At 58.9% G+C, this 57,671-nt stretch carries 50 protein-coding genes (1 of these 50 only partly in view); 24 read left to right on the forward strand and 26 right to left on the reverse strand.

What is annotated here, in order from left to right:
- Window positions 1-900, reverse strand: the start of a protein-coding gene (gene acs, locus FHW37_RS29155) for an acetate--CoA ligase (protein ID WP_145642886.1). 1,056 nt of this gene lie to the left of the window's left edge; only the first 900 of its 1,956 coding nucleotides appear in the window; the start codon lies at window positions 898-900; its stop codon lies off the left edge, out of view.
- A gap of 218 nt (window positions 901-1,118) precedes the next feature.
- On the opposite strand from acs, the gene FHW37_RS29160 reads away from it, so the two are divergent.
- Entirely contained in the window at window positions 1,119-1,829 is a 711-nt protein-coding gene (locus tag FHW37_RS29160; protein ID WP_145642888.1) for a DUF1013 domain-containing protein, read from the forward strand.
- A gap of 117 nt (window positions 1,830-1,946) precedes the next feature.
- Window positions 1,947-2,180, forward strand: a complete 234-nt coding sequence (locus FHW37_RS29165; RefSeq protein ID WP_145642890.1) for a BrnA antitoxin family protein — start codon at window positions 1,947-1,949, stop codon at window positions 2,178-2,180.
- A gap of 12 nt (window positions 2,181-2,192) precedes the next feature.
- Here the strand turns inward: FHW37_RS29165 and FHW37_RS29170 are convergent, their stop codons facing one another.
- Together FHW37_RS29170 and FHW37_RS29175 are read right to left on the reverse strand one after the other, a co-directional pair.
- On the reverse strand, window positions 2,193-4,109 hold the full coding sequence (locus FHW37_RS29170; RefSeq protein WP_145642892.1) for a propionyl-CoA synthetase: 1,917 nt from the start codon (window positions 4,107-4,109) through the stop codon (window positions 2,193-2,195).
- Between the two features lie 86 nt (window positions 4,110-4,195).
- A complete protein-coding gene (locus tag FHW37_RS29175) occupies window positions 4,196-4,855 on the reverse strand; it encodes a YggS family pyridoxal phosphate-dependent enzyme (protein WP_145642894.1) in 660 nt (219 codons plus the stop codon).
- A gap of 180 nt (window positions 4,856-5,035) precedes the next feature.
- On the opposite strand from FHW37_RS29175, the gene leuS reads away from it, so the two are divergent.
- The 3 genes from leuS to holA are packed head-to-tail and all read left to right on the forward strand — an operon-like array spanning window position 5,036 to window position 9,247.
- The gene (gene leuS / locus FHW37_RS29180; protein WP_145642896.1) at window positions 5,036-7,669 is read left to right on the forward strand and encodes a leucine--tRNA ligase; all 2,634 of its coding nucleotides are present in this window, start codon (window positions 5,036-5,038) and stop codon (window positions 7,667-7,669) included.
- The gene (locus FHW37_RS29185; RefSeq protein ID WP_145642898.1) at window positions 7,659-8,228 is read left to right on the forward strand and encodes an LPS assembly lipoprotein LptE; all 570 of its coding nucleotides are present in this window, start codon (window positions 7,659-7,661) and stop codon (window positions 8,226-8,228) included. The genes leuS and FHW37_RS29185 overlap by 11 nt, the downstream gene beginning before the upstream one ends.
- Window positions 8,216-9,247, forward strand: coding sequence for a DNA polymerase III subunit delta (holA, locus tag FHW37_RS29190; protein ID WP_145642900.1), 1,032 nt, complete (start codon window positions 8,216-8,218; stop codon window positions 9,245-9,247). The genes FHW37_RS29185 and holA overlap by 13 nt, the downstream gene beginning before the upstream one ends.
- A gap of 46 nt (window positions 9,248-9,293) precedes the next feature.
- On the opposite strand, the gene FHW37_RS29195 is transcribed toward holA, so the two are convergent.
- From FHW37_RS29195 to hemE, 8 genes are all read right to left on the reverse strand, one after another.
- Window positions 9,294-10,172: a ParB/RepB/Spo0J family partition protein gene (locus tag FHW37_RS29195; RefSeq protein WP_145642902.1), complete on the reverse strand. Its 879-nt coding sequence runs from the start codon at window positions 10,170-10,172 to the stop codon at window positions 9,294-9,296.
- Between the two features lie 38 nt (window positions 10,173-10,210).
- A complete protein-coding gene (locus FHW37_RS29200) occupies window positions 10,211-11,002 on the reverse strand; it encodes a ParA family protein (RefSeq protein WP_145643024.1) in 792 nt (263 codons plus the stop codon).
- A 13-nt stretch (window positions 11,003-11,015) separates the two neighbouring features.
- Window positions 11,016-11,633, reverse strand: a complete 618-nt coding sequence (gene rsmG / locus FHW37_RS29205; RefSeq protein ID WP_145642903.1) for a 16S rRNA (guanine(527)-N(7))-methyltransferase RsmG — start codon at window positions 11,631-11,633, stop codon at window positions 11,016-11,018.
- Window positions 11,633-13,516, reverse strand: coding sequence for a tRNA uridine-5-carboxymethylaminomethyl(34) synthesis enzyme MnmG (mnmG, locus tag FHW37_RS29210; RefSeq protein WP_145642905.1), 1,884 nt, complete (start codon window positions 13,514-13,516; stop codon window positions 11,633-11,635). The genes rsmG and mnmG overlap by 1 nt, the downstream gene beginning before the upstream one ends.
- Window positions 13,517-13,547: 31 nt before the next feature.
- Window positions 13,548-14,843, reverse strand: a complete 1,296-nt coding sequence (gene mnmE, locus FHW37_RS29215; protein ID WP_145642907.1) for a tRNA uridine-5-carboxymethylaminomethyl(34) synthesis GTPase MnmE — start codon at window positions 14,841-14,843, stop codon at window positions 13,548-13,550.
- A 73-nt stretch (window positions 14,844-14,916) separates the two neighbouring features.
- Window positions 14,917-16,182: a transcription termination factor Rho gene (rho, locus tag FHW37_RS29220; RefSeq protein WP_145642909.1), complete on the reverse strand. Its 1,266-nt coding sequence runs from the start codon at window positions 16,180-16,182 to the stop codon at window positions 14,917-14,919.
- A 192-nt stretch (window positions 16,183-16,374) separates the two neighbouring features.
- A complete protein-coding gene (hemJ, locus tag FHW37_RS29225; RefSeq protein ID WP_145642911.1) occupies window positions 16,375-16,920 on the reverse strand; it encodes a protoporphyrinogen oxidase HemJ in 546 nt (181 codons plus the stop codon).
- On the reverse strand, window positions 16,917-17,951 hold the full coding sequence (gene hemE, locus FHW37_RS29230) for a uroporphyrinogen decarboxylase (protein ID WP_145642913.1): 1,035 nt from the start codon (window positions 17,949-17,951) through the stop codon (window positions 16,917-16,919). Before hemE ends, hemJ begins: the two co-directional genes overlap by 4 nt.
- A gap of 400 nt (window positions 17,952-18,351) precedes the next feature.
- On the opposite strand from hemE, the gene FHW37_RS29235 reads away from it, so the two are divergent.
- From FHW37_RS29235 to dnaQ, 5 genes are read left to right on the forward strand one after another with little or no spacing between them, the layout of a single operon-like run.
- Window positions 18,352-19,173 carry a pyruvate, water dikinase regulatory protein gene (locus FHW37_RS29235; RefSeq protein WP_145642915.1) on the forward strand — a complete coding sequence of 274 codons (822 nt, stop codon included), beginning with the start codon at window positions 18,352-18,354 and terminating at the stop codon, window positions 19,171-19,173.
- Window positions 19,174-19,203: 30 nt separating this feature from the next.
- Complete coding sequence (locus FHW37_RS29240; protein WP_145642917.1) at window positions 19,204-19,797, forward strand: Maf-like protein; 594 nt, start codon at window positions 19,204-19,206, stop codon at window positions 19,795-19,797.
- Entirely contained in the window at window positions 19,790-20,650 is an 861-nt protein-coding gene (locus FHW37_RS29245; RefSeq protein ID WP_145642919.1) for a shikimate dehydrogenase, read from the forward strand. The genes FHW37_RS29240 and FHW37_RS29245 overlap by 8 nt, the downstream gene beginning before the upstream one ends.
- Window positions 20,647-21,255 carry a dephospho-CoA kinase gene (gene coaE / locus FHW37_RS29250; protein WP_145642920.1) on the forward strand — a complete coding sequence of 203 codons (609 nt, stop codon included), beginning with the start codon at window positions 20,647-20,649 and terminating at the stop codon, window positions 21,253-21,255. Before FHW37_RS29245 ends, coaE begins: the two co-directional genes overlap by 4 nt.
- Window positions 21,248-21,958, forward strand: a complete 711-nt coding sequence (gene dnaQ / locus FHW37_RS29255) for a DNA polymerase III subunit epsilon (protein WP_145642922.1) — start codon at window positions 21,248-21,250, stop codon at window positions 21,956-21,958. The genes coaE and dnaQ overlap by 8 nt, the downstream gene beginning before the upstream one ends.
- 72 nt (window positions 21,959-22,030) lie before the next feature.
- Here dnaQ and secB read toward each other — a convergent pair whose 3' ends face one another.
- Window positions 22,031-22,501 (reverse strand): protein-export chaperone SecB, encoded by a 471-nt coding sequence (gene secB, locus FHW37_RS29260; RefSeq protein ID WP_145642924.1) that lies wholly within the window; start codon window positions 22,499-22,501, stop codon window positions 22,031-22,033.
- A gap of 85 nt (window positions 22,502-22,586) precedes the next feature.
- Window positions 22,587-23,099: an FxsA family protein gene (locus FHW37_RS29265; RefSeq protein WP_145642926.1), complete on the reverse strand. Its 513-nt coding sequence runs from the start codon at window positions 23,097-23,099 to the stop codon at window positions 22,587-22,589.
- A 124-nt stretch (window positions 23,100-23,223) separates the two neighbouring features.
- Between FHW37_RS29265 and FHW37_RS29270 the strand changes: the two genes are divergently transcribed.
- From FHW37_RS29270 to FHW37_RS29305, 8 genes are all read left to right on the forward strand, one after another.
- Complete coding sequence (locus FHW37_RS29270; protein WP_145642928.1) at window positions 23,224-23,922, forward strand: Tim44/TimA family putative adaptor protein; 699 nt, start codon at window positions 23,224-23,226, stop codon at window positions 23,920-23,922.
- Window positions 23,919-25,040, forward strand: coding sequence for a murein transglycosylase A (mltA, locus tag FHW37_RS29275; protein WP_145642930.1), 1,122 nt, complete (start codon window positions 23,919-23,921; stop codon window positions 25,038-25,040). The genes FHW37_RS29270 and mltA overlap by 4 nt, the downstream gene beginning before the upstream one ends.
- The gene (locus tag FHW37_RS29280; RefSeq protein ID WP_145642932.1) at window positions 25,037-25,606 is read left to right on the forward strand and encodes a Smr/MutS family protein; all 570 of its coding nucleotides are present in this window, start codon (window positions 25,037-25,039) and stop codon (window positions 25,604-25,606) included. Before mltA ends, FHW37_RS29280 begins: the two co-directional genes overlap by 4 nt.
- A complete protein-coding gene (locus tag FHW37_RS29285; RefSeq protein WP_145642934.1) occupies window positions 25,603-25,959 on the forward strand; it encodes a helix-turn-helix domain-containing protein in 357 nt (118 codons plus the stop codon). Before FHW37_RS29280 ends, FHW37_RS29285 begins: the two co-directional genes overlap by 4 nt.
- Window positions 25,960-26,102: 143 nt before the next feature.
- Window positions 26,103-28,538, forward strand: a complete 2,436-nt coding sequence (gene gyrB, locus FHW37_RS29290; RefSeq protein ID WP_145642936.1) for a DNA topoisomerase (ATP-hydrolyzing) subunit B — start codon at window positions 26,103-26,105, stop codon at window positions 28,536-28,538.
- 276 nt (window positions 28,539-28,814) lie between these two features.
- Window positions 28,815-30,098: a polyhydroxyalkanoate depolymerase gene (locus tag FHW37_RS29295; protein ID WP_145642938.1), complete on the forward strand. Its 1,284-nt coding sequence runs from the start codon at window positions 28,815-28,817 to the stop codon at window positions 30,096-30,098.
- Between the two features lie 147 nt (window positions 30,099-30,245).
- Window positions 30,246-30,668: a DUF2852 domain-containing protein gene (locus tag FHW37_RS29300; protein WP_145642940.1), complete on the forward strand. Its 423-nt coding sequence runs from the start codon at window positions 30,246-30,248 to the stop codon at window positions 30,666-30,668.
- A 99-nt stretch (window positions 30,669-30,767) separates the two neighbouring features.
- Window positions 30,768-31,529, forward strand: coding sequence for a M48 family metallopeptidase (locus FHW37_RS29305; RefSeq protein WP_145642942.1), 762 nt, complete (start codon window positions 30,768-30,770; stop codon window positions 31,527-31,529).
- Window positions 31,530-31,544: 15 nt separating this feature from the next.
- Here the strand turns inward: FHW37_RS29305 and FHW37_RS29310 are convergent, their stop codons facing one another.
- Window positions 31,545-32,561, reverse strand: a complete 1,017-nt coding sequence (locus FHW37_RS29310; protein ID WP_186458465.1) for a cell wall hydrolase — start codon at window positions 32,559-32,561, stop codon at window positions 31,545-31,547.
- A gap of 328 nt (window positions 32,562-32,889) precedes the next feature.
- On the opposite strand from FHW37_RS29310, the gene FHW37_RS29315 reads away from it, so the two are divergent.
- Genes FHW37_RS29315 through FHW37_RS29335 form a run of 5 tightly spaced genes read left to right on the forward strand, consistent with a single transcriptional unit; the run spans window position 32,890 to window position 37,932 of the window.
- Window positions 32,890-33,546, forward strand: a complete 657-nt coding sequence (locus tag FHW37_RS29315) for a phosphoribosylanthranilate isomerase (RefSeq protein ID WP_145642944.1) — start codon at window positions 32,890-32,892, stop codon at window positions 33,544-33,546.
- Between the two features lie 10 nt (window positions 33,547-33,556).
- Window positions 33,557-34,777 carry a tryptophan synthase subunit beta gene (gene trpB, locus FHW37_RS29320; protein ID WP_145642946.1) on the forward strand — a complete coding sequence of 407 codons (1,221 nt, stop codon included), beginning with the start codon at window positions 33,557-33,559 and terminating at the stop codon, window positions 34,775-34,777.
- 2 nt (window positions 34,778-34,779) lie between these two features.
- Window positions 34,780-35,619, forward strand: coding sequence for a tryptophan synthase subunit alpha (trpA, locus tag FHW37_RS29325; RefSeq protein WP_145642948.1), 840 nt, complete (start codon window positions 34,780-34,782; stop codon window positions 35,617-35,619).
- A 44-nt stretch (window positions 35,620-35,663) separates the two neighbouring features.
- Window positions 35,664-36,554, forward strand: a complete 891-nt coding sequence (accD, locus tag FHW37_RS29330) for an acetyl-CoA carboxylase, carboxyltransferase subunit beta (protein ID WP_145642951.1) — start codon at window positions 35,664-35,666, stop codon at window positions 36,552-36,554.
- Window positions 36,555-36,582: 28 nt separating this feature from the next.
- A complete protein-coding gene (locus FHW37_RS29335) occupies window positions 36,583-37,932 on the forward strand; it encodes a bifunctional folylpolyglutamate synthase/dihydrofolate synthase (protein ID WP_246690984.1) in 1,350 nt (449 codons plus the stop codon).
- 76 nt (window positions 37,933-38,008) lie between these two features.
- Here FHW37_RS29335 and trxA read toward each other — a convergent pair whose 3' ends face one another.
- From trxA to FHW37_RS29395, 12 genes are all read right to left on the reverse strand, one after another.
- The gene (gene trxA / locus FHW37_RS29340) at window positions 38,009-38,329 is read right to left on the reverse strand and encodes a thioredoxin (protein ID WP_145642952.1); all 321 of its coding nucleotides are present in this window, start codon (window positions 38,327-38,329) and stop codon (window positions 38,009-38,011) included.
- Window positions 38,330-38,401: 72 nt separating this feature from the next.
- A complete protein-coding gene (addA, locus tag FHW37_RS29345; protein WP_145642954.1) occupies window positions 38,402-41,965 on the reverse strand; it encodes a double-strand break repair helicase AddA in 3,564 nt (1,187 codons plus the stop codon).
- Window positions 41,958-45,164: a double-strand break repair protein AddB gene (gene addB, locus FHW37_RS29350; RefSeq protein WP_145643029.1), complete on the reverse strand. Its 3,207-nt coding sequence runs from the start codon at window positions 45,162-45,164 to the stop codon at window positions 41,958-41,960. Before addB ends, addA begins: the two co-directional genes overlap by 8 nt.
- A gap of 5 nt (window positions 45,165-45,169) precedes the next feature.
- Entirely contained in the window at window positions 45,170-45,925 is a 756-nt protein-coding gene (locus FHW37_RS29355; RefSeq protein ID WP_145642957.1) for a nucleotidyltransferase family protein, read from the reverse strand.
- Window positions 45,926-45,943: 18 nt separating this feature from the next.
- The gene (gene tsaE / locus FHW37_RS29360; protein WP_145642959.1) at window positions 45,944-47,467 is read right to left on the reverse strand and encodes a tRNA (adenosine(37)-N6)-threonylcarbamoyltransferase complex ATPase subunit type 1 TsaE; all 1,524 of its coding nucleotides are present in this window, start codon (window positions 47,465-47,467) and stop codon (window positions 45,944-45,946) included.
- Window positions 47,464-50,043 (reverse strand): PAS domain-containing sensor histidine kinase, encoded by a 2,580-nt coding sequence (locus tag FHW37_RS29365; RefSeq protein WP_145642961.1) that lies wholly within the window; start codon window positions 50,041-50,043, stop codon window positions 47,464-47,466. Before FHW37_RS29365 ends, tsaE begins: the two co-directional genes overlap by 4 nt.
- A 215-nt stretch (window positions 50,044-50,258) precedes the next feature.
- Complete coding sequence (gene ahcY, locus FHW37_RS29370; protein ID WP_145642963.1) at window positions 50,259-51,659, reverse strand: adenosylhomocysteinase; 1,401 nt, start codon at window positions 51,657-51,659, stop codon at window positions 50,259-50,261.
- A gap of 163 nt (window positions 51,660-51,822) precedes the next feature.
- The gene (locus FHW37_RS29375) at window positions 51,823-52,101 is read right to left on the reverse strand and encodes an HPr family phosphocarrier protein (protein ID WP_145642965.1); all 279 of its coding nucleotides are present in this window, start codon (window positions 52,099-52,101) and stop codon (window positions 51,823-51,825) included.
- Window positions 52,102-52,115: 14 nt separating this feature from the next.
- Window positions 52,116-52,517 carry a PTS sugar transporter subunit IIA gene (locus tag FHW37_RS29380; protein ID WP_145642967.1) on the reverse strand — a complete coding sequence of 134 codons (402 nt, stop codon included), beginning with the start codon at window positions 52,515-52,517 and terminating at the stop codon, window positions 52,116-52,118.
- A gap of 134 nt (window positions 52,518-52,651) precedes the next feature.
- Complete coding sequence (locus FHW37_RS29385; RefSeq protein WP_145642969.1) at window positions 52,652-53,119, reverse strand: HPr kinase/phosphorylase; 468 nt, start codon at window positions 53,117-53,119, stop codon at window positions 52,652-52,654.
- Window positions 53,116-54,873 (reverse strand): sensor histidine kinase, encoded by a 1,758-nt coding sequence (locus tag FHW37_RS29390; RefSeq protein ID WP_145642971.1) that lies wholly within the window; start codon window positions 54,871-54,873, stop codon window positions 53,116-53,118. Before FHW37_RS29390 ends, FHW37_RS29385 begins: the two co-directional genes overlap by 4 nt.
- A gap of 115 nt (window positions 54,874-54,988) precedes the next feature.
- The gene (locus tag FHW37_RS29395) at window positions 54,989-55,705 is read right to left on the reverse strand and encodes a response regulator transcription factor (RefSeq protein ID WP_145642973.1); all 717 of its coding nucleotides are present in this window, start codon (window positions 55,703-55,705) and stop codon (window positions 54,989-54,991) included.
- Between the two features lie 342 nt (window positions 55,706-56,047).
- Here FHW37_RS29395 and FHW37_RS29400 point away from each other — a divergent pair, with 342 nt between their 5' ends.
- Entirely contained in the window at window positions 56,048-57,658 is a 1,611-nt protein-coding gene (locus tag FHW37_RS29400) for a phosphoenolpyruvate carboxykinase (protein WP_145642975.1), read from the forward strand.
- The last annotated feature ends 13 nt before the right edge of the window (window positions 57,659-57,671 follow it).

Below are 57,671 nucleotides of genomic sequence, written 5' to 3' on the forward strand. Positions count from 1 at the left end.
GATGTCGCCATCGTGATAATCGAACGTGTATTCATGAGTCATCGCCGCATAAACGAGATAACCACCCGTCGTGTGCAGCACGCCCTTCGGCTTGCCGGTGGAGCCCGACGTGTAGAGGATGAAAAGCGGATCTTCCGCCTTCATCTTGGCCGGCTCGCAATGGCCTTTCACGGTGGCGATTTCCTGGTGATACCAGAGGTCGCGGCCCGGTGCCCAATTGGTCTTGCCGCCGGTGCGGCGCACGACAAGCACCTTGTTGACCGTGACATATTGCTTGGCCGCGATGCGGATCGCCGTATCGGTATTTTCCTTGAGTGGCACAGGCTTTCCGCCGCGCACGCCTTCGTCACAGGTGATCACGAAGGTGGACTGGCAGTCGATGATGCGGCCGGCCAGCGCTTCCGGCGAAAAGCCGCCAAACACGACCGAATGCACGGCGCCGATACGGGCGCAGGCAAGCATCGCATAGGCCGCCTCCGGGATCATCGGCATGTAGATCGTTACCCGGTCACCCTTCTTGACGCCGTGCTTCTTCAGCACGTTCGCCATGCGGCAGACCTGATCGTAGAGCTGGTTATAGGTGATCTTCTTGTCGATATAGGGGTTGTCGCCCTCCCAGATGATCGCAGTGCGCTCACCATGGGTCTTCAAGTGACGGTCGATGCAATTGTAAGAGACATTGGTCAGACCGTCCTCGAACCACTTGATCGAGACCTTGCCCTTGAAGGACGTGTTCTTGACCTTGGTATAGGGCTTGAACCAGTCGATCCGCTTGCCGTGCTTGCCCCAGAACTTGTCCGGGTTCTCGATGCTCTCCTCGTACCATTTCTCGTATTTCGCCTGGTCGATGAGCGCTTTAGCCTTGACGGCTTTCGGAACCGGATAAAGTTTTTCAGACATGCATTCCTCCCTGACTGTCGGCACGGAAAGGATCGCTCCTCCCGACCATTATGCGCATTCATAACAGGTGGGGCGGGGTCGGCAATTAGACAAAGGACAAGTTGTCTAAAGATTTGCAATTCTGACCCATTTCGATTATACGGCGGTAAATTCCCGGAAATTGTGGTTGATACCCACGGCCCGCGACACCGGCGCGGACGGACAGAGGAACTATATCCATGGCCCAACAATTGCTCATGCCAAAGGCGACGGCTGTATGGCTCGTCGACAATACCGCGCTCTCGTTCGACCAGATCGCGCAGTTCTGCAAGCTGCACCCGCTTGAGGTGAAAGCGATTGCCGACGGCGAAGCAGCGCAGGGCATCAAGGGCCTCGATCCGATTGCCACCGGCCAGCTTTCGCGCGACGAAATCGAGCGCGGTGAAAAGGATATCAACTACAAACTGAAGCTTCTGGAGCCGAAGGTTCGCGTTCCGGAGTCCAAGCGCCGCGGCCCGCGTTACACGCCGGTCTCCAAGCGCCAGGATCGCCCGAACGCCATTCTCTGGCTGGTTCGCAATCATCCGGAACTCAAGGACGCCCAGGTTTCCCGCCTCGTCGGTACGACGAAGTCGACGATCGAGCAGATCCGCGAGCGCACCCACTGGAACGCCGCCAACCTGACGCCGATGGATCCGGTCACGCTCGGCCTCTGCAGCCAGATCGATCTCGACCTTGAAGTCGAAAAGGCTTCGAAGGGCCGTCCGCTGCCGACCGCTGCCGAACTCGGCGCTTCGCTGCAGCCGGCTTCCGAAACGGAAAACCTCGGTTTCGGCGGCTTCCGCTCCGAGCGCGAGGAAGAGAAGGAAATCGATGCGGACGCCGTTTTCGCAAAGCTTTCCTCCCTCAAGTCGACCCGCCGCGACGAGGACGACGACGACAATTTCTGAGGTATGTCTCCCGGAAACGGGTGACATCGTATAGTCATTCAAGGCGAGGCGTATCGATCCATAGGGATTGCGCCTCGCCTTTTTTATTAAGCCGATAATCATCTGGGAGAGAGAATCATGGCTTCGACACCGAGACGACCAGTCAACCCGATGGATGCAGCCGAGGCGCTGTTCAAGCCAGCCGCCAAGAAGCCGGCGCCGGCTGTGGAACGGCCGATCGTCCCGCAGAGCCGTGAAACGGTCTCTATCCGCTTGGATGGCGACGTCCTTGCCTATTTCCAGGAAGACGGCCCGGGCTGGCAGGACCGGATCAACGATGCGCTGCGCGCCGCCATGGTTGCCAAGGACTGATCCTTCAGCACCTCAGGGCAGGGCGGATTGCGCATAACCGCTTTTCCGCAAGAGCGTTTCGATCACCTCGAGCGTTGATGGATCTTCGATTGTTGCCGGCATTTTCCAGGGCAGGTCGTCGGCGATCTTCTGCATCGTGCCACGCAAAATCTTGCCGGACCGCGTCTTCGGCAGTTTTGGCACGATGATGACAGTCTTGAACGCGGCAACGGGGCCGATCTCGCTCCGGACCAGAGCCGAGACCTCCTTGCCGATCATTTCTGTTTCCCGTGAAACATTGTTTTTCAGGACGAGGAAGCCGCAAGGGATCTGACCCTTCACGGCATCCTTGACGCCGATCACCGCACATTCTGCAACATCCGGATGCCGCGCACAGACTTCTTCCATACTGCCCGTGGAAAGCCGATGCCCGGCACAATTGATGATATCGTCGGTCCGCGCCATCACGAAGATATAACCGTCCTCGTCGATGATTCCGGCATCGGCCGTCTTGTAATAGCCGGGAAACTCGACAAGGCAGGCCTCGCGAAAGCGTTCATCTGCCTGCCAGAAGGTCACAAGGCAACCGGGTGGAAGAGGCAGCTTGATAACGAGATTGCCGAGTGTTCCGGCCGGCACGGCATGGCCGGCATCGTCCAGCACCTCCACGGCATAACCCGGCATTGGTCGTGTCGGCGAGCCGTAACGGAAGGGCATCAGGCCCAGGCCAAGCGTATTGGCTGCGATCGGCCAGCCGGTCTCCGTCTGCCACCAGTGATCGATCGCCGGAACCTTCAGCTTCTGCTCCGCCCATTTTAATGTTTCCGTATCCGCCCGTTCACCGGCAAGAAACAGGACACGCAGCCCGAGCAGATCATAATTCTCGACCAGCGCGCCATCTGGATCATCGCGGCGAATGGCGCGGAATGCGGTCGGAGCCGTGAAAAGCACCTTGACGTCATGCTGGCTGACGACCCGCCAGAACGTACCGGCATCGGGCGTTCCAACCGGCTTGCCTTCGAAGATCACACTCGTATTGCCGGCCAACAGCGGCGCATAGACGATATAGGAATGACCGACCACCCAGCCGATATCCGATGCCGTCCAGAAAACTTCGCCCGGCTTGACGCCAAATATGTTTTCCATGCTCCAATGGAGCGCTACCATATGCCCGCCATTGTCACGGACGATGCCTTTCGGCTGACCGGTCGTACCGGATGTGTAGAGAATATAGAGTGGGTCCGTGGCCTTGACCGGCACGCATTCGATCTCTTCGCCCCGCTTCGCGTCCACCGTTTCGGCTAAATCCAGTTCACCACGCTCCGGGCGAAGCTCTGCCTGCAGCTGTTCTCTCTGCAGGATGAGGCAATGTTGCGGTTTTGCGCGTGCAAGCTCAATGGCCTGGTCGAGCAGTGGCTTGTAGGCGACGGTACGCCCGGGTTCGAGGCCGCAGCTGGCAGAGATAATCAGTTTCGCTTCCGAATCATTCATCCGCGCAGCAAGTTCCTGCGCTGAAAAGCCACCAAACACGACCGAATGCACGGCGCCTATGCGCGCGCAGGCGAGCATGGAAAAAATCGCCTCGGGCACCATCGGCATATAGATGAGAACCCGATCGCCGCTCGCTACACCGAGATCTAGCATCACCGCCGCGATGGCTTTCACTTCCGCCAGCGTCTCAGCATAGGTGAAAGTCCGGACCATGCCGGTCATTGCGCTATCGTGAATGAAGGCAGGCCTGTTGCCGAGACCGGCGGCCACATGCCGATCCAGGCAATTGTAGCAGGTATTGGTCTCGCCGCCGACAAACCAGCGTCCATAGACCCCCTGACTGGCGTCGAATACGCTATCAGGCTGCCGAAACCAGTCGATGGCTTCGGCGGCCTTGGCCCAGAATGCCTGCGGGTCTTTCTGCCACGCCGCGTAGACGTCGAAATAGCGGCTCTGCATCTGCACCTCCCGTTACATTGCACTGCCTGGACAGGCAATCTAGGCAGCGGGGAGGGGATCGGGAAGCCCGACGAAAGTTTTGGGCCTCAGCGCGCGCCGAAAATCGCCGAGCCGACGCGCACGCTCGTCGCGCCGAACTCGACGGCCGTCTCGAAATCGCCGGACATGCCCATGGACAGCTTTTCGACGCCGCATTCCTTGGCAAGCTTCGCCAGAAGCGCGAAATGCGGACCAGGATTTTCCTCAGCCGGCGGAATGCACATCAGCCCCTCGATCGAAAGGCCGAGCTCTTCACGGCAAAGCCTGACGAAAGCAACAGTCTTCTTCGGTGCAATACCGGCCTTCTGTTCTTCAAGTCCGGTATTCACCTGAACATAAAGCTTCGGCGCCTTGCCCTGCTTCTTCATTTCATCCGAAAGTGCTCGGGCAATCTTTTCCCGGTCCACCGTTTCGATGACATCGAACAAAGCGATCGCATCGGCAGCCTTGTTGGACTGGAGAGGGCCAATCAGGTGCAACTCTATGCCGGGCGCTTCCGCCTTGAGTTCGGGCCATTTGCCCTGGCTTTCCTGCACGCGGTTCTCGCCAAAGACGCGCTGCCCGGCGGCGATCACGGGACGGATATCGTCTGCTTCGAAGGTTTTCGAGACGGCAACCAGCGTCACCGCGCCTGCAGACCGCCCGCCGAGACGTTCCGCCTTCGCAATTTTCGCCTTCACATCCGCGAGCCGCTCTTCGACAGTCATGACCAAACCTTTCCGTTTCTTGCGATTGAAGCGATTACCCCCCATATCAGGCCTTGCCAAGGGCGGTTCTCCCGAAACTTTGCCGCCAGCTGAAAGCCCCTAAAAACTTGACGCTTGGCGGCTTTCATGGTGAAGGTCACCCCCAACTCCTGATCTTTATTTTCCCGGAATATCATCGAAATGGCGACTGAACGTTACAATCCGCGCGATGCCGAACCCCGTTGGCAGCAGAAGTGGAACGAGGCAAAGGTTTTTGAAACCGACAATGCCGACCAGCGCGAGAAATATTACGTCCTGGAGATGTTCCCCTATCCGTCGGGCCGCATCCATATGGGCCATGTGCGCAACTATGCCATGGGCGACGTTGTTGCCCGCTACAAGCGCGCCCGCGGCTTCAACGTCCTTCACCCGATGGGCTGGGACGCCTTCGGCATGCCGGCGGAAAACGCCGCACGCGACAACAAGGTTCATCCCAAGACCTGGACCTACCAGAACATCGAATCGATGAAGAAGCAGCTGAAGGCCATGGGCCTGTCGCTGGACTGGTCGCGCGAATTCGCCACCTGCGATGTCGAATATTATCAGCAGCAGCAGCACCTTTTCCTCGACATGATGGAAAAGGGCCTGGTCTATCGCAAGCAGTCCAAGGTCAACTGGGATCCGGTCGACCAGACGGTTCTGGCCAACGAGCAGGTCATCGACGGCCGCGGCTGGCGTTCCGGCGCCCTGGTCGAGCAGCGCGAACTGGTCCAGTGGTTCTTCAAGATCACCGACTTCAGCCAGGATCTGCTGGACGAACTCGATCACCTCGACCAGTGGCCTGAAAAGGTCCGCCTGATGCAGAAGAACTGGATCGGCCGTTCCGAAGGCATGGCGATCCGCTGGGAAATCGTATCTTCGACGGCGCCTGCCGGCGAAAGCGAAGTCACGGTTTACACGACCCGTCCGGACACGCTGTTCGGCGCCTCCTTCCTGGCCATCGCCGCCGACCACCCGCTAGCCAAGGCTGCAGCGGAAAAGAATCCGGCTATCGAAGCCTTTGCCGAAGAATGCCGCCGGCAGGGAACTTCGCTGGCTGCGCTGGAAACGGCCGAGAAGAAGGGCATCGATACCGGCATCCGCGTCAAGCATCCACTCGATCCTTCCTGGGAACTGCCGGTCTATGTCGCAAACTTCGTGCTGATGGAGTACGGCACGGGTGCCATTTTCGGCTGCCCGGCCGGCGACCAGCGCGACCTGGATTTCGCACGCAAGTATGGCCTGCCGGTTGTGCCGGTCGTCATGCCGAAGGATGGCGATGCTGCCACTTTCGCAGTCGGCGATACCGCTTACGTCGACGACGGCGTGATGATCAATTCGCGCTTCCTCGATGGCAAGACCACCGACGAAGCCTTCCAGATCGTTGCCGAAAAGCTGTCCGAACAGGTCCTTGGCAACCAGGCCCAGGGCGAGCGCAAGGTGAACTTCCGCCTGCGCGACTGGGGTATTTCGCGCCAGCGTTACTGGGGTTGCCCGATCCCGGTCATCCATTGCGACGATTGCGGTGTCGTTCCGGTTCCGAAACAGGATCTGCCGGTCCAGCTGCCAGACGATGTAACCTTCGACCAGCCAGGCAACCCGCTGGATCGTCATCCGACCTGGCGCCATGTGTCCTGCCCGCATTGCGGCAAGGATGCCCGTCGCGAAACGGATACGATGGATACGTTCGTCGATTCTAGCTGGTATTTTACTCGCTTCACCGCACCTTGGGAAAAGCAGCCGACCGATCCGGCCGTCGCCAACCGCTGGCTGCCTGTCGACCAGTATATCGGCGGTATCGAGCATGCGATCCTGCACCTGCTCTATTCCCGCTTCTTCACCCGCGCCATGCGCGAAACAGGCCATGTCGACGTCAAGGAACCCTTCAAGGGCCTCTTCACGCAGGGCATGGTCGTCCATGAAACCTACCGTCTCGGCTCCTCGGGCCAGAATGGCGAATGGGTGTCGCCGGCCGACATCAGCATCGAAGAGATCGACGGCAAGCGCCGCGCGACGCTCCTGAAGAGCGGCGAAGAAGTCACGATCGGCTCGATCGAAAAGATGTCGAAGTCGAAGAAGAACGTCGTCGATCCGGACGATATCATCGCTTCCTATGGCGCTGATACGGCACGCTTCTTCGTTCTGTCCGACTCCCCGCCGGACCGTGACGTCATCTGGTCTGAGGCAGGCGTCGAAGGCGCGCATCGTTTCACCCAGCGCTTGTGGAGACTGATTTCTGAGGCGGCAGAGAACCTCTCTACCGTTGAACCGGCACCTGCAAAGGATGGAGATGCTCTTGCGATCTCACAGCTGGCCCACAGGACGCTGAAGGCAGTTCAGGGTGATCTGGACAAGCTTTCCTTCAACAAGGCCGTGGCACGCATCTATGAGCTGGTAAACGCGCTTGCAGCGCCGCTCGCGGATGTTGCAGCCGGCAAGGGCGATGCTGCCTATTGGGCAGCGGTTCGGAACGCTGCCGAGATCCTCATCCAGATCGTCGCGCCGATGACGCCACATCTGGCCGAAGAATGCTGGACCGTGCTGGGTAACAACCAGATGGTCTCGGAATCCGGCTGGCCTGTCTATGACGAGGCACTGGTTGTCGAGAACGAAATCACTTTGCCGATCCAAATCAATGGCAAGAAGCGCGGTGAATTGACAATCGCGCGCGACGCGGATCAAACTGCTGTCGAGGCTGCGGTCCTGGCACTGGACGTGGTCAAGGCGGCTCTTGATGGACGCCCGGTGAAGAAGCTTATCGTTGTGCCGCAGAGGATTGTGAACATTGTCGTCTGATCTCCTTCTTCGCCGTTTCGCGACTGCTGTTGGCATCACCGCTCTCACCTTGCTGGCCTCATGCCAGGTTCGTCCTCTTTATTCGGAGGCTTCCGGTATTGGCCAGCGGTTGAACAATGTTGGCTTCGCCGACCCGAAGAACCGGGTCGAACAGGTCGTGCGCAACAACCTGGTATTCCTGACCTCCGGAGGCGCCGGTGAAACGGCGCACCCGGAATATGAGGTCAAGCTTTCCGCCAAAAGCACGGCATCCAGTATTCTCGACCTGACGAATGACCAGAATGATGACACCGTTTCGGTGCGAAACGTTCCGGTGGCAGGTCGCGTCCAGATTGACGTCACCTATAGCCTGACCCGTGTTAAGGACGGTCAAGTGCTGAAGTCGGCTACCCGTCAGGTTGTCTCGCTGATCGACGTGCCCGGCCAGAGCTTTGCAAAGCTGCGCGCCATTCGTGATGCCGAAAACCGTGCTGCTCGCGAAGCCGCCGAATTTGTCAGGGGCGATGTGGCCATCGCACTTTCCAAAGAGCCGCAATCGCAGACAGCATGGCAGAAATAAAATCCCACGAATTCGAACGTTTTCTCGAAAAGACCTCCGGCCTTTACAAGACCTATGTCATCTATGGGCCGGACCGAGGGCTCGTATCGGAGAGGGCTTCAGCGATCGCACAGAAGTCCGGAGTGGCACAGGATGATCCTTTCGCACTGCTTAAACTCGATATCTCGGATCTTCAGGGAGACCCGGGCCGTCTTGTCGATGAGGTCAATTCGATCGGCCTGTTTGGTGGCGCCAAGCTTATCTGGCTTCGCAATGCGATGAATGAAAAGCCGTTGCTCGACGCGCTACAAGTCATCGCAGAGGATGCGCCGGCCGCCAATATTCTCATCGTTGAAGCTGGTGATCTGAAAAAAGGAAGCGGGCTGCGTAAGATTGCAGAGCCGGCTAAGTCGGTGGCGATCATTCCGTGTTACGCGGACGATGGGCGTGCCCTTAACGCGCTGATCGATGCCGAATTGCTTGGCGAAGGTCTCCAGATCGATCCCGCGGCCCGCCAGCGCCTGCTTGAATTGCTGGGCGGTGACCGTCTCGCGTCCAGAAACGAAGTCCGCAAACTCGCCCTTTATTGCCGTGGGCAATCTGTTGTCACGGAAGAGAATGTCGATGAGATCATCGGCGATGCCAGCGGCGTTTCGGCCGATGAAGCAGTCGACGCGATCCTCAGCGGTGATTTGCCGGGCCTGCAGCGGGCGGTTCAGAAAATTCTGATATCCAAGACACCGGTTTTTCTTGTTTTGCAGTCGTGCCTACGACAGTTTCAGCTGCTCGATCTCATGAAAGCCGAGATGGATGACAAGCGGCAGCAGGCCGGTCAGGTTATGATGACGCTCGGCCGGCATATTCACTTCAAGCGAAAGCCGATCGTCGAAAAGGCATTGAGAACGTGGTCCGCACCAGCACTTGCCCGCGAGACGGAACGGCTCCAGGCCGCCGTATTGCTCTCTCGCCAGAGACAGAGCGTGGAACCGAGCATCGCATTCCAGACGTTGATGGCGACGGCCATTCAGTCCGGACGCTGAACGACATATCGATCATTACGGCGCAAAACCCGAAAGGGCAGGGCGATTACGCCCGCCTTTCCAGCAAACGGCAGATCTCTTCGAGCTGCTCAAGACTGCGGTAGTTGATGCGAACCTGGCCGCTGCCGCCCTTGTGATTGATCTTCACTTCAAGCCCGAGTGAATCGGACAAAGTCCGCTCCAGAGCGAGAGTATCAGAATCCTTCTCGACGATCTTTTGCGGCGCGTTCTGGTCGCTCTGGGCTTTGATATCGTTCTGGGCAAGGCGCTCAGCGTCCCGCACGGACATGCCCTTTGCCACAATTGTCTTGGCGAGGCTTGTCGGATCGGACGTTGTTACCAGGGCTCGGGCGTGGCCGGCCGACAACGTCCCGGCAGAAAGCATGTCGCGAACGGGATCAGGCAGTTTCAGCAGTCGCAGGCTGTTTGCAACATGGCTCCGGCTCTTGCCGATGATCTCACCCAGGTCGTTCTGGGTATAACCATGTTCCGCGATCAGCTGATCATAACCCAAAGCTTCTTCCAGAGGGTTGAGGTCCGAACGCTGGACGTTTTCGACGATCGCAATTTCGAGAGCCGTACGGTCATCGACATCGCGAACGATAACCGGAATCTCGGTAAGGCCAGCCAGCTGGGCAGCACGCCAGCGACGCTCACCGGCAATGATTTCGAAACCGGTTCCCCGCGGGCGCACGACGACCGGCTGAACGATACCGTGTTGGCGAATGGAGCTCGACAGGTCCTGCAGCTCGCTATCGTCAAAATGGCGGCGCGGGTTCTTGGGGTTGCGCGTGACGTGTTCGATCGGCGCCATCCGGTCAGGGCTGATATTCTTCTGCCCGGCAGCTGGAACCGGCTGATCCATTTCGCCAATAAGGGCCGCAAGACCACGGCCCAGCCGCCGCTTGGAGGGATCGTCGCTCATCCGTGTCACCTGTCGTATAAAACCAAATTCAAAGCGCGTCAGGCGGCCTTGCGGCGGCGCTCGCGCTGGATAACCTCGGAAGCCAGCTGCAGATAAGCCTGGCTGCCTGCGCATTTCAGATCATAAAGGATAGCCGGCTTACCATAAGACGGAGCCTCGGAAACCCTGACATTGCGCGGGATCAAGGTGTGATAAACCTTATCGCCAAGATAGGTGCGGACATCACTCACAACCTGCTGAGCAAGATTGTTACGGGCGTCAAACATCGTCAAGACGATACCCTGGATATCCAGAGACGGGTTAACTGTCTGGCGAACCTGATCCACAGTTTCAAGCAACTGACTCAAGCCTTCCAGAGCGAAAAATTCGCACTGCAAAGGTACAAGCACAGAGTGGGCCGCAGCCATAGCATTCATTGTCAGAAGATTGAACGAAGGCGGGCAATCGACAAGGATATAGGAGAAGGAGAGGGCATCATCGCTCGCAAGTGCGCGACGCAACCTAAATGCCCGATCGGAGGCCTGCGAAATCTCCATCTCGAAGCCGAGAAGATCCATCGTCGATGGGATAATGAAGAGATTAGGCACCGCCGTCTCAACAACAGCCTGACCGATATCGGCCTCGCCGACCAGAACGTCGTAGGAAGACAGCTTGCGATCCTTACGATCAATTCCAAGGCCCGTGCTTGCGTTGCCTTGAGGATCCAGGTCAACGATCAGCACACGCTCTCCGATCGCAGCAAGTGCGGTCGCCAGATTAATTGCCGTTGTAGTCTTTCCGACGCCGCCTTTTTGATTGGCGATCGTGATAATTCGGTTCTTTTCGAACATGCCGCACCCGAATTTAAAGAGCTTTGTGCCGAAGATTGCTGATTTCAAGAATGACTGAGTCCTTCTCGACAGCGCTAGCATGTTCTATCAGATCGAAGTCCCAGCGACCATGGGCTTCGGTGAGCTCGCGACGATAATCCCGGCCTTTATGAAAAAATGCCGTTGTTTTTTTCTCGATCATCCAGGGGGACGAATAGGAGAGCAGCGTATCAAGGTCGGCGAGGGCTCGTGCCGAGATGCGATCGCATTCGGAGGTGACGCAAGTTGCCGATTCCGCGCGAACGCTATGTACAGACCCTCTTGCTCCCGTCTCGCTCAACGCAACGCGGAGAAAAGCCGATTTTTTCTGATTGCTCTCGATGAGATGGATCCAGCCATCCTGAAGTTCTGCAAGAAAGATTGCTGTGATAACGCCGGGAAATCCGCCTCCGGATCCCAAATCGACCCAGGTCGCTGCTCCCGGCGCCACCTGAAAAATCTGAGCGCTGTCTGCAATATGGCGCTGCCAAAGTTCATCAAGCGTGGAGGGCGCAACGAGATTTATGCGTTTAGCCCATTTGCTGAAGAGCACTGCAAAATGCTCCAGCCTTTCCTGCGTTTCACGTGAAACACTTCTACCGTTCAGGAGCATTATGAGACTCGTTTCGCGCGACCAGTGGTCGCAGCATTTTTCTTGACGATCGCCAGTAGGAGCGCAAGGGCAGCAGGCGTCATGCCATCAACCTTGGCTGCCTGGGCAATATTTCCTGGTCTTCCGCGAGTTAGCTTCAAGCGCAGTTCGTTCGATAGGCCGGACACGTCGCTATAGTCAAAATCCGAAGGAATTGTTCGAGCTTCGTCACGCAATGTAGCATTGATATCTGCAGCCTGCCGATCGACGTAAACGGCATAGGTCGCTTCGATCTCCAAGGCTTCTGCCACCTTCGAACCAAGTTCCTCGAGTTCAGGCCAAATTCGATTGAGGGATGTCATGGACTGTTCTGGATATGACAAAAGCTCATATGCACTGCGACGCTGACCATCCTGATTCAAGGTGACACCATAAGCCGCGGCCTGCTTTGGTGTAATGGTCAACGACTTGAGCAATTCGCGGCCGGCTGATAACTCAGCCAGATATGCGCGAAAGCGCTCAGCGCGCTGCGGGCCAATACAGCCGATACTCTCGGCAAGATTAGTCAGTCGCAAGTCGGCATTGTCTGCTCGCAAGGAGAGCCGGTATTCTGCCCTGGATGTGAACATCCGGTAAGGCTCGGTAATTCCCTTCGATGTCAGATCGTCTATCATCACACCGATATAGGATTCGGCTCGGCTCAGCGGCTTCGCTTCGCCACCGCCTGCAGAGATCGCGGCAGCCAGTCCGGCGATAAGCCCTTGAGCGGCGGCTTCTTCATATCCCGTCGTTCCGTTGATCTGCCCGGCCAGAAACAGGCCCGGCTGCAGCTTAACTTCCAGGTTAGCCGTCAGCTCTCGAGGATCAACATGATCATATTCAATGGCATAGCCCGGCTGAATGATCCGAACGCGCTCAAGGCCAGGAATAGTGCGAATGAAAGCTTCCTGAACCGATTGCGGCAAAGACGTCGATATCCCATTTGGATAAACCGTATCGTCGTCCAGCCCTTCTGGCTCCAAAAAGATCTGATGTCCGTCGCGCTCGCCAAAGCGAACGATCTTGTCTTCGATTGAAGGACAGTACCGCGGACCCACGCCTTCGATTTGACCGGAATACATCGCCGACAAATGGATATTGTCGGAAATGATCTTGTGGGTCGCTTCCGTGGTTCGGGTCACGCCACAGCTGATCTGAGGGTTTGAAATGGTATCTGTCATAAACGAGAAAGGAACCGGTGTTTCGTCCGCTTCCTGGCTGCCGAGGCTAGACCGGTCAATCGTCTTTCCATCAAGGCGCGCCGGCGTCCCGGTCTTGAGGCGACCCAGTTTAAAGCCAAGTCTGCCAAGTGTCTGCGACAAACCCAATGAAGGGGCTTCGCCCATACGGCCGGCCGGCGTCTTTTGATCACCGATGTGGATGAGACCCCTCATGAAAGTCCCGCTCGTCAAAACGACCGTTGCGCATCCGAATCGACGTTCATCTTTTAGGATGACGCCAGCAACATGATTATCTCGGATGTCGATATCAAAGACATCGCCTTCGATAACCGTCAGATTATCATGGGAAAAGATCTCGCTCTGCATCGCCATACGATAGAGCTTACGGTCGGCCTGCGTACGAGGACCGCGGACTGCGGGACCCTTCTTCCGGTTGAGAAGGCGGAATTGAATTCCAGCAGCATCAGCAACTCGGCCCATCAGGCCATCCATCGCGTCGATCTCGCGAACAAGATGTCCCTTTCCCAGCCCGCCGATCGCCGGATTGCAGGACATGACACCAATTGTCTCTCGACTATGGGTCACCAGCGCTGTCCTGGCGCCCATGCGCGCAGCCGCACTGGCAGCCTCGCATCCAGCATGCCCGCCACCGATCACGATAACGTCGAAATTGCTATCAACCATCACGCCCATCAAACCGAATGTTTCACGTGAATCATTTGCCGATGCAGAATTGGGAAAAGATGACGTCCAGCAATTGCTCGACATCGACGCGCCCAGTGATCCGCCCAAGCGCGGATGCCGCAGATCGCAGGCTTTCTGCACGGAGATCCAATGGACCGCCTCTTAGCGCTTCCGCGATGAAATTGGAAGTCTCCTTGATGAGATCCAGCTGTCTCCGGCGATTCGGAACAGCCACACCCGACCAGGAACTGCTCACTCGCTGAGCGATCAGACGGCGCAGCTCTTCCAAACCCTCGCGCGTCTTCGTCGAAATGCAAAGATCAAATTGCTCGCTGTTGCCATTCAAATCAGACTTCGTGCCGACCCGTACTACCGGTGTCTGGGTAGGCCATTCGATTCGTTTCGGCAGAGAATCGATATCCTGCAGCTCAAGAATCAAATCTGCCTGTTCCGCAGCGATCGCTGCTCGGCGAATTCCTTCGCGTTCCACCACATCCGTGCTGTCATGCAGGCCGGCAGTGTCGAAGAAGCGCACAAGATATCCGTCAATATCCAGATCCACGCTCAAGACGTCCCGCGTCGTGCCTGCAATATCGGTAACGATGGCTACATCCCTGCTGGCAAGGCAGTTGAGCAGGCTGGATTTTCCTGCGTTCGGCGGCCCGCCGATAACAATCTTGAAACCATCGCGAATGATCTCGCCACCATCCGCGGCGCGAGCATGCTCATCGATTTCGCGCTGCAGCGCCGCCATATCGGCCCAGACAAGATCCGATACCGATCCAGGAACATCCTCCTCATCGGCGAAATCAAGCTCCGCCTCGATCAGGGCCCGCGCCGTGGTCAGCCGTTCGGCCCAGGATGTGTAAAGAGTTGATTGTCCGCCAAAGCTTTGTTCAACGGCAAGCCGCCTCTGCATCTCGGTCTCGGCAGCAATCAGGTCAGCAAGCCCTTCCGCCTCAACGAGATCCATTCTGCCATTCTCAAAAGCCCGTCTTGAGAACTCGCCAGCCTCAGCCAGCCTCAGCCCTGGCATAGTACCGAGCGCCGCATAAACCGCCGCAACAACGGCTCGGCTTCCATGGACGTGAAGCTCGGCGCAATCCTCGCCAGTAAACGAATTGGGTGCAGGAAAGGTCAGGAGAAGCGCCTGGTCGATAATCAGACCATTACGATCCCGAATCGATCTCAGAGAGGCTACACGAGGCGTGGGCAATGCCCCGGCAAGAGACGATATCGCCTCAAATGCCTTCACACCGCTTATCCGAATGACGGCGACCCCTGCAGGCGGTAAACCGCTGGAAAGGGCAAAGATCGTTTCGTCCATATCCAATCTCTAAAACCGGATCTCCGGGCAACCATGGACAAAAGCCAAGTCGCCCAAAGAATCCGGCTAATAATTAGGTGTTCATGGAATCGAAGAAGTCGCTGTTGCTCTTCGTCTGCTTGAGCTTGTCCATGAGGAACTCGATCGCATCGGTCGTGCCCATCGGCGCAAGGATACGGCGCAGGACAAAGATCTTCTGGAGATCCTGGCGAGGCACGAGGAGGTCTTCCTTACGCGTGCCGGACTTGAGAATATCCATCGCCGGGAAGATGCGCTTATCCGCCACCTTGCGGTCGAGAACGATTTCCGAGTTACCGGTACCCTTGAATTCTTCGAAGATGACTTCGTCCATACGGCTGCCGGTATCGATCAGAGCCGTCGCAATGATCGTCAGAGAGCCGCCTTCTTCAATGTTACGGGCTGCACCGAAGAAACGCTTCGGCCGCTGCAGGGCGTTGGCATCCACACCACCGGTGAGAACCTTACCCGAGGACGGCACAACGGTGTTGTAGGCACGACCAAGCCTGGTGATCGAATCCAGCAGAATGACAACGTCGCGACCGTGCTCGACGAGACGCTTTGCCTTCTCGATGACCATTTCTGCCACCTGGACGTGACGGACCGCCGGTTCGTCAAAGGTCGATGAAACAACCTCACCACGCACGGAGCGCTGCATGTCAGTCACTTCTTCAGGCCGCTCATCGATCAGGAGAACGATCAGATAGCATTCCGGATGATTGGCCGTGATCGAATGGGCGATGTTCTGCAGGAGAACGGTCTTACCGGTTCTCGGCGGTGCAACGATCAGGCCGCGCTGGCCCTTGCCGAGCGGTGCTACGAGATCAATGACACGTGCCGACAGGTCCTTCGAAGTCGGAACTTCGAGTTCCATCTTGAAGCGCTCGTTCGGATAGAGCGGCGTCAGGTTGTCGAAGTGAACTTTGTGACGGATCTTTTCCGGATCGTCGAAATTGATCGTGTTGACCTTAAGAAGGGCAAAGTAGCGCTCGCCTTCCTTGGGACCACGGATCGGACCTTCGACAGTATCACCGGTCTTCAGCGAGAAGCGGCGGATCTGCGAAGGCGAAATGTAGATATCATCCGGGCCCGGCAAATAGTTCGCATTCGCCGAGCGCAGGAACCCGAAGCCGTCCTGCAGAACTTCGACCACGCCTTCGCCGATAATCTCGACGTCCTGGCTCGCCAGCATCTTCAAGATCGCGAACATCAGCTCCTGCTTACGCATCGTGCTGGCGTTCTCGACCTCCAGAGATTCGGCGAAGGTCAGCAAATCGGTGGGAGATTTGCCTTTAAGTTCTTGAAGCTTCATTTCAGCCATGAAGGGACCACGTTGAGAGAATTTCAGGGGAAGGAGGCGTGTCGCTGGAATGTCGAACCGCGGAAGATGATCCGGGGGCGACGGAAACTAAACACATGCCACGAGATGAGATGGCGGCGAAAATAGCGATTCACGACCCCGCCTGCAAGAGCTAGCTTGTCGCAGCAGCAAGAAAAACTGCCGGATCACGTTTCAAAAAGGCTTCACGATCACCAGAAGCACGATACCGACCATCAGAAGCGTCGGTATCTCGTTCAACAATCTCCAGTAGCGAGAGGATTTTCGCGGTCCGTCGATCGCGAAATTGCGAACCGCGGCGCTGAAGAACATGTGAACGAGGGTCAGAAGGATGACTAGCAGGATTTTCGCGTGGAGCCATCCGCCCTGAAAATCATAAAGATCCCAGGCGAGATAAAGTCCCAAGACCCAGGTGATCATCATCGCCGGGTTCATGATGATCTTCAGGAGACGCCGTTCCATCATCTTGAACGTTTCAGACTGCGCGGAACCGGGCTCGGCATCGTTGTGGTAGATGAAAAGTCGGGGCAGATAAAGCAGCCCGGCCATCCACGAGATCACCGCGATCACGTGAAAGGCCTTGACGTAAAGCCCGAATTCATCCGGCTGCAACCAGCGAACAAGAGCCAGAATTCCGATAAAAACGATCAGCGCAGCGCCAGCTCTTGCCGCGGTTACGCTCCCGGAAGGGCCAGGTTTTTCGCTTCGATTTACGGTCATCGATGAATATTCCTGACCCGCTCCACGAGCGTGGCAACGTTGGCCGGGTCTGCTTCCGGCGTAATGCCGTGTCCCAGATTGAATATCAGCGGGCCGTTACCCAATTTTTGCAGAATGCGATCCACGCCGACCTCAAGAGCCTGGCCGCCAGCGACGACTCTCATCGGATCAAGGTTACCCTGGACCGGGCCTTCCTTCTGAAGCTCGACGGCAAAATCAAGCGGCACCGACCAGTCGAGGCCAATCGCATCGGCCTTCACCCTTGAACGATAATTCTTCAGGTTCATACCAGCGCCCTTGGCGAATGCGATAACTTTTGCACGTGGACGCTCACGCCTGACGATCTCGATCATCCGAGCGACCGGCTTTGCCGCAAAGGCCTCGAATTCATCTTCACCGAGAACACCGGCCCAGGAATCGAAGATCTGAACTGCATCGGCGCCGGCGTCGATCTGTGCGATGAGATATTCCGCGGAAATCTCCGCGAGCAGAGCCAGCAGGCGCTCAAAAGCCTCGCGATAACGGTAGGCGAAAAGCCTCGCCGGGGCCTGGTCCGGTGTCCCGTGTCCGGCGATCATATAGGTCGCGACCGTCCAAGGCGCCCCGCAAAAACCGAGCAGCGTCGTTTCTGCAGGCAGCTCCCGGCGAAGTCTGCGAACGGTTTCGATAACGGGGGCTAGATGAGACAGCACATTGTCGGTGACGAGAGCAGCTATCCCAGCTTCATCGATCGGATCCATCTGTGGACCCTCTCCCTGCACAAAACGGACGTTCCGCTTCAACGCATCGGGTATCACGAGAATGTCGGAGAACAGGATCGCTGCATCGAAGCCGTAGCGCCTGATCGGCTGCAGCGTCACTTCGACAGCAAGCTCCGGATTATAACAGAGATCGAGAAAGCTGCCCGCGTCTGCGCGGGTCTTGCGGTACTCCGGCAGATAACGTCCTGCCTGTCTCATGAGCCAGATCGGAGGTGGTGTCAAAGTTTTTCCGTCGAGCACTTCGACGATCTTCCGGGTGGGGCCGGTCAATGGGTTCTCCCAAAAAAGAAAAGATAATTTAAAAGGGTTTCTATTTCTTAGAGTCGGTGAGTAGCAAGGATTAAAGTCAAACCACAGCTCAAGCCGGATTCACGTGGCCTTGAACAGGAATCCGGATATGTAGCCAGAGGCAGATATGCCTTCTGTGGATTGTGCCGATTGAATCCACGATTCCAGTGGCTTAGTTTCTCTCGAAAACGAACTCGATTGTGGATATAGTGTGAATCCTTTCAAGGCTCATTGCTCTTGTCCACATAACCCACATGTAGCCTCGATCACGATCCATCGCGGCGCCAATTGTGGAAAAAACGCATGTTTTCCTCAGGCCTGGGCAGGCTGAGCGGCAAGGCTGCCGATTGTCCCAAGTTGTCAACAGAGGCCCGAGATTAGCGTGGAGAACCGCAAAAATTTCTTTCATCTGCATCTCATATCTGACTCAACGGGCGAGACTCTGATCTCAGCCGGTCGCGCTGCTGCTGCGCAATTTCAGAACTCGATGTCGATCGAACACGTCTATCCCCTGGTTCGGAATCGCAAGCAGCTGCTATCCGTGCTTGATGCCGTTGATCGGGAACCGGGCATTGTTCTCTACACGATCGTGGATCAGGAACTTGCGCGCTGGCTGGATACGCGCTGCAGGGAGATCGGGGTCCCGTGCGTCAATGTTCTCGAACCGGTTCTTGCTGTCTTCCAGACCTATCTCGGTGCGCCACTGCGATGGAAGGTGGGTGCCCAGCACGCATTGAATGCGGAGTATTTTGCCCGCATAGAAGCGCTGAACTTCACCATGGATCACGATGACGGTCAGATGGCCGAGGATTATGATCAGGCCGATGTCGTCATCATCGGCATCAGCCGAACGTCAAAAACTCCCACCAGCATCTATCTCGCCAATCGCGGTATCAAGACCGCCAACATTCCGATCGTTCCAGGTATCGAACTGCCCGAGGCGCTTCACAGGGCAACACGTCCCCTGATCGTTGGCCTGGTGGCGACGACCGACCGGATTTCACAGGTCCGCGAAAACCGCGAGTTGGGCACTTCGCAGAGTTTCGACCGAAGCCAGTATACCAACCGGGCAACCATCAATGAGGAGCTGAAATATGCGCGAGCTCTCTGCACGCGACACGGCTGGCCTATAATAGATGTGACGCGCCGGTCGATAGAGGAGACGGCAGCGGCGATCGTTGCGCTGCGCCCCAAGCTGCGTTAAGCGGTGCCACCTTAACAACAGGAAACGGCATTGCGAATGAGCCTCATACTTGCCTCATCAAGCCCATTCCGGCGGATGCTCATGGAAAATGCCGGCCTCCAATTCGAAAGCCGGCCGGCGGCGATTGATGAACGCCGAATCGAAGCGGAACTGGTGGGTCACAGACCAGCAGATGTTGCGCGAGTACTCGCGCGCGAAAAGGCGCTTTTCGTCAGCGCTGAAGCGCCGGAGGCCCTGGTAATCGGCTCGGATCAGACGATGTCTCTCGGTGACCGGGTCTATCACAAACCCGGCTCACTCGATGAAGCGCGCGAAAATCTCTTGTCTCTTTCCGGCCAGACGCACAGGCTGAACAGCGGCATCGCCATCGCAACAGCCGGGAAAATCATTTGGGAACATGTTTCGCACGCGGACCTGACTGTGCGCACTCTCGGCGACGAGTTCATTTCCAAATATCTGGAACGCGTCGGTGACAAGGTGTTTGGGAGCGTTGGCGCCTATCAGCTGGAAGGGGAGGGCATCCAGCTCTTCTCCAGGATAGAGGGTGACTACTTCACCATTCTGGGCCTGCCCATGCTGCCCCTCCTCGACAAGCTGCGTGAACTGGGTGCGATCGATGCGTGATTCACGTGAAACATCTTTGGTTAATGCTTTCGTAACCGGCTGGCCGATCAAGCACTCACGCTCGCCCCTGATCCATAACCATTGGCTGAAACAGCTCGGAATTTCCGGGCAGTATCAAAGGGAGGCTGTTCCAGAGGCTGACTTCTCGACGTTCCTGGACATGCTCCGGGACGGCCGCTCCGGCTATATCGGTGGCAATGTCACCATACCTCACAAGGAAGCCGCCTTTGCTTTGGCCGACCGGCCCGATACGTTGAGCCGCGAATTGGGCGCGGCGAATACGTTGTGGGTAGAGGATGGTCTCATTCACGCCACCAACACAGACGGCTATGGCTTCAAAGCCAATCTCGATGAACGAGGACCAGGTTGGGATGACGCACGGCGTGCGGTTGTCCTTGGCGCCGGCGGTGCGAGCCGCGCCGTTATTCAGGCACTTCGTGATCGCGGCTTTGAAGAGATTCACGTGATCAACCGGACTGTATCTCGCGCCGAGGAACTCGCCCGCGTTTTCGGTGAAACGGTCAAGCCATCAGGTCTGAGCAACCTGTCTCAGGCCATGGCGGGAGCGGGCCTTTTCGTTAACACGACATCGCTTGGCATGGACGGCGGTGAAACGCTGGCGATCGATTTTTCGCCACTGGCGCCGGACGCTGTTGTCACTGATATCGTCTATGCGCCTTTGAAGACGCCGCTGCTTGCAGAAGCCGAAGCCCAAGGTTTCAGAATTGTCGATGGACTTGGCATGCTCCTGCACCAGGCCGTCCCCGGTTTTGAAAAGTGGTTCGGCCAGCGGCCTGTTGTTGATCAGGCGCTTCGTGATTTGGTGATTGCGGATCTGGAGGCCCATCCTTGATCGTCATCGGATTGACCGGCTCCATCGGTATGGGAAAATCGACCACGGCGAAAATGTTTGTCGAGGAAGGTATTCCCGTGAATGATTCCGACGCCGTCGTCCATGAACTCTACAGGTCTGACGCTGTTCGTCCTGTTTCGACCTCTTTTCCCGGCACGGAGAAAGATGGCGCGATTGACCGGGCGGAGCTTTCCCGCCAGCTGGCTGCGGCACCCGAAAAATTCCAACTCCTGGAATCGATCGTCCACCCGCTCGTAAAATCTCGCGAGAAGCAGTTTCTCGAAAAACACCGGATCAATGGTGCTGATATTGTCTTGCTCGATATCCCGCTTCTGTTTGAAGTGGGCGCAGAGGGCAGGGTTGATGTCACCGTCGTTGTGACCTGTGATCCGCAGATCCAAAAAGCCCGCGTCCTTGCGCGTCCAGGCATGTCGGAAGAAAAACTGGCATTGATTCTGTCGCGACAAATACCGGACGGTGAGAAACGCAAAAGAGCCGACTTCTTGATCGATACGGGCTTGGGACTAGAATCTGCACGATCGAGGGTGGCCGGTATCATTGCCTCCTTGCGGGCCGGAAAAATGAGCGAGCGGAAAAATGCGTGAGATTATCTTCGATACGGAAACGACAGGTCTTGAGAACAAGTCCGATCGCATTATCGAAATCGGCGGCGTCGAACTATTCAACCATTTCCCGACCGGCAATACGCTGCACATCTATATCAGTCCCGGCGACAAGAAGGTTCACCCGGACGCCTTGGCAGTCCATGGCATCACCGATGAGTTCCTGAAGGACAAGCCGCCTTTTGCCGATGTCGCGCAGCAAATCCTTGAATTTTTCGAGGGCGCGAAATGGGTCGCACATAATGCCAACTTCGATATGGGGTTCATAAACGCCGAGCTCGAGCGTATTGGCCTCCCGCCTATCCCGCAGGATCAGGTTATCGACACTCTGGCACTTGCCCGCCGCAAACATCCAATGGGGCCGAACTCGCTCGACGCGCTTTGCCGTCGATACGGGATCGATAATACACACCGTACAAAACACGGCGCACTTCTCGACTCCGAACTTCTCGCCGAAGTCTATATCGAGATGAATGGCGGCCGGCAGGCTGCTCTTGGTCTGGTCGGTTCCGAACAGGCGAAAAGTGGACCTGTCGAAGTCGAAGAAGTTGTCGTTGGTGAAATTGCGGCGAGACCGAATGCTCTGCCCTCGCGATTGAGCGAAGCGGAAGCTGCCGCGCATGCCTCGATGATCGCGTCACTCAAGGACAAGGCGATCTGGCTCAAATATCGCGACGCCGATTAATATCGGCAAATCCCGGATACGAAAAAGCCCAGCGACATGCTGGGCTTTTCTGTTTGTAGCGATTGCCGCAGCTTAGCTGTTGAGCGCGTTGACCTGCGAACGAGCCTGCTCTTCTGCCATACGCTGGGAAAACATCTGGCCGAAATCGATCGGGTCGACCATGAGCGGCGGGAAACCGCCGTTGCGGGTGACGTCTGCGATGATCTGGCGTGCGAAGGGGAACAGCAGGCGCGGGCACTCGATGAAGAGCAGCGGCAGCATGTGTTCCTGCGGAAAGCCGGTGATGCGGAAGACGCCGCCGTAAACCAGTTCGGCTGCAAAGACGACCTTGTCGTCTTCACGCGCTTCGGCATTCAGCGACAGAACGACGTCGAAATCGCTGTCCGACAACGGATTGGCGTTTACATTGACACTGATGTTGATGGCCGGTGCCTTGTCGCGGGCCTGCAGCGAACGCGGCGCGCCAGGATTCTCGAAGGAAAGGTCCTTGGTGTACTGGGCCAGGATGTTGAGCGAGGGGGACTGCGTGTTGTCGTCTGCCATTGGGGTTTCCTCGAGGCTTGAAAGCATTGAGGCCGTCTAACATTTCGCTTTTGGCGTTACAACCCTGTGGCCGGCCCGGCAACCGTCATTGGTCGATGCGGCGGTTCTGCGACCAGGGAGAAGACGAGTCTGGATCGCGCTTGAAATCATCGGCGTCGAGATCGACCACCGGCCCGTTCGGGTCACGCGTAAAAGGCCCGTCATCGCGCCTGTAATTGCTTGCAGGCCCCTGCGGATTGACGATCACGATACGCCGGCCGACCAACGACCAGATAAGGTTCCGGATGAACGGTACGAGCAGCGCAAGGCCGATGATATCTGTCACGAAACCCGGCAGGAAAAGCAGGAAGCCGGCAATGACCTTCATCGCCTCGTCGATCACGCCGCGCGCAGGCATGCGTCCTTCCCGGCCCTCGCTCGAAAGTTTGCGCAGCAGGCTGATGCCCTGACCGCGGATCAGCAGACTGCCGATGACAGCAGTTCCGATCACCAGCCCAAGTGTCGCCCAGAGGCCGACGGCCCGCCCGACGACAACGAATCCGGCGATCTCGGCCAAAGGCCAAGCCAGAACCAGAAGCGACAGGAGAGGGAAACGCATGAGATTGCCTGTATCTATGGACGAGGGATCGAATTCGTGAAGTGCTACTGCTATTTGAAGATGGCAGGATGCAGACTATATGAAAAGCTGCACTGAGACTTTCAAACGGCGATTGCGGGATAATATGGGTTCGAACGACTTCATTACACTTTTTTTCCTTGTCGCGGCGGTCCTGATCTTCCTGCAATTGCGCAGCGTGCTCGGTCGTCGGACAGGAAACGAGAAGCCGCCGGCGGATTTGTCGAGCCCGCGTGAAGCTATCAAGGCTCCCGGCGCGGACGATAGCAAGGTTGTGACCTTGCCGCGTCGTGATGCGGCCGATGACGATCAGCGCCTTGCCGAAGTCGACAGCCTTGCCAAGCCGGAAACGCCCCTCAACGAATCGCTGCGTGCGCTTCTGAAGGCTGACGCCTCTTTCCGGCCGAAGGAATTCATCAACGGCGTGAAGATGGCTTACGAGATGATCGTCATGGCTTTTGCCGATGGCGATCGGAAGACCTTGAAAGGTCTTCTGTCGAAGGAAGTCTATGACGGTTTCGAAGCAGCGATCGCAGAACGCGAGGCGAGGGGCGAGGTGGTGAAATCCACCTTCGTTGGCATCGATAAGGCTGACATTACCCAGGCGCTGGTCAAGGATAGCGAAGCGCAGGTTACGGTGCGGATTGTCAGCCAGCTGATCTCCGCGACATTGGACAAGGCCGGTACGCTGATCGATGGCGATCAGGAAAACGTTGCCGAGGTCATCGACATCTGGACCTTTGCCCGTGACATCCGCTCGCGCGATCCGAACTGGAAATTGATCGCTACCGAATCCGAACAATGATCTCGAACTTAGCCGACTGTCATCTGCGGCCTGTGCCGTTTTCAGATCTTCCTGGATGGCAGGACGATGATCCGACAACATTGCTCGAAGGCATGCGTGCATGCCTTCGACATGTGACCGGCACCAAACCCTACAAGGCCGGCGCTCTGGGCCTGACGACGGCTGATCTTTTACCCCTGCTGGAGAAGGCTGCAGAACTGCAGTCAGCCGATCCGGCGATGATGCGCCAGTTTTTCGAAACCGAATGCGTGCCTTTCGCAATTCACAAGCGCGACGAAAAACCGGGTTTCGTGACGGCGTTCTATGAGCCGGAAGTCGAAGTCTCCGATACGCCTGGCGGCGAGTGGCTTTATCCCTTCTACAATCGCCCGGCTGACCTCGTCGATATAGACGATCAAAACCGGCCGGCCGGCATGGATGCGGGGTATGCGTTCGCACGTCAGACGGCGGGCGGGATCGTTGCTTATCCCGACCGAGGCGAAATCGATCGCGGTTTTCTCGAAGGGCAGGGGCTTGAAATTGCCTGGGCCCGCTCGAAAGTCGATGTCTTCTTCACGCATGTTCAGGGCGCTGCCCGCCTCATCTATCCCGATGGTCGCGTTCGCCGCATCACCTATGCCGCAAAGGCGGGCCATCCCTTCTCGCCCGTCGGCAAGCTGCTGATCGATCGCGGCGAGATCGACCGGGCTGAAATTTCGATGCAGAGCATTCGTGCCTGGCTCGCCGGACATCCTGATCAGGTGGACGAGGTGCTCTGGCACAATCGTTCCTATATCTTCTTCCGCGAGGCCGATGTCAGTGATCCGGCGCTTGGGCCAGTCGCCGCTGCAAAAGTGCCGCTCATCGCCGGCCGGTCCCTGGCCGTCGATCGCACCATCCACACATTCGGATTTCCTTTCTTCATCCATTCGCAGTCGCTGCGTCATCTGGATGATGGAAAATCCTTTTCGCGACTGATGTTGGCGCTGGACACAGGCTCGGCAATCATCGGTCCTGCGCGGGGCGACATCTTTACCGGTTCCGGTTTTTCGGCGGGTGAAATGGCTGGCACGGTGCGCAATGATGCAGACTTCTATATCCTCATCCCGAAAGCCGCGGCGAGCAGGTATGACGGATGAAGGACCGAAAGCTCAGCAATGACGAGCGCATGCTCTGGGGCAAGGTCGCGAAATCTGCCCGAGCTCTTCCTGGCCGGTTGAAGGAAATCTTGGCCTCCGAGGAAGAGATGGCGGCAAAGCTTGCCATCGAAGAGCAGGCGGCCGTCGTTCGGCAGGACACCAAGACAGTAGAATTGCAGGCGATTGTGGAAGCGCCGGCCGCGAACTTGAAACGCCCGGCAGGCCGCCACCACCCGCTTGAAAAGCCCACGCAACGCAAGCTCGCCAAGGGCCGCCTGCCGATCGAGGCGCGGCTGGATCTGCATGGCCTCTATCAGGATGAGGCCCATGATCTGCTCCTGGAGTTTCTCCTGCGCGCGCATGATCGTGGCCTGCGCCATGTTCTGGTGATCACCGGCAAAGGAAGTTCTATGGGCAGCGAAGGCGCCTTGCGTCGCGCGGTGCCGCTCTGGTTCTCCAAGGCGGAATTCCGTTTCCTGATCTCGTCCTATGAATGGGCCGCACGTCATCATGGCGGTGACGGCGCCATGTATGTTCGCCTGTCGCGCGGACGGCCGGGCGCATGACGACGCCGTTCGGAGAGGCTTTGCGGCAATTGCGCAGCCGCAAGGGCGTCACGCAGCGGGCACTGGCGGAAGCCATCGGTGTCACGCCCGCCTATCTCTCCGCTTTGGAACATGGTCGGCGCGGGCGACCGACCTTCGAGCTGTTGCAGCGCATTGCCGGCTATTTCAATATCATCTGGGATGAGGCGGAAGAATTGTTCCGGGTGGCCGAAAGTTCGGCTCCGAAAGTCATGCTGGATACCAGCGGCCTGCCGCCCGCCTATACGGCCTTTGCCAATCGCTTGGCCGCGAAGATTCGCACTTTGCCGCCCGCTGTGCTAGATGAGATGCAGAGATTGCTTGAAGAGGGCTGAGACGCGTTTAAATCTGCGTGCATCCACGGCTTTCATGGCGTTTTGGACATCCCCAACCTTTAGAACCAAGGCTGGATTCCCTATATTCAGAGCCTGAACACCGGTGATTCGTCGCCGGTCTACAACCAACTGGAAGAAACTGAATGAGCGATACACCCGTGAGCGATAACGGCGCGAGTGCCGAATACGGTGCCGATTCGATCAAGGTCCTGAAGGGGCTTGACGCGGTGCGTAAGCGCCCCGGCATGTATATCGGCGACACCGACGACGGCTCCGGTCTTCACCACATGGTCTACGAAGTCGTCGACAACGCGATTGACGAAGCACTGGCTGGTCATGCCGACTTGGTGACGGTGACGCTGAATGCGGATGGCTCGGTAACCGTTACCGATAACGGCCGCGGCATTCCAACCGACATCCACTCGGGGGAGGGTGTCTCCGCTGCCGAAGTCATCATGACCCAGCTGCATGCCGGCGGTAAGTTCGACCAGAACTCCTACAAGGTTTCCGGTGGTCTGCACGGCGTTGGTGTTTCTGTCGTCAACGCGCTCTCCGTCTGGCTGAAGCTGCGCATCCGCCGTAATGGCAAGGTCCATGAAATTTCCTTCACCCACGGTGTCGCTGACGCGCCGCTGAAGGTGATTGGCGAATATGAAGGCCGTTCGGGCACGGAGGTCACCTTCCTCGCGAGCCCCGCAACCTTCACCATGACGGAATACGATTACAACACGCTGGAGCATCGTCTCCGCGAACTCGCCTTCCTGAATTCCGGCGTCCGAATCCGGCTCACGGACAAGCGCAAGTCGGATATCAGAGAAGAAGAGCTGCTCTATGACGGTGGTCTCGAAGCCTTCGTCAAATATCTCGATCGTTCCAAGAAAGCGCTTGTCGAAAAGCCGGTCGCCATCAAGGGCGAAAAGGACGGGATTTCGATTGAAGTCGCGATGTGGTGGAACGACAGCTACCACGAGAACGTGCTCTGCTTCACCAACAACATTCCGCAGCGCGACGGCGGCACGCATATGGCCGGCTTCCGCGCCGCCCTGACGCGCCAGATCACCTCCTATGCCGATACCTCCGGTATCACTAAGAAGGAAAAGGTTTCGCTGACCGGTGATGATTGCCGCGAAGGTCTGACCGCCGTTCTCTCCGTGAAGGTACCGGATCCAAAATTCTCGTCGCAGACGAAGGACAAGCTGGTCTCTTCCGAAGTGCGTCCGGTCGTCGAAAACCTCGTCAACGAAGCCCTGAGCTCCTGGTTGGAAGAACATCCGGCTGATGCCAAGGTTCTGGTCGGCAAGGTCGTCGAGGCAGCCGTCGCCCGCGAAGCTGCCCGCAAGGCCCGCGAACTGACCCGCCGCAAGGGCGTTCTCGACATCGCCTCGCTGCCAGGCAAGCTTGCCGATTGCTCCGAACGCGACCCGTCCAAGTCCGAACTTTTTCTCGTGGAAGGGGACTCGGCAGGTGGTTCTGCCAAGCAGGGCCGTTCGCGTGACAACCAGGCGATCCTTCCGCTGCGCGGCAAGATCCTGAACGTCGAGCGTGCGCGGTTCGACAAGATGCTGTCGAGCCAGGAAATCGGCACGCTGATCACGGCACTCGGCACGTCGATCGGCAAGGACGAGTTCAACGTCGACAAGCTGCGTTACCACAAGATCATCATCATGACGGACGCTGACGTCGACGGCGCCCATATCCGCACCCTGCTTCTGACCTTCTTCTTCCGCCAGATGCCGGACCTGATCGAACGCGGCCATATCTATATCGCACAGCCGCCGCTCTATAAGGTGACGCGTGGCAAGTCGATCCAGTACCTGAAGGACGAAAAAGCCTTCGAGGAATACCTGATCAACATGGGTCTCGACGAAGCAACGCTTCAGCTCGGCAGTGGTGAAGTCCGCGCCGGAGCCGATTTGCGCGAAGTCGTGACCGATGCCCTGCGTATTCGCTCGCTGCTCGATGGCCTTCATTCCCGTTACGATCGTTCGATCGTTGAACAGGCGGCGATCGCCGGTGCGCTCAATCCGGAACTGACGGACAATCGTGAGCGTGCGCAGCAGACTGCCGATGAAGTTGCCCGCCGTCTCGACATGATTTCTGAAGATACCGAACGTGGTTGGTCGGGTCATGTCACGGGTGAGGGTGGTCTTCGCTTTGAACGCATGGTTCGTGGCGTGCGCGAAACGGCAGCACTCGATGTTGCGCTGATCGGTTCGGCTGACGCTCGTCACATCGACCAGATGTCATCGCGCTTGCAGGAAATCTACAGCACGTCGCCGGTTCTCGCTCGCAAGGAAGGCCAGCAGGATATTTCCGGTCCGCGCGCGCTTCTGGAAGCCATCTTCGCTTCTGGCCGCAAGGGTCTCTCGATGCAGCGCTATAAGGGTCTTGGCGAGATGAATGCCGAACAGCTCTGGGAAACGACGCTCGATCCGAACGTCCGCTCGCTTCTCCAGGTCAAGGTCAACGACGCGACCGATGCTGACGGACTCTTCTCGCGCCTGATGGGCGATGAAGTCGAGCCCCGCCGCGAATTCATCCAGGACAACGCCTTGAGCGTTGCCAACCTGGATATTTAAAAGCGCAAGCACAAAGCGGTTTCACGTGAATCTTGTCTGTGGATTTGGATTCACGTGAAACACTTTTTTAAGTCGGCTAACTTGGAGCCAAGAGCCGCAGCGGAAGTATCCGCTCACATCTATGGCAATGGCAACTGCCTCATCCTTGCCCATCCAACCGGCATCTTATGTTGCAACTGCACAAGAAAGTGCTAGCCTCCTCGTTCTGACATGTTGGGCCGGTCGGCTTGACAGATTTCCCGCATATTGACCGGGACGACGAAGGGCAGAACCTCGATGTTCTATCAGTTCTACGAGATGAACCACGCAGCGCTGGCTCCCCTGCGGGCGGCGGCAGATGCAATGCGCTTCATGTCGAACAATCCGCTCAATCCCTTCTCGCAGACGACGCTTGGCCGAACGATTTCCGCGAGCCTCGAAGTGTTTGAACGCGCCACGCGACGTTACGCCAAGCCAGAATTCGGCCTGCCGGAAACAGTGATTGACGGCAAGCCGGTCAAGATTACCGAGGAGATCGTTTGGTCGAAACCATTCTGTGATCTCCTGCATTTTCGCCGAGATCTGCCGGAAAGCCGTCCGAAGGACCAGAAGATCCTGCTCGTCGCACCGATGTCGGGCCATTATGCGACGCTACTGCGAGGCACAGTCGAAGCACTGCTCCCGAATGCGGATATCTACATTACCGACTGGATCGACGCTCGCATGGTGCCCGTCACCGATGGGACTTTCGATCTCGACGACTACATCGAATACGTCATCGAAATGCTGCATCACATCGGCCCCGGCACACATGTGGTCGGCGTCTGCCAGCCCTCCGTTCCGGTCCTGGCCGCCGTTGCAGTCATGGAAGCCCGTAAGGATCCGGCTCTGCCCGCATCGATGATCCTGATGGGCGGGCCGATCGATACCCGCATAAATCCGACCGCGGTCAACAAGCTGGCAGAAGAGCATCCGCTGGAATGGTTCAAGGACAACGTCATCATGCCGGTGCCGTTTCCGCAGCCTGGTTTCATGCGTCCGGTCTATCCGGGCTTCCTGCAGCTTTCGGGCTTCATGTCGATGAACCTGGATCGACACATGACGGCCCATAACGATTTCTTCGAGCACCTCGTCAAGAATGACGGTGAGTCCGCCGAGAAGCACCGCGACTTCTACGACGAATATCTGGCGGTGATGGACCTCACGGAAGAATTCTACCTCCAGACCGTCGATACCGTCTTCATCCGTCACTCGCTGCCAAAGGGCGAGATGATGCATCGCGACATGCCGGTCGACACCAAGGCCATTCGCAATGTGGCGTTGATGACGGTCGAGGGAGAGAACGACGACATCTCCGGCCTCGGCCAGACGAATGCGGCGCATACGATCTGTCCAAATATTCCCGACAACATGCGGCTTCACTACATGCAGCCGGATGTTGGCCATTACGGTGTCTTCAACGGTTCGCGTTTTCGCCGGGATATCGCTCCCCGCATCATAGAGTTTACGCGCAGGCACGGCGAGGCAGCGAGTGCGCCAAAGCCCACCAAACGTGCTGCAAAGGCGCCGAAATCGAGCTGAAACCATAGGGTTTTGCAATTTTAAGCAGGTATTTCAGAAGGTTCTGTAATTTAATCCGGGCCGTTCTTGAAGCAGGATTTAAGGCTCACCACATCGATTCCGTCGGATTGGTATGGGCCAATCCGCTTGAACTGTAGGGTGTGACCTATGAACCAGTCTGCTTTGATTCGTCCGGAATGGACGCCGGCTACCATCGCGCTGATGGTGCTCGGTTTCGTGGTGTTCTGGCCCCTTGGCCTTGCCATGCTTGCTTACATTATTTTCGGGGATCGGCTGCGCGGCTTCAAGCGCGACGCCAATGATCGCGCCGACCGTTGGTTTGCCGGCTGCCGCCGCGCCGGCCAGAATTACCGCCGCCATTTCTCGACCGGCAACGTCGCCTTCGACGATTGGCGTGAAGCCGAGCTGAGCCGGCTCGACGAGGAGCGCCGCAAGCTTGACGCGATGCGTGAGGAATTCGATTCCTACGTACGCGAATTGCGCCGCGCCAAGGATCAGGACGAATTCGATCGTTTCATGCGGGATCGCAAGTCGCGTCCGGCGGACGACAATCCGGTTGTTGATCTCTGATCGACAGATCAAGCTCTCATCTCCGATATCCGCCGGCGCCTCCATGGCGCCGGCATTTTTATGCGGCGTCAATCATCACGAATCGGCTAGAAGGATTTCATGTTCGCGCTTTTGAAGAAGCCAGTCCGCAAGAATACGAGACCGCTGGAAACCACCAAGCGAGCGCTTGCTGTCGGTGACAGAATGCTTCCCCTGACAGTCAGAGAGAATCGTCGTGCGACGAGGATCACGCTACGGATAGAGCCGGGCGGAAAAGCCTTGGCACTGACCATTCCTGTTGGTCTTCGAGAATATGAAATCGAGGATTTTCTGGATCGGCATCAGGGCTGGCTGGCGACGAGGCTTTCGAAATTCAGCACGGATAATCCGATCAGGCCCGGCGGTTCGGTCTCACTTCGCGGCGTTTCGCACCGGATTGAGCATACCGGGTCCCTGCGAGGTCTGACGGAAGCCGTCGTCGTTGATGGCAAACCCGTCTTGCGGGTGAGCGGCATGGAGGACCACCTGGGGCGAAGGATCTCGGCATTCCTGAAGAAGGAAGCACGGCGGGATCTTGAGCTTCTGGCGGCGCGACATGCGGCTGCGGTGCGCAAGCCCATCCAGTCGGTGAGCATGAAGGATACCCGCAGTCGTTGGGGATCCTGCTCCTGGGATGGAAACTTGAGTTTTTCCTGGCGCATCGTCATGGCGCCGCCCGTCGTGATCGATTATCTCGCAGCCCATGAAGTCGCGCATCTGCGGGAAATGAATCACGGACCGAAATTCTGGGCGCTCTGCCACGAACTCTGCCCCCGAATGGAAGAAGCGCGCAAGTGGTTGAAGCAGCACGGTTCGCAGCTTCACGCTCTAGATTTCAGCTGATCTGGATTTTTGGCCTTACGGCGTGCTGGTGCGGATCGTCCAGGCTCGGGCCTGAGGGGAGGCCATGACCATGTCCGCAGAGCCATCGGTCTTGATGCCAGCGGCCGGCCGGCGCTTCGGAACGGGAACGTTCCCGGCCGGGGCCTCGATCGAGAGGATCGCTGCGCTGGCATTATCCTCGCCGACACCAGCACTCGTCTGCGCCTGATAGGCTTGCATCGCGCTCGGCAGCGGCGTGTTCTCGATGTTGAACACCGGTGCCGTAATCGTCTGGGCATTGGCCGAAACAAGCACTGCACGCGCCGCCGGCGCGCCCTGGTCAAAACTATCCTGCATGGCAGGCGTAGATGCCTCGGCAATCTGCACGGCTGAAGGTGCAGACATCGGAGCACCATTTGCCAGCATGCTGGCTGCCTCCGGGGTCGGCACGATCGTGCCTTCGGCGACCATCACGTAGGTTTCCGGCGCCTTCGGCTCCGGCGTCTGAAGATTGCCGTCTTCATCGCGCTTTTCGTAAAACACATTGCCGCCGGCATTGGCGACGTAATGCATGTTCTTGTAGGGGAAGCGCAGGCCGGCCGTGTGGAAGAACATCGCTTCCTTGACGTCCGGATGCCGCTTGCCCTTGAGGACTGCGTCTGCCGCGTCGTTCAGATCGGGCGCCGTGTCCTCATCCATCTTGCGGCTCAACACGCCGGGTGCGAACTGCTTTTCCTGCTTCACCACGCCACAGATCGTTTCGGGATAAAGCCCCGACGTCATTCTGTTCATGATGACGCTGCCGACGGCCATGAATCCATTTTCGCTGCCGCGCTTGGATTCGAAATACATCGCGCGCTTCAGGCATTCCCTGTCGGCGTTTGTATAGGTGTAAACTTGTTTCTGCGGCCCGGCCGGTACCTGGGCGATCTTTTTCGAGACGCTTTTGTTGTCGAGCGAGGAGGCTGTCTGGGAAGAGGTGCATGCCGAAAGCAGCAGCACAGCCGAAAGGCACATCGCTCCGCGAAGAACGCTTGCATCAATCGCCGCCATAGATCCCCCGCGAAAACATTTCTAAAATCGTGCCGGTGCGGAAATCTCTACCTCAATCCACAGGCAGAATCAATTCTTTGGCGAAAAGCCTTGTTCTGCCGGGAATTTCCTTCCAAAAGACCGCCGCAAAAGGATTGTGTAGTAATGAAACATATCGTTATGCGTGCAAAAATCAATTGGAAACTGCACAGGCGTGCGAATGTGATTCGTGCGTTTGCCGGCGCGCCTGCCAAATCCCATGTTTCGATCGCGCCTTGATCGACACAAGTCCCGCAACTGCGGGGGAATTTACCTCGACTCCGGCGCGATTTCGTGGCACTTCGCCGCTATGAAGCCTGACATCAAGATCTGCGGATTGAAGACAGCCGAAGCCATCGATCGCGCGGCCGCTCGCGGCGCGACCCATATCGGATTCATCTTTTTTCCGAAGAGCCCTCGAAATATCGCTCCTGAAGACGCTGCCGAACTCGCGGATCGCGTGCGCGGCCGCGTGAGGATCGTCGCCGTCACGGTCGATGCCGATGACGAGGAACTCGACGATATCGTCTCCATGCTCCGGCCAGACATGCTTCAGCTGCACGGTCACGAGAGCCCCGAGCGGGTCTTGCATGTAAAGGCGCTTTACGGTCTTCCGGTCATCAAGGCCATGTCGATCAGTGACGCTGCCGATCTTGAGCGTGTGGATGCCTATATCGGTGTCGCCGACCGCTTCCTGTTTGACGCAAAAGCCCCGAAAGGCTCGGATCTGCCGGGTGGAAATGGCGTTTCCTTCGACTGGAACCTTATGGCTTCGCTTGACGGAAGCGTCGATTACATGCTTTCGGGAGGCCTGAACAAGGACAATGTCGCTCTTGCGCTCGCCTCGACGCGGGCCTCGGGTGTAGATGTCTCGTCTGGAGTGGAAAGCGCTCCGGGCCAGAAAGACATCGGAATGATCGATGCGTTCTTTGACGCCGTGCCGGCTGCGGTACGCAAGACCGCGTGAGGAGTTGAAAGTGAACCAGACGCCAAAGCCAAACTCGTTCCGCTCCGGCCCCGATGAAGATGGCCGTTTCGGCATATTCGGCGGCCGCTTCGTTGCCGAAACGCTGATGCCGCTGATCCTGGATCTGCAGGGCGAGTGGGAAAAGGCGAAGAACGATCCGGCCTTCCAGAAGGAACTGGCCGATCTCGGTACGCATTATATCGGTCGTCCGAGCCCGCTTTATTATGCGGAGCGCCTGACCGAGCATCTGGGCGGCGCAAAGATCTATTTCAAGCGCGAAGAGCTGAACCACACCGGCTCGCACAAGATCAACAACTGCATCGGCCAGATTCTTCTCGCCAAGCGCATGGGCAAGACCCGCATCATCGCCGAAACCGGCGCTGGCCAGCACGGCGTTGCCTCGGCAACGGTTGCTGCACGCTTCGGTTTCCCCTGCGTCGTCTACATGGGTGCGACCGACGTCGAGCGTCAGGCGCCGAACGTTTTCCGCATGAAGCTTCTGGGCGCGGAAGTCAGGCCGGTCACGGCCGGCCAGGGTACGCTCAAGGACGCCATGAACGAGGCATTGCGTGACTGGGTCACCAATGTCGACGATACCTATTACCTGATCGGCACCGCCGCTGGCCCGCATCCCTATCCTGAACTGGTGCGTGATTTCCAGTCGGTGATCGGCAAGGAAACGCGCGAACAGACCCTCGCGGCCGAAGGTCGTCTGCCGGATATGGTGATTGCAGCCGTTGGCGGCGGTTCGAACGCAATCGGCATCTTCCATCCTTTCCTGGATGACGAAGGCGTGCAGATCGTCGGTGTCGAAGCAGGTGGTCGCGGTCTCGATGGCGTCGAACATTGCGCTTCGATCACTGCCGGCTCGCCGGGCGTTCTGCATGGCAACCGCACCTATCTCCTGCAGGATAACGACGGCCAGATTCTCGAAGGCCATTCGATCTCTGCCGGTCTGGATTATCCCGGCATCGGCCCGGAACACAGCTGGCTGAACGATATCGGCCGCGCCGAATACGTTCCGATCATGGACAATGAAGCGCTGGAAGCTTTCCAGCTTCTGACCAAGCTCGAAGGCATTATCCCGGCGCTGGAGCCGAGCCACGCGGTCGCGGAAGTGATCAAGCGGGCGCCGAAAATGCGCAAGGACCAGATCATCGTGATGAACCTCTCCGGCCGCGGCGACAAGGACATCTTCACTGTCGGCAAGATTCTTGGAATGGGGCTCTGATCATGACCGCTCGTATGGACGCACGTTTTGCGAAACTGAAGGCTGAAGGCCGTCCGGCGCTGGTCACCTATTTCATGGGTGGCGATCCGGATTTCGCGACTTCGCTCGGCATCATGAAGGCCCTGCCGGAAGCCGGTTCCGACATCATCGAACTCGGCATGCCCTTTTCCGATCCGATGGCCGATGGCCCGACCATTCAGCTGGCCGGTCAGCGCGCGCTGAAGGGCGGCCAGACGCTGGCAAAGACGATCGATCTGGCCCGGGAATTCCGCAAGGTCGATCAGGATACGCCAATCGTCATGATGGGTTATTACAACCCGATCTATGTCTATGGCGTCGAAAAGTTCCTCGACGATGCGCTGGCAGCCGGTATCGACGGCCTGATCGTTGTCGATCTTCCGCCGGAAATGGATGACGAACTCTGCATTCCGGCCCTCGAAAAGGGCGTCAACTTCATCCGCCTCGCCACCCCGACCACCGATGACAAGCGCCTGCCGACCGTTCTGAAGAACACGTCCGGTTTCGTCTATTACGTCTCGATGAACGGCATCACCGGTTCGGCACTTCCCGATCCGTCGCTGGTGTCCGGCGCCGTTGCCCGCATCAAGGGCCATACGGATCTGCCGGTCTGCGTCGGCTTTGGCGTCAAGACCGCTGAGCATGCAAAGGCGATCGGCGCTTCCGCGGACGGCGTCGTTGTCGGCACGGCCATCGTCGCCCAGGTTGCAGGCAGCCTGACCAGCGAAGGCGCAGCCGGCCCTGACACGGTCGCCTCGGTCGCGACCCTGGTCAAGGGTCTGGCGACCGGCGTGCGCGCTGCCCGCCTTGTTGCCGCCGAATAATTGGCCCACATAGAGCCACACAAGAAGAACTCGGAGTATCCCAAGTGAACTGGATCACCAATTACGTGCGCCCGCGCATCAACTCCATGTTGGGCCGCCGCGAAGTTCCGGAAAACCTCTGGATCAAGTGCCCGGAAACGGGTGAAATGGTCTTCCACAAGGACCTCGAGGATAACAAGTGGGTCATTCCCGCCTCGGGCTTCCACATGAAGATGCCTGCAAAGGCGCGTCTGACGGATCTCTTCGATGGCGGCGTCTACGAAGCACTGCCGCAGCCCAAGGTGGCGCAGGATCCGCTGAAATTCCGTGACAGCAAGCGTTATGCCGACCGCCTGAAGGACAGCCGCGTCAAGACGGAGCAGGAGGACACGATCCTCGCCGGTCTCGGCCAGGTTCAGGGCCTGAAGCTCGTTGCCGTCGTGCATGAGTTCAACTTCATCGGTGGCTCGCTCGGCATGGCCGCAGGCGAGGCGATCGTAAAGGCCTGCGAGAGGGCGCTTGCCGAAAAATGCCCGCTGGTCATCTTCCCGGCCTCGGGCGGCGCCCGTATGCAGGAAGGCATCCTGTCGCTGATGCAGCTGCCGCGTACCACGGTTGCCGTGGACATGCTGAAGGAAGCCGGTCTTCCCTATATCGTCGTCCTGACGAACCCGACCACCGGCGGTGTCACCGCATCCTATGCCATGCTGGGTGATGTCCATATTGCCGAGCCCGGTGCCGAAATCGGCTTTGCCGGCAAGCGCGTCATCGAGCAGACCCTGCGCGAAAAGCTTCCAGAAGGCTTTCAGACGGCCGAATACCTGTTGGAACACGGCATGGTCGACATGGTGGTCAAGCGCCACGACATTCCGTCGACCCTTGCCAGGATCCTGAAGATGCTGACCCGCCAGCCGGTTCAGCAGGCGCTTGCGGCACCGGCAGCAGTCGGCGCCTGAGCGGAAATATCGACGTCGGAGCATCGCCATGACGATGAACGAGCCATTGGTGAGCGCTGCCGAGCAGGAAATCAACAGGTTGATGACCCTTCATCCGAAGGGTTTCGACCTGTCGCTCGACCGCATCTCGCGCCTTCTTGAAGTTCTCGGTAATCCGCAGAAAAAGCTGCCGCCTGTCATCCATGTAGCAGGCACCAACGGCAAGGGGTCCTGCACCGCGTTCTGCCGGGCATTGCTGGAGGCGGGCGGCCATGCGGTGCATGTCCACACCTCGCCGCATCTCGTGCATTGGCACGAGCGTTATCGTATCGGGGTCAAGGGCGGTCGTGGCCAGCTGGTCGACGATGCGCTTCTCGCCGATGCCCTGCGCCGCATCGCGGACGCCAATGCCGGCCAGATGATCACCGTTTTCGAGATCCTGACCGCTGCAACATTCCTCCTGTTCTCCGAACAGCCGGCCGATGCCGTCATCCTCGAAGTCGGCCTCGGCGGCCGTTTCGATGCGACCAATGTCATCACCGACCCCGCTGTTTCCGTGATCATGCCGATCTCGCTTGATCACCAGGCCTATCTCGGCGACCGTGTAGAGCTGATCGCCGCCGAAAAGGCCGGCATCATGAAGCGCGGCCGGCCTGTGGTCATCGGCCAGCAGGAATTCGAAGCCGCGCGCGAAGTGCTGATTTCGACGTCCGAGCGTCTCAACTGTCCGACCGCGGTCTACGGTCAGGATTTTTCAGCCCATGAAGAATTTGGCCGGCTGATCTATCAGGACGAATTCGGCCTTGCCGATCTGCCGCTGCCGCGCCTGCCTGGCCGCCATCAATATGCCAATGCCGCCGCCGCCATTCGCGCGGTCAAGGCTGCGGGCTTTACCGTCACCGAAGCGATTATGGAAAAGGCGATGGCGAATGTCGAATGGCCCGCCCGCCTGCAAAAGCTCGCCGAAGGCAAGCTGCTTGATTACGCACCAAAGGGATCAGAGATCTGGCTCGATGGGGGCCATAACCCGGCCGGTGGCGAGGTGATCGCGGAAGCCATGGCCGCCTTCGAGGAGCGCCAGCCGCGGCCGCTCTATCTGATCACCGGCATGATCAACACCAAGGATCCGGTCGGTTATTTCCGGGCCTTTGCCGATATCGCCGAACATGTTTTTACGGTTCGCATCCGCGATACCGAGGCGGGTCTGGACCCGGTGGTTCTGGCCAATGCAGCCTTCGACGCTGGACTCGTGGCAGAACCGGCAGGCTCTGCTGCCGAAGCCCTGGAGGAAATCACCCGCCGTCAGCTGCCCGGTGCATCGCCGCCCCGTATCCTGATCGGCGGCTCGCTCTATTTCGCCGGCAACGTCCTTGCGGATAACGGCACGCCGCCCGGCTGAGATCATGACAGCAGCAAACAAAAAAGCCCGGCTCGCGATGAGCCGGGCTTTTTTGTAAATATCAAGATACCTGAAATCAGGCGGCGCTGGAAATCCAGGCGGAGAGGGCGGTCTTCGGAGCGGCGCCAACCTTGATGTCAGCAACTTCGCCACCCTTGAACATGGCAAGCGTCGGGATCGAGCGAACGCCGAACTGGGCAGCCAGTTCCGGGTTTTCGTCAATGTTCAGCTTGGCGACCTTGACCTTGCCGGCCATTTCGGTTGCGATTTCCTCAAGGCTCGGCGCGATCATTTTGCACGGGCCGCACCATTCAGCCCAGAAATCCACGACGACAGGCTCGGCGGAGTTCAGCACTTCAGCCTGGAAATTGTTGGTATCGACTTTCACGGTAGCCATGAGGCTCTCCTTCGCGATTCTGTGTTGAACCAAATGTGAGCGTTGAGCCCGCGGTTTTCAATGACCGCTATCTCACTTTGTTTTGAGTTCGGCAAGGGAGCGGGCCAAAAGCTCCGGTGGCAAAGTGATCACCTCGGCCGTCTCGGTGTAAACGAGCACGCAATCGATCGCTTTTGCCGGGTAGAGCGGCTTAAGGATTTCTCGATAGATGGCGAGCTGGGCGCGATGGGTAAGCGGCACGGATTCCGCATCCTTCGGCGGGATGCGGTTGGTCTTGTAGTCCATCACCGTGACGCGGTCCTGATCCTCGACCAGCCGGTCCACACGGCCGGATATCGCATAGTCACGACCCTCCAGCGCCAGCGTCCCCATGATCGAGACTTCCGACTGGCTGCGCTGTGAGAAGATGGCCTCAAGCCCAGGATGGCCAAGTACCGACATGACGCTGTCGACGAGAACAGCTCTTTCGGACGCCGGCCAGAAGCGAGCGGCTCGGTCGGCATAGCGCTGCGCGGCACCACGCCGGTCCGATGCCGGCAGTTCCGTCAGGACCTGCAGCAGCCGGTGCACCAGCTTTCCCTTCTGCAGCGCCAGCCCGCCTTTTTCCTTTTCGCCAAACAGCGGCGAGGTGACGATCAGGTCGTCCGCCTCATCGTCGATCATCGTGCCGGCGCCAGAGGGGCTGAGCGGCCTTGGCAGGATTTTTTGCGGCGGCAACGGTCGTGAAAGGGCAGACGGCAGCGCAGTGTCTTTCGACACGGCCTCACCCACTTCATGTCCGGCTTCCGGCACCTTGCGGTCGGCGGTCGGCAGCCGCCATTGCAGGCCGGTCCATTCACCGTCCGGGCCCGTGAACGAGGCGGCACTGCAATGCTGATCGTCACCGGCAAGGGCGCTGGCGATCATCGATTGCCAGGTATCGGGGTTGTCGATCTTGCCGCGATAACCGCAAATGATCAGCCGGTCGGCAGCACGCGTCATGCCGACATAGAGAAGCCGCCGGTATTCCTCTTCCGTCGAAACCTTGATGCGCGCCTCGTCCGCTGCCGTCAGTGCATTGCCGGTCATCTTGCCGGGCACCCAGGCGGGCACGTCTTCCTCGCCGATCCTGATCAGCCGGAATTTGGAGACATGCGAGGAGATGAAGGCCTTCGAGCCGCTGTCGACCAGAAACACGATCGGCGCTTCCAGACCCTTGGACGCATGCACGGTCATGATCCGCACTTCGTTGCGGCCGCCGTCCTGCTCGCGTTTCACCTCCGGTGATTCGAGCTCCAGCGTCGAGACGAAGGCCTGCAGACCCGGCAGGCCGCTTGTCTCATGGTCCAGCGCGAAGGTCAGAAATTCGTCGAGAATATCGCCCGCCTCCGTGCCGAGCCGGCCGAGGAATTTTCGGCGCCCGCCATACTGGCCGAGAAGCCTCGCAAAAAGCTCGTAGGGGCTCACCTGCCGCGAAAGCGTAAGCAGGTGGTTCAGCCTGTCTGCCACTTCCCGGAACCGGAGAGGTTGTTCCTCGGCCAGATTGCTGAGGTGCACCCAGGTGCTGGACTTTTCCGCACGCAAAGCGGTCGCCTCGAAAACGTCCTCTTCGGAGAGGTTGAAGAGAGGGCTCTTGAGGAGGGCTGCGAGAGAAAGGTCGTCTTGCGGCAGAAGCAGAAAGCGACCAAGAGCAAGAAGATCCTGCACGGCGATATGGCTGGTCAGCCGCAACCGGTCGGCACCGGCGACCGGAATATTGCCACGGCGCTTCAGAGCGCGCGTCAAAGCATTGACGAAGGCATCGCGCTTGCGCACCAGAACAAGAATGTCGCCCGGCTCGATCAGCCGTGCCTCAACACCGTTCGGGCCTTTCTCGACAATCCTCTCCCGCCCGACCATCTCACCGATCCTGTGCGCGATCCGGCTTGCCAGAATGGCGGACGGTGCCTTGTCCGGCGTCGAATCGAAGGGAGCCGTCCAGTCTTCCTCCTGTTCGGCGACTTCAGGCACGATCACGTCCCAGAGATCGACGACACCCGGATGGCCGATACGGTTGGAGCGATGCTGCACCGGCTCGCTGCTGACGCCGCGGACATTGCTATCGAGTGAAAACACCTGGTCGACAGCCGACAGAACATCCGCGGTCGAGCGGAATGACAGGGGCAGCCTGACGCGGTTGAAATTCTGGGCACTGGCCAGAACCTGCCGCTCGGTCGTCCTGCGCTCCTCTTCGAAGCGCTCGGGCCGCGCGCCCTGGAAGGAATAGATCGACTGCTTTTCGTCACCGACAGCAAAGATCGTCCGGCGCGTGTCGCGGGCGCTGGAGCCCGAGTAAAAGTCTTCCGCCAGCGATTTGATAACCGCCCACTGGATGGGGCTCGTATCCTGCGCCTCATCGACGAGAATATGGTCGATACCCTGATCCAGCTTGTAATGGACCCACGCGCCCACATCATCCCGTGTCAAAAGGTCGGCGGTACGGGCGATCAGGTCCTCGAAATCGAGCAGGCTGCGCTGTTTCTTCAGGTCCTCATAGTCGTCGGTCAGTCGCTGCGCGAGCGTCAGTGCTGCCCTCGTCGCACCGAACATCCGCAGCAGCCTCAATCGGTCGCGGTTAGCGACGACATGAGTGCGCGCGGCGTCGATTGCCGGGCCGAGTTCAGGTGCTGCCGTCAGCATGGCCTTGGCCACCAGCGAACTGTCCGCCTTGGGCTTTCCTTCGCGAGTCAGAAAAATCTGGTCGAGCAGTTGGGCGCGTTTGAAAGCATCCGGCTCCTTCGCCACCGTCCGCAGGCCATAGGCGACATCCGTCACCTTGGAGCCGCCCTTCTGATCGGCGAGGGCGAGATAGAGATCGAGCGTCAGTCCCGAAAGAACGGGCAGGGGCCAGTAGCTGGCCGCCACGCTCTCTTCCGTATCGGTTGCATCGATACCGTAGGCGCGCTTCAGCTCGGCGCTTATACCGTCTTGGCGCTCGGCTTTTGCAATGAATCGGCGGATTGCGGTCCGGTTGGAGATGATATCGCCGAGAAGCGTCTCGAGACCGAATTCGTCGCCGAGATCGAGAACATGGGCGAAAGCTTCCGCGAGTTCGGGATCCTCCTCGGCCGATGCCGCCGTCAGCAGGGAACGTCGCGCCTCGGCAAGCAAGGCTGAGGCGGCGCGGTCATCGAGCACGGAAAAGTGTCCCGCGACATTCGCTTCCAGCGGAAACTGGTGCAGCAGCGCCTCGCAAAAGGCATGGATGGTCTGGATCTTCAACCCGCCCGGCGTCTCCAGCGCCTTGGCAAAGAGGCGGCGCGCCTCGGCAAGCTTGAACGAATCCGGCTCAGCACCTTCGATCGCCGCGATCCTCTTGCGTAGGTCCTCATCCGAAAGAACCGTCCATTCCGACAGGCGCTGGAACACGCGGTTCGACATTTCCGAGGCCGCAGCCTTCGTATAGGTGAGGCAGAGGATGGCCGATGGCCGGCAACCGGCAAGAAGCAGGCGGATGACCCGCTGGGTCAGCACATGCGTCTTGCCCGAACCGGCATTGGCGGAAACCCAGGCGGAACTTGCCGGATCGGAGGCAAGCGATTGCTGCAACGTCGTCCAGTCGATCCAGCGAACGGGATCGTCGCCCTCGGGCAGGTCCGGCGGAAGCATCTCAGTCATCGGTTTCCGCCTCTCCGTCATCATCGGCCGTCGACCATTCGGCGACGCGCGCGAGATGATCGTATTCGCCGCCGAAATCGCTCTGCATCATCGGCACGAGCCGCGATGCAAAGCCCACTTCGCCATTGCGCAGGGTCACGACGAAACGGGTGAGCTGGTCCAGCGCTTCCTCGGCCAGATCCATCGCCGATTTCGGCGGGCGCTTTGCATTGGCCGAGCCGCCTTCGTTATTGACCTTGTCCTCGCGAAAACGGTCACCGGGCCGAAGCCGCACGTAAAGGAGCTTGTCGGCCGGCCGCTGGCCTGCCTTTTTGAAGGCGCCTGCCTGCAGCGCTGCGGCTTCTAGGGCAAGCTGCGGGTCGAGCAACGACCTTGCCTGCGAAACGGACGGGCTGAGCCCCGTCTTGTAATCGACGATATCCGCCTCGCCGGATCCCTTGATATCGATCCGGTCGGCAATGCCGGTGACGCGGATGCCGGCGGCCGGCACTTCGAACCCGGCTCCGGCTTCCGTCAGCGTTTCGCGGATATCGTGCGCCCGTTCCTTTTCCCAGTCGAGGAATGCGCGGGCGACTTCCATGAAGCGGGGGCGCCAGACCCGGTCTATATGCGGCGGCAGGCGCTCGGCGTCGAAAAGCTCGGTCGCGATCCTCTGCATCGCCTCTTTGGCTATAGGTGTACCCGGCTTGTGGCCTTCCCGCGTATAGTGTTCGATGATCGCGTGATAGAGCGTGCCGCGCTCCGAAGCGCCCGGATCCTCGTTGAATGGGGCGAGGGGATCGAGCTTCAGAATGCGGCGGGCATAGACGGAATAGGGATCACGGCGAAGCCGGCCCACTTCACTGAAGGAATAGCTCTTCGGCTGCAGATCGGCCGGTGGTTTCGGCGCCGGCCGGCCGGCACCCGGCTGGCTCTCGCCGGTATCGATCGCCGTCGCCCAAGCGCGGTATTGCGCGCCGCGCGTCCTTAATTGGGAGCCAAAAACCTCCCCGCCAAGCGCCAGAAGCCGTTGCAGCCAGCGCGATGCGACCGTCGGGGTGGAACCCTGCCTCAATGAGCGCGACAGGATCAGCTGCCTCGTGCCGCAGGCCATTTCGAAATCATGCGCCAGCTGGCCGATCCGCCGTTCTGGCGGCTCAAGACCCATATCCGTCTTCATGGTGCGTGACAGGAATGGATTGTTCACCGTCTGGCCGGGCCAGGATCCCTCGTTCAATCCGCCGAGGATCATCGTGTCGACGCTCTGCAGCCGGGCTTCGAGCGTGCCGAAGATGAAGACCCGCGGATTTGCCAGCGATCGCGGCTTGACCGCTTCACCAGTCGTCAGCGCCATGACGATATCGATCCATTGCGGGCCATCCGCCTCCATCTGGCCATCCGTCTCGATCACTTCCGAAAGCAGGGCAGCCAGCTTTTCCCCGGCCTCGCCTGACCAGAGCGCGGCAAGATTGCCGATTTCATCGACGGCAAGCGCCTCGAGCGCCTTGCCGGTTCTTTCGGCCCAGTCGGAAAGTTTCAGCTTGGCGGTCAGCCCGCGCCCATCCGGCCGACGGCGAACGAAAGCGCCTGCGAGCGGCTCCATGGCTTTCGCCAACCGCTGCGCCAGGTCTCGGGCGGCGCCTACTGCCGCGTCATCGAGTGCACTGCGCCAATGCGGCGGGTGTCTGTCATCTTTTTGCGCCAATATCTGCGCGTCGAGAAGAGGGGCTAGCGTCGAAACATCCATCTCGCCGATGCCGCCACGCAGCGCCAGCAGTTCTAGTGCTTCAACGGCATATCGCAATTCATCCGCCGGCATTCCGAGCCGCAGGAGAGGGTGTTTCAAGAGGCCGACGATCGCGACCGGATCACCCGGCCGCAATGTCGCTTCGAGCAGCAATTGCGCAAGCGTTCCCTGCGGTGTTCCCGAAAGCGGCGAGCCGGCCGAATCGTCGGCCAGGATGCCGAAGCGCGCAAGCTCACTCGCCACCCGCCGGCCGAGCGCCCGATCGGGCGTGATGAGCGCTGCGATTGCCTCGCCACCGTTTCTGCCGGGCTTCTCCAGCGCCAGTCGCAAGGCGATCGCGATTGCCACCGCTTCCTCGCGCTCATTGGCGGCTTCGATCAGGGAGACGTCGGCGAAAGCGCGGGCGAGATGGTCGCTCGCCGCTCCGGTCTGACGCCAGCGATTCCATAGATCCGTCGCTTCGGCAGGCACGAGAGCTTGCGATATGACGGCGGCCCGGAAAGCAAGATCATCATCGACATCGCCGATGACCTCGACTTCGTCCCGTTCCACGCCGAGTTTGCGAAGCAGGCGCGAAAGGCCGAATTGCGGATGGCTGCGGCTGGCGGGATCGGCCCTGCCTCCAAAATCCTCCGCACCAACCATCGCCCATTGCTCCGGCGGCATCACCGTGTCCAGACCCGGAAGCACGATCGTGCCGTTTGGCAGACGCGAGATGGCAGCGATCAGCTCGGCTGCCGCCGGCACCGAGCCTGTCGATCCCGCAACGATCATCGGCCCCTTATGATCTCTCAGCGCAATCCGGCGGGCCTCGCCAGTCAGGATGGCAGCCCGGTGCTTTGCCGGCGAAGAACGGCGCAATTCCTCCAGCCGCGCCGGCCAGAAAGCGCTTGCGATCGACAGGAATTCCGCGGTCAGCTGCCACCACAGCGCATGCTCGCCACCCTGCAATCCCTTGAGATCAGCCCAGTCCCGATCTTCGGTTTCCATGGCATCGATCAGTTCCGCCAGCGCCCGCGCCAGCCAGATGGCGTCTGCGGGGCTGGCAGGTGCGACAAGAGGGGATTCTGAATGAATGTCGAGGACGACTTTCGGAAGCTGGTTTCGCCAGGCAAGGATCAGACGTCCGAGCTCGAGAAGCCGAGCCGTTCCGCCGATCGGCAGCGCCAGATCCATTTCCTCGGGTGCCACGATATCGAAATAGCCGCTGTCGTCATCGGTCTCGCCGAGTGGCCTGATAACGGGTAGGATCGCGGACCGGCCGCCGAGAAGATCGACGAATTCCGAGCGCAACACGCGTGCCGAACGCCGGGTCGGCACGAAGATCGTCACATCAGCAAGCGACAGGGGATCGGCGGGGTCGTAACGAAAAGTCTCGTCCAGCTTTCCATCGCACAGCGCGCGCGCCAGCGTTTTCAGGAAAGGCGCGCCCGCCGGAATGGTCAGCACGCGATTTCGCCGGGGGGCGGCCATCGGCATCACGCCTTTTCCGTCACGCGGGCAATCACGGCCTCTGCGGCCGGAAGCGCTTCCGGCGTTCCAACCGTGATCCATTCCCCATCCATCATCAGGCCAAAGAGCCGGCCGGCTGCGATCGCCTTGTCGAAATAGATGTTGAGATTGAAGGCATTTTCGGGGGCGTCATCCAGCAGCGCCGAGTTCATGACAATCGCGCCGGCATAGACGACCGGATTGTCGCCACCATCCTGATACCGGGAAAGCCCGCCATCCGGATCGAGCTGAAAATCCTTCTTGCCATTGTGTCCCGTCGTGCGCTCCAGCGGCACGCAGAGAAGGGCCATGTCCATCGTTTCCGGATCGAAGAATCCGGCTAGGCGTTCCAGATTGCCGGCTTCACCCGGATTTTCACCGACCCAGAAAAGGTCGGCATTCATCACATAGACGGTGCCAGGTTCCAGCAGCGCGAGGCCTTTCTTGAGGCCGCCGCCGGAATTCATCAGCTCCGCGCGCTCGTCGGATATCAGAATGTCGAGGTGCGAGTAGCCGGCAAGATGTGCCTCCATCATCTCGGGAAAATGGTGGACGTTGACGACGGCCCGCGTGACGCCGGCATCCGCCAGGGCATCGAGCCCGTAATCGATCATCGCCTTGCCTGCCACGGGTACCAGTGGTTTCGGCATCCTGTTGGTGATCGGGCGAAGCCGTGTGCCGAGCCCTGCGGCAAGCACCATTGCCTGCTTGATGCCGGCCCGGCTGGTCCTTGGCTGGGTCATTGTCGAATGAAACCGTGTTTATGATTCGGGAAGCTCTATTCCAGCCCCATGGCACCATTCGCGCAAGGGGGTGAGCGCTTCGTGTCGAAGGGCTGTGGAAAGATAGCGCAGCGTGCGCGGCATATGCTTCATATAGCCAGGCTTGCCGTCGCGCTGCTTCAAACGCACCCACAGGCCGGCAAGTTTGCAATTGCGCTGTGCAGCCATGATTGCCCAGGCTTTCTGAAAACCCGCTTCGTCGAAACTGCCGAGCGAGCGGCGAAGGGCGACATAGTCGACCATCATCTGGTCCGAGAGAGCTTTTGGCACATCGACCCGCGCATCCTGCATGATCGAAGCGAGGTCATAGGCGGTCGGGCCGATCATCGCATCCTGGAAATCGATGAGGCCGACGCGCCGAACGCCCGACTGTTCCGGCCGCCAGATGATGTTGGGAGAATGGAAATCGCGCAGAAGCAGGTTTTTCTCGGCATCGCGCAATTGCTTGATCAGATCGTCCCAGATGCCAAGATAGGCATCGCGCCGTTCCGCGCTGGCGGGACTGCCGGTCTGCGCCGGCAGATACCAGTCGAGCAGCAGCCGGGCTTCCATCTTCATCGCGGTAGGGTCGAAATCCGGAATGTGATGCAGATGCCCGTCTGGCAACAGAAGGTCCTGCCGCATCGGGTGGCCGTGCAGAAAGGCGAGACAGACGACGCTTTCGCGATAGCGATCGGCGATCGGCGCGCCGTTTTCGTCGAGCACGCCCTCGCTTCCGAGGTCTTCGATAAGCAGGATGCCCTGCTCGTAATCGACATTGAGGATTTCGGGCGCAACAAGCCCTATTTCACGTAAATAGTTCGCGATCGCGACAAAGGGATAGGCATCCTCGGCGATATGGGCGACCTTCGGATAGGGCTTGCCGTCCAGTACCGGTGGCCCCTCGGGACGCTTTGGCCAATCCATCAGGATCAGGCTTTCGCCCGTTTCGGTCGTTACTTTTTCATAGGCGCGCATAGAAGCATCGCCGGTGAGAAAGCGCCGGCGAGCGCCAGCATGACCGCTTGCTTCGAGAAAGTGGCGAATGGCGAGGACGCGCCGGATCCGGGCAAGTTCCGTCGCTCCAGCCGTGATCGTTGCGCGGCGGCCGCGATCGTGATGCTCAAGCTTCAGCCAGATCGTATTTGCCGGCAGCAATCCGTCCGCCATTTCAGGCCATTCAACGAGGCAGATGCCGTTGGAGAGCGCTTCGTCGAAGCCGAGTTCATCGAGTTCGGAACTGTCGGAAAGCCGGTAAAGATCGAAATGTGCGGCCGCGATCCGGAGATCATAGGTCTGAACCAGCGTGAAGGTCGGGCTCGGTACTTCCAGATCGTCGTCTTCGGCGAGTGCCCGCAGAAGAGCGCGGGCAAGCGTCGACTTTCCGGCGCCGAGATCGCCTGAAAGCGCCAGGCAGTCTCCGATCTTGAGCGCAAGGGCCAGATCCTCGCCGAATTCTATCGTCTGGCGCTCATCGGCAAGTTCGATCGTGACAGATTGTGCGACAACCGGATCCGACGTCATTCAGCGGCGACCGAGTGCATCCTCGAACCAGCCGGGATGCGGCAGGTCACCGTCGTGCCCTGGCCGGCACGGCTGTCGATCGAAACGTCGCCATGGTGCAGGTTGACGAAGCTTTCGACGATCGAAAGTCCAAGCCCGGCGCCGCTGCGCTTGCCGCCCTTGGCCTGCGCCTTGAACCGGTCGAAAACCATCTTCAGCATTTCCGGCGGAATGCCCGGGCCCTTGTCACTGACGGAAAAGAACACGTCATCGATGTCGCGCCAGCAATTGAGGGTGATGGCAGCGCCTTCCGGCGAGAAATTGGTGGCGTTGGTCAGAAGCTTCATCAGGATCTGCTTCAGCCGCTGTTCGTCGGCGACGATCGTCCCCAGGCCGGCCGGCGCCGTGATCTCGAGTGTGATGTTGTTTTCATGCAGGCGGTCGGCGATCTGCATCGCGACGTCATCGAGCAGGTCGTCGACGGCGATTTCCGAATAGTTGAGCTGCATGATGCCGGCATCCACGGTCGCAAGATCGAGAATGTCGTTGACGATGGTCAGCAGCACCGAAGACGAGGTCGAGATGTGGTCGATATATTCCGACTGCCGCTCGTTGAGCTCGCCGATGCCCGGCGTCTTTAGAAGATCGGTAAAACCGATGATATTGGTCAGCGGTGAACGCAGCTCATACGAAACGTGCTGGACGAAATCATTCTTGATCTCGTCGGCCTTCTGCAGCGCCTCGTTCTTTTCCTTGAGCGCCCGTTCCGCGCGGGCACTGGCCGTCATGTCGACGAAAGTGAACATCGTCTGGGCATTCGGCAACGGGGTCGCGGCATAATCCAGGATCAGGCCGGAATAGAGTTCGAATGTTCCCTGGAGCGACGGGCGCTCGTCGTCGAATGCGGTCAGGATCTGGCCGAATCGCTTCCAGCCATCAGGCTTGTCATAGGAGGGGCCGCAGGCGGCTTCGATCGCCTTGATATGCGTGCCAGGCTTGGCCTCGTCGGCGGTAATGCCCCAAAGCGCTCGGAAAGCCGGATTGGAAAGACGGATCCTGCCATCTGGTCCGAAAACCGCGACGCCTTCCGAAAGATGGTCGATCGTTTCGCCCTGAACCTGGACCAGCGTGTTGTAACGCGTTTCCAGATCGACCTGCTCGGTCAGGTTTTCAAAAACCCAGGTCGCGCCGCCGCGCGGATGCGCGGTCGCGATGACGCGAAGTGTCTGGCCGTTCGGCAGGTGCCAGAGATCAGTTTTCGTATCGAGCGACTGATAGACCGAAAGCGCGCCTTCCTTCCAGCTGCGCCAGTTCAGCTGCTCGGGCAGCTTTCCTTCGGAGCGCAGCTTGTCGAGCACTTCCGAATTACCTGGGCGGGATTCGAGGAAGGGGAGGTCGAGATCCCACATCTGGACGAAGGCCTGATTGTAGAATTGCAGCCGGTGTTCACCGTCGAAAATCGCAACCGGCGATGCCAGATGGTCGAGAGTTTCCGCATGGCTCTTCAGCGTCCGCTTCAGCTCCTCGCGAACGGTCTCGGCCTCGGAGACGTCGATCGCCATGCCGGCAGAGCCGTTCAGCACCGTAACATCGACGACGTCGAACATCGTCCTGTTGCCACCGACAACGGTGGAGACACGATCATGGAAAGGCGAGGTCGGGGTTGCTGTGGCACGAATCTTTTCACGGGCGATCGTGCCTAGAAACTCGCGGCCTTCCTCGATCGCATGCACAGGCGTCGGTGCATCGACCGCGTCACTATAGGCATGGTTGACCCAGGTGATCTTGCCCTGCGCATTGCGGCGCCAGACAGGCTGTTCGATCGCATCGAGAAGCGAATGGAACAGCGAGATCGAACCGGTCAGCCGCTCGCGCTCGATCTTCAACTCGGCAAGCTCGGCACGCAGGTTATTGAGCGCGATGAAGCGCACGAACGCCTTGCCTCCGGAAACCCGGCCCTGAACTTCGAGGATTTCGTCGCGATTCGTTTCGACCACGAGGTCGAAGCTGCGCGCTTCGCCGCGCAGGGTTTCGATCGCCTTTTCGAGATCGCTCGCGGAATTGGCGCGCATCCAACGTCCGAAAGCGAGGAAATCGCGATCTTCCTGCGGTGCGCCGGTTTCCGCCGGCAGATGACCGAGGAATTCCGGTTTAGACGGGCCACTTTCCCAGACGACGATCCGCCGGTTCTTGTCGGCGATCAGGGCTTCGTATTTGGAGATCCGCTGCTGCGCGTCGGAAAGCGCGCTGCGCATCTCGAGGCTTTCGGCTTCCATATTGCCACGCTGCCGGACAAGCCAGACGGCCGCCAGCAATGCCGCGCCGAGTGCGCCGACGATCACCGAGGCGAGAATGACTTCCGAGGAGGAAAACAGCCGGGCCGCAGCACTGGCAGGTCCCTGCGCCCATGCCGAATCTGCCACGCCCGAAAGCACGGTTCCCGACAAAAACGTCGTGGCAAGCCTCGTGAACCCGCCAAATTTCTTCTTCGATCGCCTATCCGCTGCCGCCAAAGCAGGAATATCAGAGCCGGAGCTTGTCGCTCCAACGCAAACGGGATCGGCCTGCTTGAACAGGCTCATTATTTTTACCGACATGACCGGGTCTGTCTCCGTCCAATTGCCGCTCATCGACAAGACATACCATTTCGCACCTTGCCCGAAGCCGAACAGGCTGCAGGAGTTCGATACGAATCGTGTGCCAAAACAATACTGGCTAAGGGAATCGGCGGGAAGGCATTCGGGCAAAAAAGAAGCCGCGACCTTCTGTCAAGGTCGCGGCCACCATATCTTGTGGATTGTCTGGCTACCGATTAGTAGCGGTAGTGTTCAGCCTTGAACGGGCCCTGGGCCGGTACGCCGATATAGGCAGCCTGCTCCGTGGAGAGTTCCGTCAGCTTCACGCCGAGCTTGGCGAGATGCAGGCGGGCAACCTTCTCATCGAGGTGCTTCGGCAGGATGTAGACGTCGTTCTTGTACTCGCCCGGCTTGGTGAAGAGCTCGATCTGAGCCAGCGTCTGGTTGGTGAACGAGGCGGACATGACGAAGGACGGGTGACCGGTGGCGTTGCCGAGGTTGAGCAGGCGGCCTTCCGAAAGAAGGATCATGCGGTTGCCCTTCGGGAACTCGATCATGTCGACCTGCGGCTTGACGTTGGTCCACTTGAGGTTCTTCAGCGCAGCGACCTGAATTTCGTTGTCGAAATGGCCGATATTGCCGACGATCGCCATGTCCTTCATCTCGCGCATGTGCTCGATGCGGATGACGTCCTTGTTGCCGGTCGTGGTGATGAAGATGTCGGCCGAAGAAACGACGTCTTCGAGCGTGACGACTTCAAAACCGTCCATGGCAGCCTGCAATGCGCAGATCGGGTCGACTTCCGTGACCTTGACGCGGGCGCCGGCGCCCTGAAGCGAAGCAGCCGAACCCTTGCCGACGTCGCCGTAACCGCAGACGACGGCAACCTTGCCGGCCATCATCACGTCGGTGCCGCGGCGGATGCCGTCAACCAGCGATTCCTTGCAGCCATACTTGTTGTCGAACTTCGACTTGGTGACCGAATCGTTGACGTTGATGGCCGGGAAGGGCAGCAGGCCCTTCTTGGACAGTTCGTAGAGGCGGTGAACGCCGGTCGTGGTTTCTTCGGTAACGCCCTTGATCGCATCGCGCTGCTTGGTGAACCAGCCCGGCGAAGCCTTGAGGCGCTTCTTGATCTGCGCGAACAGGATTTCTTCTTCTTCCGAGCCCGGGTTCGACAGAACGTCTTCGCCAGCTTCGGCGCGGGCACCGAGCAGGATGTACATGGTAGCGTCGCCGCCATCATCGAGGATCATGTTGGAGAAGCCGCCATCGGCCCACTGGAAGATCTTGTCGGTATATTCCCAGTATTCGGTCAGCGTTTCGCCCTTGACGGCGAAGACCGGGATGCCGGCTGCTGCGATTGCTGCTGCGGCGTGGTCCTGGGTCGAGAAGATGTTGCAGGAAGCCCAACGGATTTCGGCACCGAGTTCCTTCAGGGTCTCGATGAGAACCGCCGTCTGGATCGTCATGTGCAGCGAACCGGTGATGCGGGCGCCCTTGAGCGGCTTCGAGGTACCGAATTCTTCGCGGCAGGACATCAGGCCCGGCATTTCGGTTTCGGCAATGTCGAGCTCCTTGCGGCCGAAAGCGGCAAGGTTGATATCCGCGACGACGTAGTCTTTTTCAGTGCTCATAAAGCTCTCCACGTGATGGTTGCACTCGGCAGCGCACAGGCCGGCTCATGGAACCGGATGATGCGCCGCAAAAATCTCGGGAGCGGTTTAGCAGGCTTGCCGCCCGCTGACAACCGGGACATAAAGAAGTCTTTATATCTTTATATCTATAGGAAAGGGAAGTTTACGCTTCTTCGCCGAACTTGTCGGCGACCAGGCGCTCAAGGGCATCAAGCGCTTCTGCGGCCTGTGGCCCCGTTGCAGAGACTTCAATCGAGCAGCCGGTGCTGGCTGCCAGCATCATCAGGCCCATGATCGAATTGCCGCCGACTTTCGTGCCTTCCCGCGCGACCGTCACCTGCGCGTCGAAACTCTCCACCATCTGCACGAACTTGGCCGATGCACGCGCATGAAGGCCGCGCTTGTTGACGATGAGGAATTCGCGGGGAGGGTGTGAAGACATGCGGGAGACGCTCTTTACTTGCCGCTGAGGACGCGGCTTGCGACATTGATATATTTGCGGCCGGCTTCGGATGCCTCGGCAAGCGCACGGTCCATGTTGTTGTCGCCGCGCACGCCTGCAAGCTTGATCAGCATCGGCAGGTTCATGCCGGCGATCACCTCCGTCTTGCCGCTATCCATCACGGAGATGGATAGATTGGAGGGCGTTCCGCCGAACATGTCGGTCAGGATGATCACGCCGTGGCCGTCATCTGCGCTTGCGACGGCGTCAACAATATCCTGCCGTCTCTGGTCCATATCGTCTTCGGGGCCGATACAAACGGTTTCGATGAATTTCTGAGGTCCCACGACATGCTCGACTGCATGTCGAAATTCCTCAGCCAGCTTGCCATGAGTGACAAGCACAATTCCGATCATAAAACTGCCCCCTGCTATGGAACCTCCCGGCCTTATCGCATCGCAACAAAGCGGTCCAGCGGTGGGAAGCCATCTTCGCCAAGTCGTGCCCAAGTGCAAGTCAAAAATATGTCGACCAAAGTCTGAGGCGCCGTTCAGAAGGGAAGTTCGCCCCGAAATTCGGGGAAAAGTGCAGCGATTGCGGCCAGCGGCGCGGCTGTGTCGCCACGCAGCCGGATCATGGGAAGATCACCCAGATCAGCAATGGAAAACCTCTCGTCATTCGGTGGAAGGCGATCGTCTGAAGGAAATGAGACCATTCGCACGACCAGATCAATCACGGCTTTTTCCACGCTTTCCACTGTGACGATACCGCTGCCACGGATTTCCATGAGCCCCGCGATTGAGGCCGGTCTTTCGGCAATAACGCTGTTTTCGAGGCGGGAAACGAAAACCTGATCATCGGCAACAAGGGCGGCATAAGCGCCTTGTCGCCTTGCTTCCGTCATGCAGAGAAAGGCCATCGCGGATTTGCCGCTGCCGGAGGGGCCGGTAAAAAGAATGCCGCGCGTGCCGATGATGACTGCCGTGCCATGCAGGTTTACCGGCTGGGCCTCGCTCATTGAGCCTCGCCCGCTGGCAGCGAGAGGATGAAGCGCGCGCCCTTCAACTCACCGGTCTTCGGATCTTCGAGGTTTTCGGCTTTCAGCGAACCGCCATGCGCCTCGGCGATCTGGCGGCTGATCGAAAGGCCGAGGCCGGAATTCTGTCCAAAGCTCTCGCCGTCGGGGCGGTCGGTGTAAAAGCGCTCAAAAATGCGGTTGATGTCCTCGGCCTGGATACCCGGGCCATTATCCTCAACGACAACCCGCACGCGATCTTTGGCGCGCGAAAGCCGCATTGCGATCCGACCGCCTTTTTCTGGCACGAAGGAACGGGCATTTTCGATCAGGTTTGTGATGATCTGGCCGAGCCTCAGGTCGTGACCGTTGACCACATAGCTCGCCTTGTCGCCGCCCTTGGCGTCCACCTTGAGATCGATTTCGACCGGTTTGCGCCCGGTGCGGATCTGCCGCGATATGTCGACCAGATTGCCGAGCAGCGTTTCCATGTCGACCGGTGACGAATCCGTGCGGGCAAGCTCGGCATCGAGGCGCGACGCATCGGAAATATCACTGATCAGGCGGTCGAGCCGGCGCACGTCATGGAAGATGATTTCCGTCAGTCGCTGTTTCGATGTCTCGGATTTGGCGAGCGGCAGCGTTTCGACGGCGCTTCTGAGCGAAGTCAGCGGGTTTTTCAGCTCATGGCTGACATCGGCCGCAAAACTCTCGATCGCATCGATCCTGTCATAAAGCGCATTCGTCATGTCGCGCAGCGCGATTGAAAGATTACCGATCTCATCCTGGCGATAGGCGAAATCCGGGATCTCCTCGCGCTGCTTGGCACCACGCCGGACACGGATTGCCGCTGCCGAAAGCCTGCGCAGCGGATTTGCGATCGTCGACGACAGGAGCAGGGAGAGAAGAATATTGACCAGCGTTGCGACCCCGAAGACGCGCATGATCGCCAGTCGCTCGGCATGGACGATCTTGTCGATATCGCCTGCCTGGGTCGAAAGAAGCAGCACGCCGAGCACAGCACGGAAACGCTGCACGGGCACCGCCACCGAAACGATCAGCTCGCCGCGATCGGTAATACGCACGACCGCACCGCGCACGCCGGTCAGCGCATTCATCACTTCCGGATAAATCGAGCCGTCACCGCCCGGCGCTTCCTTGTAGGTCGGCAGATTGCCGGGCTGCAGCAGCCGGTTGAAAAGCCCGGCCATCCATTCGCTCCAGGTCTGCGACTGGTCCTCGACCGGTGGCAGGTCGTAACGCAGCACTTGGCCGCGGGAATAGAGGTGGCGCGAATCAAGCAGAAGATTGGCGTCGGCATCGAACAGCCGGGCGCGGGTGCGGGTCGGCGATATCAGCCTACGCAGAACCGGCGCGACGCGCTCCGGGTCGATCGGGAAATCGAGATCCTCGTCATTCGGCACCGGCGTGATGCTCTGGCCGGCCTGCAGTTCCAGAAGTTTCTGCGGATCGATGGTGATCGAGTTCGTGTCGACCGATGCGGAGGCCGAAATCGCGCCGGAAATGATTTCGCCCTGTGTCAGAAGGCTTTCGACGCGCGCATCGATCAGGCCTTCGCGGAACTGGTTCAGGTAGAGAATGCCGGCGACCAGAACGACGGTTGCGGCAATGTTGAAGAACAGGATGCGTCGCGTCAGGCTGGAAAATACGGCATGGCCGAAGACGCGGCGGATCAGCGTGAACGGCCGCGACCAGAGGCGCCGCTGGCCGCGGCGCGTCTCGTTCGTGGCCGTCATCCGGCTATCAAGCAATTGATCTGCCACGTGCAGTCCTTCCACGCGGCCAGCTTAACGCCGATGCCGACATGGCCTCAAGTTAACCTTTGGCAAGGCGATCTTGGGCGTTGAGCGCTCAGGCGGCTTCGCGGAAGCGATAGCCGACACCGTAGAGCGTTTCGATCATGTCGAAATCCGTGTCAACCATCTTGAACTTCTTGCGCAGCCGCTTGATGTGGCTGTCGATCGTCCGGTCGTCCACATAGACCTGTTCGTCATAGGCGGCATCCATCAGCGCGTCGCGGCTTTTGACGACGCCAGGGCGCTGCGCCAGCGAATGCAGGATGAGGAATTCGGTGACGGTCAGAGTCACCGGTTCGCTCTTCCAGGTGCAGGTATGGCGTTCCTGGTCCATCAGCAGCTGACCGCGTTCAAGCGTGCGGGCTGCCTGCTGCTCGGGCGTCGGCTTGGCGCCGGGCTGGGCATCGCGAGCTCCAGCACGGCGCAAGATGGCGCGGACGCGCTCGACCAGCAGGCGCTGCGAGAACGGTTTCGTGATGAAATCGTCGGCGCCCATCTTGAGACCGAACAATTCGTCGATTTCCTCATCCTTGGAGGTGAGGAAGATCACCGGCAGATCTGATTTCTGGCGCAGGCGGCGCAGAAGCTCCATGCCGTCCATGCGCGGCATCTTGATATCGAAGATTGCCAGATGCGGCGGGCGAGCCACCAGTCCGTCGAGCGCGGAGGCGCCGTCCGTATAGGTTTCGACCTTGTATCCTTCCGCTTCCAGCGCAATCGACACCGAAGCCAGGATATTGCGGTCGTCATCTACGAGCGCGATTGTCTGCATTCTCTCCGTCTCCATCACCATATATGCGCATCTCCTGGATATTCCCCACCCCGGACCTGCCATAAGTCGACGCACTACTTGAGTATAAAGGTGGAACAAATTGTGGCAATGTTAAAGGGGCGCGTTACCAAGAGGCGATAAGATGGGCCGCATAATGCCCGTCTGGACCCTCGAATCCGCAGCATGAAATGGTGCCGTAAACCGATTCAAATAGGAATAAATTTTTTTAAATCGATTAAATGATTGATATTACTGCACTATTCAGGATGTCGCACTTGCCCTTTTAAAAATCTGTCTCTAACTTCACGTCACTTTCCAATTCCAGGCAGGAGAAAGACGCGCATGGAAGAGTTCGGACTTCACAACCCGTCCAATGGGCTCGCGGCAATCGGTTTCGATAATCTGTCGCGCGTTAATTACAATTTTTCCGAGGTCGAACTCTACGAAGACGCGATTCGTCTTGGTGAAGCTGACTTGACGGCTGACGGTGCCCTGCGCGCCATCACCGGCCAGCACACCGGCCGTTCGCCGAAGGACAAGTTCGTCGTCCGTGACGCGGAAACCGAGAGCCGGATCTGGTGGGACAACAACAAGCCCCTGTCGCCGGAGCATTTCGCAATTCTCCATAAGGATATGCTGGCCCACGCAGCCGGCAAGACGCTTTACGTGCAGGATCTCATCGGCGGTGCCGACGCGGAAAATGCCCTGCCGACGCGCGTCATCACAGAATTCGCCTGGCATGCACTCTTCATCCGCAACCTTCTCATCCGCCCGAACCGCGATAGGCTCGAAGGGTTCCAGCAGAAGCTGACCATCATCAACCTGCCGAGCTTCAAGGCCGATCCGGCTCGCCACGGCTGCCGCACCGAAACTGTGATCGCCTGCGATCTCGCCAAGGGTCTCGTCCTGATCGGCGGCACCTCCTATGCCGGCGAGAACAAGAAGTCGGTCTTCACCGTTCTCAACTATCTCCTGCCGGAAAAGGGCGTCATGCCGATGCACTGCTCGGCCAATGTCGGCAAGGATGGCGATACCGCCGTTTTCTTCGGCCTGTCGGGCACCGGCAAGACGACGCTGTCTGCCGATCCGACCCGCACGCTGATCGGCGATGACGAGCATGGCTGGGGCAAGAACGGCATCTTCAATTTCGAAGGCGGCTGCTACGCCAAGGCAATCAAGCTCTCGGCTGAAGCCGAGCCTGAAATCTATGCCGCGACCCGTCGTTTCGGCACCGTGCTCGAAAACGTCGTACTCGACGAGAATCGCGTCCCTGATTTCGACGATAATTCGCTGACGGAAAACACCCGCAGTGCCTATCCGCTGCACTTCATCCCGAATGCCTCGGCAACCGGCCTCGCGCCGCATCCGAAGACGATCATCATGCTGACCGCCGACGCTTTCGGCGTCATGCCGCCGATCGCCAAGCTGACGCCGGAACAGGCCATGTACCACTTCCTGTCCGGTTACACGGCCAAGGTCGCCGGTACGGAAAAGGGCGTGACGGAACCGGAAGCAACCTTCTCGACCTGCTTCGGTGCACCTTTCATGCCGCGCCATCCGGCCGAATACGGCAACCTGCTCAAGGATCTGATCGCAAGCCACGGCGTCGATTGCTGGCTGGTCAACACCGGCTGGACCGGCGGCGCCTATGGCACCGGCCGCCGCATGCCGATCAAGGCAACCCGCGCGCTTCTGGCCTCTGCCCTGAACGGCAGTCTCAAGAGCGCCGAGTTCCGCACCGATGCCAATTTCGGCTTCGCGGTGCCGGTCGCCGTCGAAGGCGTCGAAACGGCGATCCTCGATCCGCGTTCGACCTGGGCCGATGGCCTCGCCTATGACGCACAGGCTGCAAAGCTGGTGTCGATGTTCATCCGCAACTTCGAAAAGTTCGAGGATCACGTCGACAGCAAGGTGAGGGATGCCGCTCCGGCTCTCCTGGTCGCGGCCGAATAAGCATCAGATTTGC

The sequence above is a fragment of the Neorhizobium alkalisoli genome, from assembly GCF_007829835.1.
In the GTDB taxonomy this organism is placed as follows: domain Bacteria; phylum Pseudomonadota; class Alphaproteobacteria; order Rhizobiales; family Rhizobiaceae; genus Neorhizobium.

Bases quoted from the DNA above. Each gene is read 5' to 3' on its own strand.
- FHW37_RS29200 (WP_145643024.1), bottom strand. From the start codon at position 11,002: ATGTTCGAAAAGAACCGAATTATCACGATCGCCAATCAAAAAGGCGGC.
- trxA (WP_145642952.1), bottom strand. From the start codon at position 38,329: ATGGCTACCGTGAAAGTCGATACCAACAATTTCCAGGCTGAAGTGCTG.
- FHW37_RS29365 (WP_145642961.1), bottom strand. From the start codon at position 50,043: ATGTCGGTAAAAATAATGAGCCTGTTCAAGCAGGCCGATCCCGTTTGC.
- addA (WP_145642954.1), bottom strand. From the start codon at position 41,965: ATGACTGAGATGCTTCCGCCGGACCTGCCCGAGGGCGACGATCCCGTT.
- FHW37_RS29400 (WP_145642975.1), top strand. From the start codon at position 56,048: ATGGAAGAGTTCGGACTTCACAACCCGTCCAATGGGCTCGCGGCAATC.
- FHW37_RS29170 (WP_145642892.1), bottom strand. From the start codon at position 4,109: ATGCAGAGCCGCTATTTCGACGTCTACGCGGCGTGGCAGAAAGACCCG.
- addB (WP_145643029.1), bottom strand. From the start codon at position 45,164: ATGGCCGCCCCCCGGCGAAATCGCGTGCTGACCATTCCGGCGGGCGCG.
- mnmG (WP_145642905.1), bottom strand. From the start codon at position 13,516: ATGGTTGATAGCAATTTCGACGTTATCGTGATCGGTGGCGGGCATGCT.
- mnmE (WP_145642907.1), bottom strand. From the start codon at position 14,843: ATGGACGAAACGATCTTTGCCCTTTCCAGCGGTTTACCGCCTGCAGGG.
- hemJ (WP_145642911.1), bottom strand. From the start codon at position 16,920: ATGACCGTAAATCGAAGCGAAAAACCTGGCCCTTCCGGGAGCGTAACC.
- FHW37_RS29295 (WP_145642938.1), top strand. From the start codon at position 28,815: ATGTTCTATCAGTTCTACGAGATGAACCACGCAGCGCTGGCTCCCCTG.
- secB (WP_145642924.1), bottom strand. From the start codon at position 22,501: ATGGCAGACGACAACACGCAGTCCCCCTCGCTCAACATCCTGGCCCAG.
- trpA (WP_145642948.1), top strand. From the start codon at position 34,780: ATGACCGCTCGTATGGACGCACGTTTTGCGAAACTGAAGGCTGAAGGC.
- FHW37_RS29175 (WP_145642894.1), bottom strand. From the start codon at position 4,855: ATGACTGTCGAAGAGCGGCTCGCGGATGTGAAGGCGAAAATTGCGAAG.
- rho (WP_145642909.1), bottom strand. From the start codon at position 16,182: ATGGCTGAAATGAAGCTTCAAGAACTTAAAGGCAAATCTCCCACCGAT.
- FHW37_RS29335 (WP_246690984.1), top strand. From the start codon at position 36,583: ATGACGATGAACGAGCCATTGGTGAGCGCTGCCGAGCAGGAAATCAAC.
- FHW37_RS29395 (WP_145642973.1), bottom strand. From the start codon at position 55,705: ATGCAGACAATCGCGCTCGTAGATGACGACCGCAATATCCTGGCTTCG.
- FHW37_RS29195 (WP_145642902.1), bottom strand. From the start codon at position 10,172: ATGAGCGACGATCCCTCCAAGCGGCGGCTGGGCCGTGGTCTTGCGGCC.
- FHW37_RS29315 (WP_145642944.1), top strand. From the start codon at position 32,890: ATGAAGCCTGACATCAAGATCTGCGGATTGAAGACAGCCGAAGCCATC.
- leuS (WP_145642896.1), top strand. From the start codon at position 5,036: ATGGCGACTGAACGTTACAATCCGCGCGATGCCGAACCCCGTTGGCAG.
- dnaQ (WP_145642922.1), top strand. From the start codon at position 21,248: ATGCGTGAGATTATCTTCGATACGGAAACGACAGGTCTTGAGAACAAG.
- FHW37_RS29165 (WP_145642890.1), top strand. From the start codon at position 1,947: ATGGCTTCGACACCGAGACGACCAGTCAACCCGATGGATGCAGCCGAG.
- FHW37_RS29305 (WP_145642942.1), top strand. From the start codon at position 30,768: ATGTTCGCGCTTTTGAAGAAGCCAGTCCGCAAGAATACGAGACCGCTG.
- FHW37_RS29285 (WP_145642934.1), top strand. From the start codon at position 25,603: ATGACGACGCCGTTCGGAGAGGCTTTGCGGCAATTGCGCAGCCGCAAG.
- gyrB (WP_145642936.1), top strand. From the start codon at position 26,103: ATGAGCGATACACCCGTGAGCGATAACGGCGCGAGTGCCGAATACGGT.
- FHW37_RS29310 (WP_186458465.1), bottom strand. From the start codon at position 32,561: ATGGCGGCGATTGATGCAAGCGTTCTTCGCGGAGCGATGTGCCTTTCG.
- FHW37_RS29355 (WP_145642957.1), bottom strand. From the start codon at position 45,925: ATGACCCAGCCAAGGACCAGCCGGGCCGGCATCAAGCAGGCAATGGTG.
- holA (WP_145642900.1), top strand. From the start codon at position 8,216: ATGGCAGAAATAAAATCCCACGAATTCGAACGTTTTCTCGAAAAGACC.
- FHW37_RS29280 (WP_145642932.1), top strand. From the start codon at position 25,037: ATGAAGGACCGAAAGCTCAGCAATGACGAGCGCATGCTCTGGGGCAAG.
- FHW37_RS29375 (WP_145642965.1), bottom strand. From the start codon at position 52,101: ATGTCTTCACACCCTCCCCGCGAATTCCTCATCGTCAACAAGCGCGGC.
- FHW37_RS29160 (WP_145642888.1), top strand. From the start codon at position 1,119: ATGGCCCAACAATTGCTCATGCCAAAGGCGACGGCTGTATGGCTCGTC.
- FHW37_RS29245 (WP_145642919.1), top strand. From the start codon at position 19,790: ATGCGTGATTCACGTGAAACATCTTTGGTTAATGCTTTCGTAACCGGC.
- FHW37_RS29385 (WP_145642969.1), bottom strand. From the start codon at position 53,119: ATGAGCGAGGCCCAGCCGGTAAACCTGCATGGCACGGCAGTCATCATC.
- FHW37_RS29270 (WP_145642928.1), top strand. From the start codon at position 23,224: ATGGGTTCGAACGACTTCATTACACTTTTTTTCCTTGTCGCGGCGGTC.
- FHW37_RS29265 (WP_145642926.1), bottom strand. From the start codon at position 23,099: ATGCGTTTCCCTCTCCTGTCGCTTCTGGTTCTGGCTTGGCCTTTGGCC.
- tsaE (WP_145642959.1), bottom strand. From the start codon at position 47,467: ATGACGTCGGATCCGGTTGTCGCACAATCTGTCACGATCGAACTTGCC.
- FHW37_RS29380 (WP_145642967.1), bottom strand. From the start codon at position 52,517: ATGATCGGAATTGTGCTTGTCACTCATGGCAAGCTGGCTGAGGAATTT.
- ahcY (WP_145642963.1), bottom strand. From the start codon at position 51,659: ATGAGCACTGAAAAAGACTACGTCGTCGCGGATATCAACCTTGCCGCT.
- mltA (WP_145642930.1), top strand. From the start codon at position 23,919: ATGATCTCGAACTTAGCCGACTGTCATCTGCGGCCTGTGCCGTTTTCA.
- FHW37_RS29300 (WP_145642940.1), top strand. From the start codon at position 30,246: ATGAACCAGTCTGCTTTGATTCGTCCGGAATGGACGCCGGCTACCATC.
- rsmG (WP_145642903.1), bottom strand. From the start codon at position 11,633: ATGCTCCTGAACGGTAGAAGTGTTTCACGTGAAACGCAGGAAAGGCTG.
- FHW37_RS29390 (WP_145642971.1), bottom strand. From the start codon at position 54,873: ATGACGGCCACGAACGAGACGCGCCGCGGCCAGCGGCGCCTCTGGTCG.